The following is a 49,210-nucleotide window of genomic DNA, read 5'->3' as shown; positions in this document are numbered from 1 at the left end:
TTATATCTTCCCCGAAAATTGGTTTGCAAAAGGATAGCTATTCTATAGCGAGAAACAAATGATCGCTATCGTTAATCGAATATTTATCCCCAAGCCCGTTATTGTATGTGGATATCTAGGATCATTAAAGATCAATTTCGATCCCTATTCTGTGAATTAGATGCAAATCCAGCTTTATTAACCGATCCAGATTGATCTATAATACGCGACCTTTGATCTGTTAAAACAGTAAAAGATCCACTAGATATTGTGTCGATACACAGAGTTATCCACACTTTATAGGGTTTATTATGACTTCGTATCAAAGATAGATTGGCAGAAATTTTTCATAAAACCGCTTTCGTTGTTGACGCTGGTGGTTAAAGTGATTACAATTCGGCCTCTTTTTTACCCTTACCTCTAATGTTGGAGCTAAGGAATATTCACTAACAAAGACGGATTGCCATCATGAGTAAACGTACTTTTCAACCTAGCAACCTGAAGCGCAAGCGTTCTCACGGCTTCCGCGCTCGTATGGCCACTGCAGGCGGCCGTAAGGTGCTTGCACGTCGTCGTGCGAAAGGTCGCGCTCGTTTATCTGCTTAATAAGTAGTAAAACTAGGTGACTAGCTATACCTTTTCGCGGGAGTTAAGACTTTTAACTCCCGCGCAATTTAAATCTGTATTTACCAATCCTATCAAAGCATCTTCTGCTGAAATAACTTTGCTCGCCGTTCCTAATTCAGAGCATCATCCACGTATCGGTTTAACTGTTGCTAAACGTTTTGTTAAGCGTGCTAATCAACGTAATCGTATCAAACGCGTTATTAGAACTAGTTTTCGTTTACATCAACACGATTTACCCGCTCTGGATATCGTCGTTTTAGTCAGAAATGGCGTGGTGGAAATGGACAATGCAGAATTACACAAACTAATAGAAAAACTATGGCGCAAACTCAATCGCCGCTTCAATGGTTAGCCACTAAGGCTATTCGTTGCTATCAAGTTTTTATCAGCCCAATGCTGGGACCCCGTTGTAGATTCAATCCAACGTGTTCATATTATGCAATTGATGCAATAAAAACTCATGGAACTGCGAAAGGTTGTTGGCTTGCGGTCAAACGCATACTAAAATGTCACCCTTTACATCCCGGCGGAAGTGATCCCGTCCCACCAAAAAATGACAGGTGTAATAAATAGGCTATGGAATCTCAACGCAATATATTGCTAATCGGTCTGCTTTTTGTCAGCTTCTTAATGTGGCAACAATGGCAAGATGACAAAGCGCCACAACCCGCAGTGGCCACTCAAAGTGTTTCTCAAGTAAATGTCCCTACCGACCACAGCGCTGATGTACCAGAAGCTGATTCAACCGGTTTGCCAGTAAATTTACCTGCGACAAACAATTTGATTAGCATCAAAACTGATCAACTAGATATTAAAATCAGCCCTATGGGTGGTGATATTGTTTATGCCGCTTTAATTGAACATAAACGTGATATCGATAAAGAAGACCCTTTCATCTTACTTGAGCAAGATAGTAACTTCACTTATATCGCGCAAAGTGGTTTGATTGGTCGCGATGGTATTGATAGCAGTGCCAAAGGCCGCGCTCAATTTGTTACATCTGCTGAGTCATTTACTTTAGCAGACGGTCAAGACACCTTAAAAGTGCCTTTTACTTTTACGGCTGATAACGGCGTGACTTACGTTAAAACCTTTACATTTACTCGCGGTCAATTTGATGTGGGTGTTGATTACCAAATTAACAACACGTCAGCTTCGCCACTTCAAGTTCAAATGTATGGTCAAATCAAGCAAACCATTAAACCATCTGAAAGCAGCATGATGATGCCGACTTATCGTGGTGCAGCGTTTTCAACCCAAAACACTCGCTATGAAAAGTATGACTTTGAAGACATGGCCAAAAGTAACCTTAACCAGCCTACTCTAGGTGGTTGGGCGGCAATGCTTCAGCATTACTTTGTATCAGCTTGGGTACCACCAGCAACCGATGCCAACACCATTTTCTCAAGTGTCAGTGCAGGCGGTTTAGCCAATATTGGTTTCCGTGGTGCTATGTATGATATTGCTCCTGGTAGCGAACAAACCATTAGCTCACAGTTTTATGTTGGCCCTAAAGACCAAGAAGCTCTCTCCGCGATTTCAGAAACATTAAACTTGGTTGTTGATTACGGCTTCTTATGGTGGCTTGCAATCCCTATCCATTGGTTATTGATGTTCTATCAATCATTTGTGGGTAACTGGGGTGTGGCAATTATTCTAATTACCCTAACAGTTCGTGGACTCTTGTACCCACTAACTAAAGCGCAATACACCTCTATGGCTAAAATGCGTAATCTGCAGCCTAAATTAGCTGACATGAAAGACCGTTTTGGTGATGACCGTCAAAAGATGGGTCAAGCTATGATGGAGCTGTACAAGAAAGAAAAAGTAAACCCTATGGGTGGTTGTTTACCTATTCTTCTGCAAATGCCTATCTTCATTGCGCTTTACTGGGTATTGCTAGAAAGCTATGAATTACGCCATGCGCCATTCATGCTATGGATTGATGACTTATCGGTTCAAGATCCATACTACGTATTACCATTATTAATGGGTGTGTCGATGTGGTTAATGCAAAAAATGCAGCCTATCGCGCCAACCATGGACCCAATGCAAGTTAAGATGATGCAGTGGATGCCGGTTATCTTTACCGTGTTCTTCCTATGGTTCCCATCTGGTTTAGTTCTTTACTGGTTAATCGGTAACTTAGTTGCCATCACCCAGCAAAAGATTATTTATGCCGGTCTTGAGAAAAAAGGCTTAAAATAAGCCTAAGCTCAGCAAAATAGATAACATATAAAGGCGGCTTAATTGGCCGCCTTTTCCTTTAAAAAATTTAGTAGGTATTTACCGTGACAACAGACACTATTGTGGCACAAGCCACAGCACCAGGTCGTGGTGGCGTCGGCATTATTCGTGTATCAGGGGACTTAGCCGCTAACGTAGCCCAAGCCATTATTGGCCATGTGCCTAAAACCCGTTATGCCGAATATTGTGATTTTAACAATAGCCAAGGTCAGGTTATCGACCAAGGCATAGCGCTATTTTTTAAAGGGCCAAATTCATTTACTGGCGAAGATGTGCTGGAACTTCAAGGTCATGGCGGCCAAGTCGTGCTTGATATGCTTATTAAGCGCGTCATGGAAATTGACGGTGTTCGAATAGCTAAACCTGGTGAGTTTAGCGAGCAGGCCTTTATGAATGATAAGCTTGATTTAACTCAAGCCGAAGCCATTGCAGACTTAATCGATGCCACCAGTGAACAAGCCGCAAAAAGTGCGTTGCAATCTTTACAAGGCGAGTTTTCCAAAGAGGTTCATCAGTTAGTCGACCAAGTAACTAACCTACGTTTATACGTTGAAGCAGCCATTGATTTTCCTGATGAAGAAGTCGACTTTTTATCCGACGGTAAAATTGCCAGCGCCCTTTACAAAATTATCGATAAACTAACCCTAGTTCAGGCCAGTGCCAAACAAGGCTCTATCATTCGTGAAGGGATGAAAGTGGTCATTGCGGGTCGCCCAAATGCCGGAAAGTCGAGCTTGTTAAATGCCTTAGCGGGAAAAGAATCCGCGATTGTCACTGAAATTGCTGGTACCACCCGTGATGTACTGCGAGAGCACATTCATCTAGATGGCATGCCACTGCATATTATTGATACCGCAGGATTACGTGATACTGCGGATACGGTTGAGAAAATAGGAATTGAACGCGCCTGGGCAGAAATAGCAACCGCAGATAGAGTGCTATTTATGGTTGATGGCACCACCACAGATGCCGTTGACCCTCATGATATTTGGCCAGACTTTATCGACCGCTTACCAAGCAGACTTGGAGTAACGGTTATCCGTAACAAAGCCGATTTAACCGGTGAATCATTAACGTTATCAACTGAAAATGGTTATGACGTTTATCGTATTTCCGCTAAAACAGGCTTAGGTGTTGACGAGTTAAAACAACACCTTAAATCATTAATGGGTTATCAAAGTAATCTTGAAGGTGGGTTTATCGCCCGTCGCCGTCACTTAGAAGCCCTCGATTTAGCCGCGAGTCATTTACAGTTGGGTAAAGAACAATTAGAGGTATATCAAGCGGGGGAATTGTTGGCTGAAGAGCTACGCATGTGTCAAATGGCGTTATCTGAAATTACTGGTAAATTTACCTCAGATGATCTACTCGGAAAAATATTTAGCTCGTTCTGTATCGGGAAGTAAATATTTGATGCCACTTGCCAATACCGCAATCGTACTCGACTTTGAAACCACAGGCCTATCACCTGATATGGGGGACCGTGCCATAGAAATTGGCGCGGTAAAAATAGTTGATGGTAAAATTGTTGATAATTTTCAAGCATTAATGAATCCAGGTCGCCGAGTAAATAGCTTTATCGAAAGCTATACAGGCATTAGTAATGCAATGTTAGCAAAAGCAGAACCTTGCGAAGTCGTCATGCAACGCTTTGCTGATTTTTGCCAAAACTTTAACTTAGTCGCCCACAATGCCAGCTTTGATAAAAAGTTTTTAGATGCCGAATTTAAGCGGATCAATCATCACTATCAGGGACAATTTGCCTGTTCATTGTTATTGTCTAGACGGATCAGCCAACAAGCGCCCAACCATAAATTAGCCACTTTAGTTGAATATCATCAATTATCGACAGATGGCCTTTTTCACCGTGCGCTAGCCGATGCCACCATGACAGGTCATTTGTGGTTACAACAGCTCAGCCATATTGAACAACACTGTAAAAAACCACTCAGCTTTGATGCCATAATGAAATTAACTCGGGTACCCAAAGCACAAATATACCGTTATTTAACGCAGTTATAGTCACCAATAAAGGCTAATGTTTTGGTAACTCACGCATTAGCTTTTCAACTAATAATTTAACCTTGGCTGATAAATACCTGTTTTGCGGATATAAAGCCCAAATTCCTTCTTTATCTTGCTGATAATCAGCCAATAACACGACTAACTCTCCACTCGCTATCGCATCATTAACGTAATATCCCGGCAATTGAACAATTCCCATCCCTTTTTTAGCCGCGCTTAATAGACTTAATCCACTGCTGCATTGCAATTTGCCCTGAACCTTAATCACTTTGTTTTGACCATTCTCTCGAACATTCCAATGAGGCTGACTGCCTATCAAACAGTTGTGTTTTACCAAATCGGCTAATGATGTCGGCACTCCATTTTTAGCTAAATAATCCGTTGAAGCACAAATATACTGGCGACGGTTAGTTAGTCTTTTGGCTATCATGCTTGAATCTGCTAAATGCCCTAACCGAATGGCCAAATCAAAGCCACCATCAACTAAATCAAGCTGTTTATTTGTTAATTCACACTGCACTTCGACTTGAGGATATTGCGCCATAAAATCTATCACCACTGGCATCACAAAGGTTTCCCCATAAGTCACAGGTGCGGTCATCTTAATTAGTCCTTGTGGGCTATGCTGCAAACTAGAAATAGCCCGCTCTGCTTCTTCTAGTGCATCTAATACCTGGCGGCAATGTCTAAAGTAAATGGCACCTTCTTCGGTTAATGACACTTTACGGGTAGTACGATAAAACAACTTGGTGGCTAATCTGTTTTCTAATTGGCTCACCTGCCGACTGACCTGAGCAGTAGAAATAGCAAGTCGCAGTGCAGCTAAGGTAAAACTTTCTGTTTGTGCCACGGCAACAAACTCAACAATTCCATCCCATGGCATCATATTGTTACTGTCTCGTAAAAGTGATTTGTAAATTAAGCTAATTATCAACTCACAATAAATAAATACAATGAATAACAATAAATTTATCGTGTCACCTACACTGTATAAAGCCTTAACTCTCTAATAGGAACTCTTCATGTCAGATCAATTCATTAAATCAAAAGCCGCTGTTGCTTGGGCAGCAGGTCAACCTTTAACGATTGAAGAAGTTGATGTTATGTACCCAAAAGCCGGTGAGGTAATGGTGAAGATTGTTGCATCTGGTGTTTGTCATACTGATGCATTTACCTTATCAGGCGACGACCCTGAAGGGGTGTTTCCCGCAATTTTAGGTCATGAAGGTGGCGGTATTGTGCATATGGTGGGTGAAGGTGTAACCAGCGTAAAAGTAGGTGACCATGTTATTCCACTGTACACCGCAGAATGTGGAAAATGTAAATTTTGTACTTCAGGCAAAACTAACCTATGTAGCGCAGTACGTGAAACCCAAGGTAAAGGTTTAATGCCTGATGGTACCACTCGTTTTTATAAAGACGGCCAGCCCATTTTTCATTACATGGGCTGTTCAACCTTTTCTGAATACACAGTATTACCAGAAATATCACTGGCTAAGGTCAACCCAGCAGCCCCACTTGAAGAAGTGTGTTTACTTGGTTGTGGAGTCACAACGGGGATGGGGGCAGTACTGAACACTGCTAAGGTTCAAAAAGGTGACACTGTGGCTATTTTTGGTCTTGGTGGCATTGGATTATCAGCCATTATTGGTGCAACCATGGCCGGTGCCAGTCGTATTATTGGTATTGATTTAAACGAATCAAAATTTGAATTAGCCACAAAACTAGGCGCAACTGACTGCATAAATCCAAAAAATTTCGACAAACCAATTCAAGAAGTAATTGTTGAAATGACCGATGGCGGCGTGGACTTCTCATTTGAATGTATAGGCAATGTCAATGTGATGCGCAGCGCACTGGAGTGTTGTCATAAAGGTTGGGGCGAATCGGTTATCATTGGTGTAGCCGGTGCCGGTCAAGAAATCTCGACTCGCCCTTTTCAATTGGTAACAGGCAGAGTTTGGAAAGGAACCGCATTTGGCGGAGTTAAAGGTCGTAGCCAATTACCTGGTATTGTAGAGCAATATCTAAACGGTGAATTTAAACTGGATCATTTCATTACACATACAATGGGACTTGAGGGCATTAATGATGCATTTGATTTAATGCACCGCGGCGAAAGTATTCGCAGTGTGATCCATTTTAATCAGGACAAATAATCATGCTCGAACAAGTCAGCAAGACAAAAGTATTCGGTGGATGGTTACAGCAATTTAATCATCAATCAAAGGTAAATAATTGCACAATGCGCTTTGCTATTTATTTACCTCCTCAGGCAGCAACCCAAAAAGTGCCCGTTTTATACTGGCTGTCAGGATTAACCTGCACAGATGAAAACGTGATGCAAAAATCAGGTATTCAACGCGTGGCAGCAGAGTTAGGTATCGCCATTGTCGCCCCAGATACGAGTCCACGTGGTAGTCATGTAGCCGATGATCCTGAAGCTAGCTATGACTTTGGTTTAGGCGCTGGCTTTTACGTCAATGCGACTCAAGCACCATTTAAGCCACATTACCAAATGTATAGTTACATCGTTGATGAACTACCAGCACTGATTGAAGCTGAATTTAATGTAACTCAAACTCGAAGTATTAGCGGCCATTCAATGGGAGGCCATGGTGCAATCACAATTGGACTTAAAAATTCATTACGCTATCAATCTATTTCAGCATTTAGCCCTATCTGCAATCCGATAAATTGCCCTTGGGGACAAAAAGCATTTAATGGATATTTAGGAGCAGATCAAACAAGCTGGGCTGAATACGACAGCTGTGAGCTAATAAAGAAAACTGACGCCAAAATCCCTATGCTGGTGGATCAAGGCTGTGCTGACAACTTTTTGGCAGAGCAACTGCAAACTGAATCATTAAAAGCAGCCGCTAATATCAAGCAATATCCGCTGACATTGCGCATGCAGGAAGGTTATGATCATAGTTACTACTTCATCAGTAGTTTTATTGAAGATCATTTACGTTTTCATGCAAAGTACTTAATCAAATAAACAACTTGGCATTATGACCGGTCATAAAAATGGAGTGAATTATCACTCCATTTTTGATTTTATATATCATTAATCCAATGTTGTTAGCTTGAAGCTGCCAATTTGGCAAAATACTTCTTTGCAGCCTCTCTAACTTTCGGCGCTAATAAGATAGCCGATGTCATCGTGGGTATCGCCATTAAGGCATAAGCAGCATCAATAATATTAACAATTTCCTGCAAGCTTGCTGTAGCGGCAAATAAAATCGCTAATAAGTAAAAATACTGATAAAAGCGAATATGACGACGGCCAAACAAAAAAGCAAAGCACTGACCGCCATAAAAAGCCTGAGTAAAAATAGTACTGATACTAAAAAACACCACACACAAAATCAGTAAATAAGGCCCAACGCCAGGCATGGTGACATTAAACGCCTGAGCCGATAAATTAACGCCTTCAGCTTCGGTTCCTTGCCACACCCCAGAGATCAAAATAATCATCGCCGTTGCAGTACACACTAATAAAGTATCAATCGCGGGACCAAGCATAGCCACTAATCCCTCTTTTACCGGTTCATTGGTTTTGGCACTACCGTGCGCCATGACCTCAGTCCCTATCCCTGCCTCATTAGAAAACGCCGCACGACGTATACCAATTAACATGGTACCTAAAATACCACCGCCTACTGAATTTAATGAAAAAGCCTCAGTAATTATTAATTTAAAATAATAAGGAATTTCAGTTATATGAGTAATAATGACGTAAAAGGCGCAGCCCATATAAATTAAAATCATCAAAGGAACAACTTTTGTCGCTACTAACGCAATACGCTTAATTCCCCCCAAAATAACACTGGCAACAATTAACATCACCACAATCCCAAGCGCCAAATCTAAAGCAAAAGTTGACTGCGCTGTAGGATAAAAACCCGGTTTGATGAATAACCATTCACGAATAATTTGCACGAGTTGATTTGAATTAAATAAAGGAAAATTACCCACCAAACCAACAACACAAAAAAACACGGCCAGAAAACGCCATTTTTTACCTAATCCTTGGGTAATGATGTACATAGGGCCACCTTGTACCTGGCCTTCTTCATCTCGACCACGGTACATAATCGCTAAAGTACAGGTAAAAAACTTAGTTGCCATACCCACTATCGCGCTAATCCACATCCAAAAAATAGCACCAGGTCCCCCCACCATAATAGCCACAGCAACACTACCTATATTCCCCATTCCAACCGTACCAGCCATCGCACTGGATAAAGCGCCAGCATGACTAATATGGCCATCAGCACCGTCATCGGGATATTTTCCACGGACAATATTAATGGCATGGCCAACATAGCGAAAAGGGACAAAACACGAGTAAATTAAGAAGAATAATCCGCCTCCCACAAGTAAAATAAGCATATGGGGGCCCCAAGCCATATCGGCAAGTTGCTGAGTTAGCTCTACTAATGTCATAGCATCTGTTACTGGATTGTTAAATTAAGACATTGAAACTACTGACTCAGCACTCTACGTGCAACTAAAAAATGCGTAAACTGGTGCAAACTAAGCTGAAAATTGTTAAATATTGGAGCAAAAAATGGCAAAAATAGCGTTAATAGTAGGAACAACCTTAGGTGGTACCGAATACATTGCCGATGATATGGCTACGCAATTAGCCGAATTAGGCCATGAGACAGAGGTAATGCTAGACCCAAACTTAACCCATTTAGCGGATTTTGGGTTATGGATTATTGTCTGTTCGACTCATGGAGCAGGTGATCTTCCTGATAATCTTCAGCCATTTTACAAACAAATTATGATCGAGATGCCCGATCTCACCAACAAACTGTACACTTTATGTGCAATCGGTGATTCAAGCTATGACACTTTTTGTCAGGGCCCAGAGCCGCTCATTAGTCTAATTGATCAAGCTGGCGCAAAAAGCTTTGTGGATAAGATCCAGATCGATGTACAACACGATCCCATCCCTGAACAACCCGCCCTAGCTTGGCTATCAACTTGGCAAGACAAGATCAGTTAACTCTCATTAACTAATTAATCTTGTATAACCGATCTATCACCCACAATTTAGATCCAGTTTATCCACAATATATGATATTTATTTATAACTTTGTGGATAAACTATTATTTTATGCGATCATAACTCTGTACTGTTCACCACCGGATCTCATCAATGATCCCCCCTGTGGATAAGTAAGCGATCTATCCCCATCTTATAATGACTTTGATCGTAAATAGATCACAGTTTAATTTTGATGTAAACCCATGATTCAAAATAACATTTAGCGTTACCCACAGAAAAAGTCGATCTTAATAGTAAACATAATAAGAAGATCTATATAAAGATCTTAAGATCTTTTACTCAAACCTCCTTCGATCGAACAAGCAAAAATGATCATTCACCTAAGGCCAAGCAAGTGCTAAAATGATCCGCTTGATAAAGCACATCAGTCTTTGATCAATTTATTTTTCACTACTTAGCAAAACGAAGGTCGCAGAATGCATTTTCATGAACGGTTTGATGTAATTGTTGTTGGCGGTGGTCACGCCGGCACTGAAGCCGCACTTGCCGCAGCAAGAATGGGGTCAAAAACATTATTGTTGACTCACAACATCGATACCTTAGGACAAATGTCCTGTAATCCAGCCATTGGTGGTATTGGTAAAGGACATTTAGTGAAAGAAATTGATGCCTTAGGTGGCTCAATGGCAATTGCAACTGACTTTGCAGGTATTCAATTTAGAACCTTAAATTCAAGCAAAGGCCCTGCTGTTCGTGCCACTCGCGCTCAAACAGACAGAGCACTTTATCGTCAAAAAATTCAACAGATTTTACAAAATCAAGCTAACTTACGTATATTTCAACAAGCAGTAGATGACTTAGTTGTTGAAAATAATAAAGTTATTGGTGTAGTTACCCAAATGGGTTTAGCCTTTGAAGCTCCTGCCGTGGTATTAACTACAGGGACATTTTTAAGTGGCAAAATTCATATTGGATTACAAAATTACAGCGGTGGCCGAGCTGGGGATCCACCGGCAATTGCACTCGCTAATCGTTTACGTGAATTACCTATTCGTGTCGGGCGTTTAAAAACCGGTACACCACCTCGTATCGATGCGAACACCATTGATTTTGACAAAATGACAGAACAGAAAGGTGATACTCCATTACCGGTTATGTCTTTCATTGGTGATGTAAGCCAACATCCGCAGCAAGTTTCTTGTTATATCACTCATACTAATGAAAAAACTCACGATATTATTCGCGGTGGTTTAGACAGAAGTCCTATGTATTCTGGCGTTATCGAAGGTATTGGCCCACGTTACTGTCCATCAATAGAAGACAAGATCCACCGATTTTCTGATAAGTCATCGCACCAAATTTTCATTGAACCAGAAGGATTAACGACCACTGAAATTTATCCAAATGGTATTTCAACCAGCTTGCCATTTGATGTGCAATTAAACTTAGTACGGTCGATCAAAGGTATGGAAAATGCTGAAATTATGCGACCAGGCTACGCTATTGAATATGACTATTTTGATCCAAGAGATCTGAAAAATTCTTTAGAAACTAAAGCGATCAATGGTTTGTTTTTTGCTGGACAAATTAATGGTACAACAGGTTATGAAGAAGCTGGTGCTCAAGGTCTACTTGCTGGTATGAACGCATCGCTTCAAGTTCAAGGCAAACAAAGCTGGTGTCCACGACGCGACGAAGCCTATTTAGGTGTTTTAGTTGATGATTTATCAACATTAGGCACTAAAGAACCGTATCGTATGTTTACCAGTCGTGCTGAATATCGTTTGTTATTACGTGAAGATAATGCGGATTTACGTTTAACTGAAAAAGGCCGTGAACTTGGTTTGGTTGATGATGAGCGTTGGGCTAAATTCAGTGAAAAACGTGAATCGATCGAATTAGAACTTCAGCGTTTACGCAGTCAATGGGTGCATCCAAACTCGCCTTTACTTGATGTACTAAATCCTGAGCTGAATACCCCTATTTCACGGGAAGCATCATTTGAAGATTTACTACGCCGTCCAGAAATGGATTACAGTAAATTAATGACTCTTGAAGGTTTTGGCCCTGGTCTTGATGATCCTCGTGCCGCTGAGCAAGTGCAAATTCAGGTTAAATACTCTGGTTATATTCAGCGTCAACAAGACGAAATTGATAAAGCGGTACGTCATGAAAATTCATTATTGCCATTAGATTTGGATTACCAAGAAGTTCCCGGTTTATCCAATGAAGTGATTGCTAAATTAAACAATCACAAACCAGAAACCGTCGGTCAAGCTTCTCGTATATCAGGTATTACTCCAGCTGCAATTTCAATCTTACTTGTTCATTTGAAAAAGCGTGGTTTACTTAGAAAAACTGCGTAAACTCAAGCAAACAGCTAAAACCTAACGATAAGGGGAGCCGTAAGGCTTCCCTTAGTGCTTTTACAGCTTCATAATACCCCTGAATAAAACACAAATTTAAAGAGGCTTTCCAGTGTTAGCGACTCAACTTAGTGAATATCTTACTGAAATGAATATTTCAGCCACTGAACTGCAACAAAAACAACTTATTGGTTTTGTTGAAATGCTAAATAAATGGAATAAAGCCTACAATCTAACGTCAGTCCGTTCACCAGAACAAATGTTAATTCGTCATGTAATGGACAGTTTAGCTGTATCATCTTATCTTGATGGGCAACGTTTTATTGATGTTGGCACAGGGCCTGGTTTACCCGGGATCCCGTTAGCAATCATGAACCCTGATAAAGAGTTTGTGTTATTAGACAGTTTAGGTAAACGGATCCGTTTCCAAAAACAGGTTCAATTTGAATTAAAAATTAACAATATCACTTCAATTGAAAGTCGTGTTGAAGCTTATCAACCTGAAGACAAATTTGATGGTGTACTCAGTCGTGCGTTTGCATCTATTTCTGATATGTTGAACTGGTGCCATCATTTACCAAAAGCTGATGGTCAATTTTATGCGCTTAAAGGCCAATTAACAGAACAAGAACTAACCGCAATTCCCGAAGGATTTAAGTTAGTTGATACACATGTTTTAAGGGTGCCTAGGCTTGATGAACAGCGCCATTTATTAAAATTGGTGAAAGTGTAATACTGGGCACGATAATTTAGTGTACCGGACATCAAAAATTATAAACAGGATGACATAGTGGGTAAAATCATTGCCGTAGCTAACCAAAAGGGTGGCGTTGGAAAAACAACAACTTGCGTAAATTTAGCCGCATCACTTGCCGCCACAAAGCGTAAAGTGTTGTTAATTGATTTAGATCCTCAAGGTAATGCCACCATGGGCAGTGGTGTAGATAAATACGCAGTAGAAAACACTGCTTATGAATTATTGGTAGAAGAAAAGCCATTTGATGAGATAGTTATCAAAAATACTGTTGGTAAATATGATCTTATCGCTGGAAATGGTGATGTAACCGCTGCAGAAATTAAATTAATGGAGTTTTTTGCCCGTGAGATCCGTCTACGGAATGCGCTTGCATCGGTCAAAGATCATTACGACTTTATTTTTATCGATTGTCCCCCTTCACTGAATATGCTCACCGTTAATGCTATGTCAGCTGCCGATTCAGTGCTGGTTCCTATGCAATGTGAATATTACGCACTTGAAGGTTTAACTGCGCTGATAGATACCATCACTAAGCTAGGTGCAATGGTCAATCCTGCATTAACCATCGAGGGGATCTTACGCACTATGTATGATCCGCGTAATCGATTATCCAATGATGTATCAGATCAATTAAAACAGCATTTTGGTGAGAAAGTTTATCGCACCGTAATCCCAAGAAATATTCGTTTAGCTGAAGCGCCAAGTTTTGGTGCTCCTGCCATGTATTATGACAAAAGCAGTGCTGGTGCTAAGGCGTATCTAGCATTGGCTGGCGAAATTATTCGCCGAGCAGAGCAGCAAACACAAATTTAATAAGTGTAGGATTGAGAAATGACGTTAAAAAAACGCGGTTTAGGTAAAGGCTTGGATGCCTTATTAAGCCACAGTAATGCAGCAAGCCGTAAATCAGATATCGACGTTCCAACAGATAAAAATATTGACGGTGAATTAATTCATCTCGATTTAGATCTACTGCAACCTGGTAAGTATCAACCGCGTAAAGACATGTCACCTGAAGCCTTAGAAGAACTTGCTGAGTCTATTCGTTCTCAAGGTGTCATTCAGCCTATTGTTGTGCGTAAGGTATCTGATAATAAATATGAAATTATTGCCGGTGAACGACGCTGGCGAGCCTCGCAATTAGCAAAATTAGATAAAGTCCCTTGTTTAATTAAGCAAGTCGCTGATGAAGCTGCTGTTGCCATTGCCTTAATTGAGAATATTCAGCGTGAAGATCTTAATGCCATGGAGGAAGCGGTGGCATTACAGCGTTTATTAAGCGAGTTTGAATTAACTCATCAGCAAGTTGCCGATGCCGTCGGAAAATCGCGGGCAAGTGTTTCAAATTTATTAAGGTTGAACAGCTTAAATGAACCTGTGAAGCTTTTGCTTGAATATGGCGATATTGATATGGGCCATGCCAGAGCATTACTTGCAATTGAAGGTGATGAGCAAACAAATCTCGCAAGATTAGTTGCATCAAAAGAAATGACTGTTCGTGAAACTGAACGATTAGTTAATAAGGTATTAAATCCGCCTAAACCTGCAGAAATCACCACTAAAGATCATGATGTTAGCCTGTTAGAGCAACAGTTAATTGAAAGACTAGGTGCTAAAGTTGCCATTAATCATGGCTCTAAAGGAAAAGGCAAAATTGTAATTAATTATCAGAATCTCGCTGAATTAGACGGTATTTTGAGTAAAATCCACTAATTTATAAGACAACCTCCTACCTATCAGAAAGTTTGTGACACAGCTATATTTTTAGTTTTTGCATATCTTGAGGCAAATCACCTTTAAAATAGCTGTTTTACACTCATCAAAGTTGCAAACATAACCCGAAAAGGTATACTTTGCAGGCTTTTTGCAAGTTAAGGCTCGGTTAATAAAGTTAATCTAGACTTCAACGCGCAAAAAACACGAATGCGGAGAGTAACAATTGAGTAATGTTTTAGCACGTCGTGGCCGGTCTTATGCCTACAAATTGGTACTATTACAGGCGGTGATTGTTGGCATCACTACAATTTTACTTTTCGCTCTGTGGGGCGTTCAGTTCGGTATTTCTGCCTTGGCAGGAGCTATCATAGCTGTATTCCCTAATTTTGTATTCGCAACCCTAGCTTTTTCCCATGCGGGAGCAAGTGCTTCTGGAAAAGTGGTCCATTCGTTTTTCCTTGGGGAAGCGGTAAAGTTGCTGCTAACCATTGTATTGTTTGCCATTGCTTTTGGTTTGTTAAATGTGGTGTTTACACCATTATTTATCACTTACGTAATTGGTTTACTGGTACCTTGGACAGCCCCTTTATACTTCAAGCAAAATTAAGTGAGATTAATCATGGCGACAACTGGTGAAGCATTAAATGCTTCCGAGTATATCCAGCATCACCTGACTAATGCGAAAATGTGTTCTGCCGATGGTGGAATTGCTTTTAATTATGCATGTCAAGATGCCGGGTTTTGGACTTGGCACGTTGACTCACTTTTGTTTTCAGTAGGCCTTGGGATCTTGTTTTTGTGGTTATTCCGCAAAGCAGGAAAAAAAGCAACCACGGGTGTTCCAGGTAAATTTCAATGCTTTGTTGAAATGTGCGTGGAAGGTGTTGATAAAGTTGCAAAAGACTCATTCAATGGTCGAAATGCACTGATCGCTCCATTAGGTCTAACTATTTTTGTCTGGATTTTCCTGATGAACTTAATGGACTTAATTCCGGTTGATTTTGTACCTGAAGCCGCAAACAGATTATTAGGTGTTCCCTACCTTAAAATTGTACCTACAACCGATTTGAACGTCACTTTGGGCTTGTCTCTAAGTGTGTTTGCGTTGATTGTTTTTTACAGTATTAAAGTCAAGGGCGTAGGTGGGTTCGCTAAAGAGCTAGCCTTACAACCTTTCAATCATTGGTTACTCATTCCAGTTAACTTAGTATTGGAAACAGTTACCTTGGTTGCGAAGCCTATTTCATTGGCGCTTCGTCTGTTTGGTAACCTGTATGCAGGTGAGTTGATCTTTATTCTGATTGCACTAATGCCGTGGTGGGCGCAGTTCGCACTTTCAGTGCCTTGGGCTATCTTCCACATCTTGGTTATTGTGCTGCAGGCGTTTATTTTCATGATGCTGACAATTGTTTATCTAAGCATGGCTCATGAAGAACATTAATTTAGACATATAGATAATTAAATATTTATCGGAGATAAAATGGAAACTGTAATTAGCTTTACAGCAATAGCTGTTGCGATCATGATTGGTTTAGCTGCATTAGGTACAGCAATCGGCTTCGCAATTTTAGGCGGTAAGTTCTTAGAAGCTTCAGCTCGTCAACCTGAGCTAGCGCCAGCATTACAAACTAAGATGTTTATCGTAGCGGGTCTACTTGATGCTATCTCTATGATTGCAGTTGGTGTTGCATTATTCTTCGTATTCGCGAACCCATTCGTAGCTCAACTAGCTGGCTAATTTTTAGCATATAAGGAGTTGTCGTTATGAGTATTAACGCTACCCTGCTAGGCCAAGCAATATCTTTTGCGCTCTTTGTGTGGTTCTGCATGAAGTTTGTGTGGCCGCCATTGATGAACGCTATCGAAGAGCGCCAAAAGAAAATTGCCGATGGGCTAGCTGATGCCGGCCGTGCTGCAAAAGATCTAGAGTTAGCTCAAGCGAAAGCGACTGAGCAACTTAAAGAGGCGAAGGCAACTGCTAACGATATTATTGAGCAAGCTAATAAGCGTAAGGCTCAAATCGTTGAAGAAGCAAAGGCTGAAGCAGATGCTGAGCGAGCTAAAATCATCGCTCAGGGTAAAGCAGAAATTGAGAACGAACGTAATCGCGTGAAAGATGACTTGCGTAAGCAAGTTGCTTCTTTAGCCATCATTGGTGCAGAGAAAATTCTTGAACGTTCGATTGACCCAGAAGCCCACAGTGACATAGTTAATAAACTTGTTGCTGAAATTTGATAAGGGAGTTGAGTAATGGCTGAATTAAGCACCATCGCTCGCCCTTACGCAAAGGCAGCTTTTGATTTTGCTGTTGAACATAAAGCGGTAGAAAGTTGGACAGAAATGCTCACTTTCGCCTCATTGGTAAGTGAAAACGAATCAATAAAGCCACTGCTTAATGGCACTTTAGCGAGTGCACAGCTTGCATCATTATTTATTAAAGTATGTGGCGAGCAGGTCAACGAGCATGGTCAAAACCTGATAAAGGTAATGGCTGAAAACGGTCGTTTAGGGATACTTCCTACTGTATCTCTACTTTTTGCTGAATATCGCAATGAGTGGGCAAAAGAAGTTGAAGCCGATGTGGTTTCTGCTACTGAGCTAAGCGCAGAGCAACAACAGCAAATTAGTGTTTCTCTAGAGAAACGTCTCGCACGCAAAGTTAAGCTGAATTGCAGCATTGACGCATCGTTAATTGGCGGTGTGATTATTAAATCAGGCGACCTAGTCATTGATGGCTCGGTAAGCGGTAAGTTATCGCGTTTGTCTGACAAGCTGCAGTCGTAATTGGGAGTTTGAGCATGCAACTGAATTCCACTGAAATCAGCGATCTGATTAAGCAGCGGATCGAGCAGTTCGACGTCGTTAGTGAAGCTCGCAACGAAGGTACTATCGTTGCAGTAAGTGACGGCATCATTCGCATTAACGGCCTAGCCGATGTAATGCAAGGTGAAATGATCGAACTGCCTGGTGGCCGTTATGCAATCGCGTTGAACTTAGAACGTGATTCTGTCGGTGCCGTAGTAATGGGCCCTTATGCTAATTTAGCAGAAGGCGCAAAAGTTAGAACTACAGGTCGTATTCTTGAAGTACCTGTGGGTCGTGGTCTTCTTGGCCGCGTTGTTAACACTCTAGGTGAGCCTATTGACGGTAAAGGACCAATCGATAACGATGGTTTCTCTCCTGTTGAAGTAATTGCTCCAGGTGTTATTGAACGTAAGTCAGTCGATCAGCCAATCCAAACGGGTTATAAAGCCGTTGATGCCATGATCCCAATCGGTCGTGGACAACGTGAATTGATCATTGGTGACCGTCAAACTGGTAAAACAGCGATGGCTATCGATGCAATCATCAACCAGAAAGATTCTGGCATTAAATGTGTGTACGTAGCGGTAGGCCAAAAAGCTTCTACCATTGCTAACGTGGTACGCAAGCTAGAAGAACATGGTGCATTAGCTAACACTGTTGTTGTGGTAGCATCAGCTTCTGAAGCTGCAGCATTACAATACTTAGCACCTTATTCAGGTTGTTCAATGGGTGAATACTTCCGTGACCGCGGTGAAGATTCTTTAATCGTATATGATGATTTGTCTAAGCAAGCTGTTGCTTACCGCCAAATTTCATTGCTATTGAAGCGTCCACCAGGACGTGAAGCATACCCAGGTGACGTATTCTATCTACACTCTCGTTTGTTAGAGCGTGCTTCACGCGTAAACGAGCACTATGTAGAAAAGTTCACTAACGGTGAAGTAAAAGGTAAAACAGGTTCTTTAACCGCATTACCGATTATTGAAACCCAAGCTGGTGACGTATCAGCGTTCGTACCGACCAACGTAATTTCTATTACAGATGGTCAGATCTTCCTTGAGACTGACTTGTTTAACTCGGGCTTACGTCCAGCAGTTAACCCTGGTATTTCTGTTTCTCGTGTTGGTGGTGCAGCGCAGACTAAGATCATCAAGAAACTGTCTGGTGGTATTCGTACCGCACTTGCACAGTATCGAGAGCTTGCAGCGTTCTCACAGTTTGCATCTGACTTAGATGATGCAACTCGTGCTCAACTTGAGCATGGTGAGCGAGTAACCGAATTAATGAAGCAAAAGCAATATGCTCCTATGAGCGTTGCTGCCCAAGCTGTGTCAATTTTCTCAGCTGAAAAAGGCTATTTAAAAGCCGTTGCTTTAAATGAAATCGGTCGCTTCGAAGCCGCTCTGCTTTCATACATGAACAGTCAACATGCTGACCTAATGAACAACATCAACGCTACTGGCGATTATAACGCTGCTATCGAAGAAGAGTTAAAGGCAGGCATGGACAAGTTCATTGAAACCCAAACCTGGTAACAATGAACGGGGTGCCTGTGGGCACCTCAGGTCCCAGATTGGAGAGTAGAGATGGCCGGCGCTAAAGATATTAAAACCCAGATCGCGAGTATTAAAAATACTCAGAAGATCACTTCAGCTATGGGAATGGTTGCGACAAGCAAAATGCGCAAAGCGCAGGAACGCATGAAAGCAAGCCGTCCATATGCTGAAAATATGCGTAAGGTGATCGGTCACGTCGCGCAAGGTACGCTCGAGTTTAAACACCCTATTTTAGAGGTGCGAGATGCCAAGCGGGTTGGTTACATTGTTGTGTCAACCGACCGTGGCCTTTGTGGTGGTTTGAACGTCAATCTTTTCAAAAAGGTTGTGTCAGATCTGAAAAGCTGGAAGCAACAAGGTGCAGAAATTGAGTTTTGTCCAATTGGTGCCCGTAGTGTTCAGTTTTTCAAAAGCTTTGGTGGTGAAATATCTGCCCATGCATCTGGTTTAGGCGATGCGCCTAAATTAGCCGATATTATCGGTACCGTTCGCGTGATGTTAAAAGCTTACAACGAAGGCAAATTGGATCGTCTGTTTATTGTATTCAACAAGTTTGTGAATACTATGACTCAGACTCCTGTGATCGAACAGCTGCTACCTTTGCCTAAATCGGAAGAAGATGTTGCTAAGTATCCTTGGGATTACATTTACGAGCCAGATCCAAAAGAAATTTTGGAATTATTGTTAACTCGTTATATTGAATCACAAGTATATCAAGCTGTTGTTGAAAATATTGCCTCTGAACAAGCTGCCCGTATGGTAGCGATGAAGGCGGCAACCGACAACGCTGGCGAACTAATCAACGATTTGCAATTAGTCTACAACAAAGCCCGTCAGGCTGCGATTACGCAAGAACTGTCGGAAATTGTGTCAGGTGCTGCAGCGGTTTAGGTTTTAGGTAACGAAATCAAGTTTAGAGGATTAATCATGAGCACAGGTACTGTTGTCCAAGTAATTGGCGCGGTTGTGGACGTAGAGTTTCCACAAGATTCTGTACCTCAGGTATATGACGCTCTGAAGATCACAGGTGAAGGCGCCTGTAATGGTTTGGTGCTGGAAGTTCAGCAGCAACTAGGTGGTGGTGTAGTTCGTACCATCGCTATGGGTTCTTCTGATGGTCTGCGTCGTGGTCTAGAGGTAGTAAACTCAGGTTCACCAATTTCTGTTCCGGTAGGGGCTGCAACCCTTGGCCGTATCATGAACGTATTAGGTGAGCCAATTGATGAAGCGGGTGACATTGGTGAAGAAGAGCGTTATGAAATTCACCGTGCAGCTCCTTCATATGAAGATCAATCAAACACGACTGAGCTTTTAGAGACAGGTATCAAGGTTATCGACCTTGTTTGTCCGTTTGCTAAAGGTGGTAAAGTAGGTCTGTTTGGTGGTGCTGGTGTTGGTAAAACAGTTAACATGATGGAACTGATTAACAACATCGCTAAAGCTCACTCTGGTCTTTCTGTATTCGCTGGTGTTGGTGAGCGTACTCGTGAGGGTAACGACTTCTACTACGAAATGAAAGATTCTGGTGTTCTCGACAAAGTAGCCATGGTTTATGGTCAAATGAACGAGCCTCCAGGAAACCGTTTACGTGTAGCATTGTCTGGTTTGACAATGGCTGAGAAATTCCGTGACGAAGGTCGTGACGTATTGTTATTCGTAGATAACATTTATCGTTATACCTTAGCCGGTACTGAAGTATCAGCACTACTGGGTCGTATGCCATCTGCGGTAGGTTACCAGCCTACACTAGCTGAAGAAATGGGTGTTCTACAAGAACGTATTACTTCAACTAAGTCTGGTTCTATTACCTCTGTACAAGCGGTATATGTACCTGCGGATGACTTAACGGATCCGTCGCCAGCAACAACCTTCGCTCACTTAGATGCGACTGTTGTACTGTCTCGTAACATTGCTTCGCTAGGTATTTACCCTGCGGTTGACCCATTGGATTCGACGTCTCGTCAGTTAGATCCACAAGTTGTTGGTCAAGAGCACTATGATGTTGCAAGTGGCGTGAAAACGGTTTTACAAAGCTATAAAGAGCTTAAAGACATTATTGCTATTTTGGGTATGGATGAATTATCTGATGAAGATAAAACAACTGTATACCGTGCACGTAAGATTGAGCGTTTCTTATCTCAACCTTTCTTCGTAGCAGAAGTGTTTACTGGTTCTCCAGGTAAGTACGTTTCTCTAAAAGACACCATCCGTGGCTTTAAGGGTATCTTGGATGGTGAGTTCGATCACATCCCTGAGCAAGCGTTCTACATGGTTGGTTCAATCGACGAAGCTGTCGAGAAAGCTAACAAGAAGAAATAACTAGGCCGTAACGCTTAGTTCTTTAAGGAGAGCTCAATGGCAGCCATGACAGTCAAACTTGATATTGTTAGTGCAGAGGATAGCTTATACCACGGCGAAGTAACTTTTTTTGAAGTTATGGGTGCTGAAGGTGAATTAGGTATTATGCCTAATCATGCCCCTTTGTTAACAAAGATCAAACCTGGCATGGCGCGCATGGTCAAGCAAGATGGCAGTGAAGAAGTATTGTATCTTTCAGGTGGTATCCTAGAAGTACAACCTGCTTCAATTTCTGTTCTTGCTGATGTTGGATTGCGTGCCGATGATATTGATGAGCAAGCTGCTTTAGAAGCCAAACGTCAAGCAGAAGAAAAAATTGCTAATGCTGGCGTCGACTTCGATTATGAAGCTGCAACAATTGAATTAGCCAAGTCTTTGGCTCAATTAAAAGTTGTTGAAACCATCAAGAAAAATATCACCAGATAAGTTGATTATTTGCTAAATAAAAGGCGACTCATTTATGAGTCGCCTTTTTTATTTTTCTAAGTTAACGCCAATAGAGCAACATTTTTCCCTTTATTTTGCTATTGAGCTAAAATAGCCGCAATTTTATTTATGGTATTTTGAAGGAAGCAATCATGTCGTTAAATGTTGTGATCTTAGCTGCGGGCAAAGGAACGCGTATGCGCTCAGATCTCCCTAAAGTGTTACACCCTATTGCCCATAAAAGTATGGTTCAACATGTTATTGATACCGCTAACTCTTTAGGCTCAAAGGCGATTCAATTGGTTTATGGCTACGGTGCTGACAAACTGCAAGCGGCTTTAGGTGATCAGCCACTCAATTGGGTGTTACAGGCTGAGCAACTCGGCACTGGTCATGCTGTCGTGCAAGCTAACCCAAATATTCATGATGATGACACCGTACTGATTTTGTATGGTGACGTGCCACTTATTCAACAATCGACCTTAGAAGCATTATTAGCAGTACGTCCTGAAAATGGATTGGCCATTCTAACGGTCAATCTACCCAATCCTACAGGCTATGGTCGTATCGTGCGCGAGGCGGGCAAAGTCGTTGGTATTGTTGAACAAAAAGATGCCAATCCAGAGCAATTATTAATTAATGAAGTCAACACCGGTATTATGGCTGTGCCAGGAAAGCAGCTTAAAGCTTGGCTCAGCCGTTTATCCAATAACAATGCTCAGGGTGAATATTACCTTACCGATATTATCGCCATGGCAAATGCCGAGGGCGTTGCAATTACCACATCGCAACCTCAGTCAGCAATAGAGGTGGAAGGTGCCAACAATCGCGTACAACTTGCCCAACTTGAACGCGCTTATCAAGCTCGCGCAGCTGAAAAGTTAATGCTAGCAGGTGCTAACTTACGCGACCCAGCCAGAATAGATATTCGTGGTGATGTTACCGTGGGTATGGATGTCATGATTGACGTTAACGTGATATTTCAAGGTAAAGTGACTTTAGGTAACAATGTCACCATTGGTGCAGGCGCTATTTTAATTGACTGTGAAATAGCTGATAACGCAGAAGTGAAACCTTACTCAATCGTTGAAGGCGCTAAGTTAGGTCAATCAGCCAGTGCTGGGCCATTTGCCCGTTTACGTACAGGTGCCGAGCTTAAACAAGATGCCCACATTGGCAACTTTGTTGAAATGAAAAAGGCCGTATTAGGCGTTGGTTCAAAAGCCGGTCACTTAGCCTATTTAGGTGACGCGATAATTGGCGCAGGTGTAAACATTGGTGCTGGTACCATTACCTGTAACTATGATGGTGCTAATAAGTTTTTAACCACCATTGAAGATGGTGTATTTGTCGGCAGTGACACTCAATTAATTGCCCCAGTAACCATTGGTAAAAATGCCACTTTAGGCGCGGGATCAACCATTGCTAAAGATGTTGGTGAAGGTGAGTTAGTGATCACTCGTGTTAAGCAGCGTCATATTATTGGCTGGCAACGTCCGGTTAAAAAATCGAAATAACCACAGCTTAAATACTAATAATGCTCTTAAATGAACGACAAGCGTAACAGCTTGTCGTTTTTTTTACATAAAAAATACAAAGGTAAACTTAACGTAAATAAACTTTAATAATAATCATTCTCATTTATAATTGCGCCACATAAATACACAATTGCGAAACTTTAGGGGTGAAGATGTTAACAAAAATATCTTGTTTGTCACTAGCAATCACAAGTGCCATTTTATCAATGTCTGCAATTGCAGATGAGCAGAATCAAGTTATTCAAACCTCCTCTTCAGGTATCGAACACGTTGAAGTCAAAGGTAGACAATTCAATGACTATAAAGTAGGTACAGCTTCAGGCGCAATGCGTGGTGATATAAGTATTTTAGATACTCCTCAATCGGTTACTGTCATTCCTGACTTTATTACAGACGAGCAATTGGCCACGAATTTATCTGAAGTGTTAGTGAACGACTCCAGTGTGACAGGTGGCAGTGAAAAGTGGAATCGTCAGGTATTTAACCTTCGGGGTTTTGAATTATCTTCAGGCTCAGGCTTCCTGATTAATGGTCAGCAACAGTGGTCGCATTATGTGCAGCCTATTGAAACATTGCAGCAAGTTGAAGTGCTAAAAGGGCCATCAAGTATGCTGTATGGTCAATCAGGTCCTGGCGGACTGATTAACATGGTCACTAAAAAACCAAGTTATGATCCTATGCTCGATTTGGGTTTTGACATTGACGAATACGGCTCTACTCGTTTGCAGCTTGATACGGGTGGCAGTTTGAATGAAGCGCAAACACTGCGGTATCGCACTGTGCTGGTAAAGCAAGATACTCAGTATTGGCGAGAATACCGCGATGATTCAAACCAAGAGCGAGATCGTTGGTTAGGTTATGTGAATGTTGAGTTTGATATTACTGATGATTTGCTGTTGTCGGTTAAATATGACCATACTCAAGACAAAACTGGGATTGATCGTGGTGGTTGGCTAGATGCTGATGGCAAGCTTATTGGTGGACGTGATGTTATTTGGGACATGCCTTGGGCGTTTATTGATAACACCATAAGTAATTTAGGTGGTGAACTGACTTATCACTTAACTGATGATTGGAAAATAAAAGCCGGTTATAACGACCAACAATTTAACCGTCAGCGTTTAGATTCATCTCCTAGTTTATGTTCAGCATGTGGTGATGACCCGCTAACAGATGGTTATCATATTAGCCCATTTGACCGATATGATGACTGGCAGCATAAGACGGGTTATGTTGATTTCACCGGTAATTTTCACACGGGTGATTTAGAACACCAATTGCTAATTGGCGCTAATATGCTTGATTATTACTATGGCCAGCTAAAAGAGTCTGGTGACAGATATCAACTTGTACTACCAAACCAACCTATACCAAACCCTCAACTAGATTATCGAAATGATGACACCAAATCTGAAAGTGAATACAAACATTACGGTTTTTATGTTCAAGATTTAATGACCATTAATGAATCATGGAAAGCGCTGGCTGGCGTGCGTTATGACGAACAAAAGAAAGACGGTGCGGGGAATAATAGCTATGCCGTTTCACCAAAGTTTGGGGTGATATATTCTCCAGTGTCAAGTGCAAGTATTTACCTTAATTATTCTAAGAGTTTCACACCACAAGGCATGGTTAACGACATTAATGATCTTAACGATAAAATGAACCTTGATCCTGAATACGGTGAGCAGTACGAACTAGGAACCAAGTGGGAGCTACTTGATGGTCGTTTATTACTGACCGGTGCAGTATTTGATATCACAGTAAATAATGTCACAGTAAAAGAACAGATTGAAAATACTGAGCAAACTATCACGACTCAATCTGGCGAGCAGCGCCATCGGGGTTTTGAAATGGGTTCACAAGGCCAGCTTAGCTATGAATGGTTTATGACGGGATCGATGATGTATTTAGATGCAGAGTATATTCGTCCAGCTCAAGACAGTTTAAATGGAAAAACGCCGGTAGATGCGCCACAGTGGTCGGCTAATATTTGGACGCGTTACGAAATGACCCAAGATTTAGCCTTTAACTTTGGGGCAATATATGTGGGTGAACGCTTTGCCAACACCAGTAATTCAATTGTAAAAGACGACTATATCCGTTTTGATTTAGGTGCAGCCTATTCAATGCCGATTATGGGAAATGATATTAGCATCCGTATGAATATCAAAAACTTATTTGACATAGACTACCTTGATGGTGGATCAGAAACAGATGTTACCGTTGGTGAAGGACGTAGTTTTAGCTTGGCATTTGAAGCAAAATTCTAACTATTAATAAACGACAACCATGAAGGTTGATTGATAACTGGTCGCTTACTTTTTAGTGACGATTATCTTTAATAAGCCCCTATATTTTAAATAGGGGCTTTTTTTGTACTATAAAGTTTTATTTTATATAAAATTTGCTAGAAAAAGTTTCATTATGCGCTAAAATACCTTTCGTTTCGTAATTTAAGTGAAAGATAAGCGTCAATATGAACAAACGTAACACTCAACAACGTCGTCACAGTATAATTAACCTGCTAAACCAGCAAGGTGAAGTCAGTGTTGAAGAATTATCCTTACGTTTTGAAACGTCTGAAGTCACGATTCGAAAGGATCTCGCCACCTTAGAAAAAACTGGTTTATTGTTACGTCGCTACGGTGGTGCGATAGCCGTACCCGACGAAGTCTCTCAGCAATTTAGCGCTAAAATAGCACCCAATAAATTAGCCATAGCCAAAACAGCTGCCGCACTGATTAAAGATCATAATCGCATTATTATTGATAGTGGCAGTACAACCTGCGGCATAGTACAGCAGTTGAACGAGCTGCGGGGCTTAGTGGTAATGACTAACTCATTGCAGTTAGCAAATGCGATTCAAGAACTCGAAAATGAACCGACATTATTGATGACCGGTGGCACATGGGACCCACATTCAGAATCATTTCAAGGTCAGGTTGCCGAACTGGTATTGCGCTCATATAACTTTGATCAGCTCTTTATTGGTGCTGATGGCTTAGATTTAGAACGTGGTACCACAACATTCAACGAGTTAACCGGACTGAGTAAAGTAATGGCCGAAATGTCACGCGAGGTCGTGGTATTGCTTGAATCATCAAAAATCGGTCGCCGAATTCCCAATTTAGAACTGCCTTGGTGCGAGATAAATGTCTTGGTCACCGATGACCATATCTCAGCCGAGGCATTACAAATTATTACTGACCAAGGCGTAAAAGTGTTACTTGCGCCTTACGTTGCATAAATTCAATTTAAAACTGTTTATATAGGTAAATCATCATGTGTGGAATCGTTGGCGCAGTAGCGCAAAGGGATGTTGCTGAAATTTTAGTTGAAGGATTACGTCGCTTAGAATATCGCGGTTATGACAGCGCAGGGGTTGCTGTTATTCATAATAACAAGTTAAGCCGCACCCGCCGTTTAGGTAAAGTGCAAGAGCTATCATCAGCACTAGATGAAACGCCACTCGCTGGTGGCACAGGTATAGCGCATACTCGTTGGGCAACCCACGGTGAGCCAAGCGAGCGTAATGCTCACCCGCATGTGTCTGAGGGTGATATTGCCGTGGTCCATAACGGTATTATTGAAAATCACAACAAGCTGCGTGAAAAACTTAAAAGCTTGGGCTATGTGTTTGCATCAGACACCGACACAGAAGTCATTTGTCATTTAGTACAGCACGAGCTTAAAACCGCTGATAATTTATTGACCGCAGTACAAGCCACAGTAAAACAACTAGAAGGTGCATACGGCACTGTGGTTATCGACCGCCGCGACAGTTCACGCATGGTTGTCGCTCGTAGCGGCAGCCCATTGGTGATTGGTTTTGGTTTAGGCGAAAACTTTGTTGCCTCAGATCAACTGGCCTTGTTACCTGTTACTCGTTCATTCGCTTTTTTAGAAGAAGGTGATGTCGCAGAAGTCACTCGTCGTGAAGTGAACATTTTTGATGTTAACGGCAATCCAGTTAAGCGTGAAGTGAAAGAATCTGAAGTCACTCATGATGCGGGTGACAAAGGTGAATACCGTCACTACATGCTTAAAGAAATCTACGAGCAGCCAACTGCAATAGCTCACACTTTAGAAGGCCGTATCGCTGGTGGTAAAGTACTAGATTCCGCCTTTGGCGACAACGCCGCTGAATTTTTAAAAGACATTAAGCACGTACAAATTATTGCCTGTGGTACCAGTTACCATGCGGGTATGGCAGCGCGCTACTGGTTAGAAGACTGGGCTGGCGTATCGTGTAACGTTGAAATTGCTTCTGAGTTCCGTTACCGCAAGTCGCACCTATTCCCAAATAGCTTGTTAGTGACAATTTCACAATCGGGTGAAACAGCAGATACCCTAGCGGCACTGCGTTTAGCCAAATACATGGGTTATAAAGCCACTTTAACCATCTGTAACTCAGCGGGTTCATCGTTAGTGCGTGAGTCTGACATGGCGTACATGATGAAAGCGGGCGCTGAAATTGGCGTGGCATCAACCAAAGCCTTTACGGTTCAATTGGCTGGTTTATTAATGCTAACCACTGCAATTGGTCGTCACAACGGCATGAGCGAAGAAATGCAAGCGGCTATCACCCAAAGCTTACAATCCATGCCAGCTAAAGTTGAACAAGCCTTGGGTTTAGATGATGCCATTGCTGAGCTCGCTGAAGACTTTGCCGACAAGCACCATGCATTATTCCTAGGCCGTGGCGATCAATACCCAATCGCAATGGAAGGCGCGCTAAAACTGAAAGAAATTTCATATATCCATGCTGAAGCCTATGCTTCTGGTGAACTAAAACATGGCCCTCTTGCACTTATTGATGCCGATATGCCGGTAATTGTTGTTGCACCCAACAATGAGTTACTTGAAAAGCTTAAATCAAACGTTGAAGAAGTTCGTGCCCGTGGCGGGTTAATGTATGTGTTTGCTGACAAAGATGCCGAATTTGAGTCAGATGACACCATGAAAGTGATCCCTGTTCCGCATTGCGATGAGTTTATGGCACCACTGATTTACACCATTCCACTGCAGTTATTGTCATATCATGTAGCATTAATTAAAGGTACAGATGTTGACCAACCACGTAATCTTGCCAAATCAGTTACAGTTGAATGATTTGTGTAAGTCGTTGATTTTGTTTTGATTGTTATTTATTATCCAGTAGTGTAGATTCTCTACATACTGGACTTTTTTTTTTTGGTCATTTGTCATAAAAATGCTTTTAAAAAGCTAGAAATCAGCTAGGTTAAGCGTATAAAGGTAAGAGTGAGTTGAGTGAAGTAAGATAATTGCACGTTAAAAATGAAGGGAATCGAATTGAAAGAGCCAGTTAGCACTAAACTGCAAAGTTTAGGAGAGTTACAGCAAACTAAAGTGATCGCATTATTTTCGCTCGTGGGTATGACCATTACCGGGCTAATGGCCTTGTTTGCTGTATATAACCAAAGTTGGACCCTGGCATTGAGCCTTTTTGGCTCAAGCAGCATATTCTTTTTTGCTTTTTACCTTGTGAAATGGCGCAATCACAGCCATGTCAGCTCAATTATTATTACCTATTCCCTATATATACTCATGTTTTATCTTATCTTAACTGGTGGTGTCGCGAATACTGGGCCATTATGGATATCCATTGTACCTCCTGTCACTGTGTATATTCATGGCTTACGCAAAGGGTTAATTAATATTAGTATATTTGTCTCTATTGCCGCATTTATCATGTTTAGCCCCAATATAATCGAACAGCAGGCGCTGTATCCCATTGAATTTAAACTTCGAATTATTTATTCATTTTTAACTATTAGTTTTTTATCTGCGCTTTATGAATACTCAAGAACAGGACTGTATAACAGTGCATTAGCGCTAAATAACAAGCTGAATTATTTGGCTCACTTTGATGAGTTAACTGGACTTCGCAATCGCCGTAGTGCAGAAATTATATTGGATGATCATGTTTTAAAGGCAAAATCAGGTGCTACATTTTCAGTGCTATTGTGCGACATCGACTTTTTCAAGCAAGTTAACGATAAGTATGGCCACAATATTGGTGATAAGGTTTTGGTTGAAACGGCTAATGTGTTTACCAAGTTGCTAAGAGACACTGACTATGTTTCTCGTTGGGGCGGTGAAGAGTTTTTATTTATCTTGCCTGATACCAATATAAATGAGGCTTACGACATTGCAGAGAGGATTAGAACAGCTGTTGCACAACACCAAGTGAGCCTTATGGACCATGATATTAGCGTAACGATTAGTATTGGTATTCAAGAGCATAGAGGCATTATGAGTTTAGATAACTTAATTAGTCTTGCCGATAAATATTTGTATGAAGCCAAAAGAGCAGGTAGAAATCGCTGTTTACCACACGTGTAATTTGAAAAAAGCCAATATGCTAGATTTTACAGAACTGATAAGCCAGATGAAGATAGTTTATGTTGAATATAGGACGGGACTGATCAAACTTAAACCGGTTTGGTTTGCTGTATTAGGTGGTTTTGTTCCTGATTAATTATGGTTTTTAAAAATGTAATTATTAGGTACCTTTATACTCAAAAGCATCTATAAAAATTTGTGACATTAATGCGCCAGCTAAATAAGTTTGCATTTGTGTTGCTTTCACCATACCTGGGTTGCCACACAAGTAAATATCAAATTGATTGAGGTCTTTAATCGTTTTAAGTGCAATATCATTGGCTCTGCCAGGAGTTATCTTATCTTCCTCTTGAATGGTTTGTTTGTCCTTCCCTGATAAGGTGCAGGTTAGATAAATGTTGGCGTTTTCATCAACTAAAGATTGCAACTTTTGTTGAAGGTATAAGCCAGTATGATTGTGGCTACCATAAAATATATGAATTTCACCGGTATGATTACAGTATAAGGCTTCAGAGATAATCCCATAGAGTGGTGAAATACCCGTACCAGTACCAATCAATAATAACTTTCTTTGTGGTGGACTTGAGTAAATAAAATTACCTTGAGGGCCTTGAATTTTTAATGTATCGCCAATTTTAAGATTGTCATTTAGCCAATTGCTAAATGCTCCACCGAGTTTTCTTCTGACATGAACTTCAATATAGGCGTCTCGTTGCGGTTGTGATGCTATTGAATAACTGCGTATAAGTCTATTTTCGTTGGGGATTGCGATATTTATAATCTGACCTGTTTTGTAGGCAAATCCTTCAGGTCTTTCTAAGCGAATACAGCAAACATCTTGATTGTATTTTATGTATTCAACAACCCTAACGGAATAAAACAACTCATTATTATTGTTTGGTAAAATATTAATAGTGGTGTTCGTTATGCAAATGCAAGGTAAGAAGTAGCCTTGTTGATGAAGGTTAGATGGTAATTTACTTATGCAGTTTTCTGGTAAGTCTAATGAGTCAGTTTTTAGCATGCATGTTAAACAATTTCCTGACTTACAAGAGTGAGGAACATTCACTCCTTGACGAAGCAAAGCGTCAAGAACACTTTCATTGTCAAGGGAGGTGTATTGTTTACCCTCAATGTGAATGTTGGACATAAGGTATGATGTTACCCATTCTAAAGATTTAAAACGTCATCATGGGTACTGCCGGCAATGGCCATCACTTCACCAATTAGATCTTCAGAAACGTTTAGTTCTTCTAAAGTTGCTTGTAAATGTCCTGCAACAGCATTGAAATGCTCTTCATTTAAGCCTTTTGCTACTAAAGGCGCATGTGCTTTTCTCATGTCCAGTCCTGTATAGTGGTTAGGACCACCAAATGCCATCGTTAGAAAGGATTTTTGCTTCGCGTGTTGAGCTACCATGTCGGTGGTATCAAAAAAATGCTTAATAGAGTCATCGCTCAACACTTTGCGATAAAAGATATCTACAGCGGCATTCACTGCTGCTTCACCACCGATACGTTCAAATAGTGCTTTATTCATCTTATTACCTTGTTTTTTGATAAATATTAATTAAGGAACTTATTCGTAATCTTGAGTATAGGTGCTATTAGGTTTTTAGCAAGATAAATAGTTGGTCAAGTTTGATTAGTTTTAAGCTTTTATTACAGCGGTATAAACAAAGTTTCGGGTATCAGCGCGGCTTTGAACATCGGATACTTGAGGACGAACTTGCAGCATGTCAAAGTCGAACTTGTACACAAGCAAGCGCAGGCAATTGATTGGGTTGAAGCTAAGTGTTTTGTTAATTGAGTACGTATGATTTATACCAAGGGGCTTATCATAGGTTTGCGAATAAACGCTTAATAAAAAGGGAACATAAAGTTCCCTTTTAAGTCGCTAAATCAGCAAAACATTACCACACTCTGGCAACCAAGCCTTTCAGGTAATACCCTTCAGGAAATGCGCTGCTAATTGGGTGATCGCTTGCTTGGTGCATACGTTCAACAAACTGTACTTCGCGCTTGGCATCTAATGCGGCGTCGGCAACCACTTTTTGGAATAGGTCTGACTGCATTAAACCCGAACATGAGAAGGTTAATAAAATCCCACCGGGTTTGAGTAACTGCATGGCGATCATGTTGATGTCTTTGTAACCACGACAAGCGCCATCTAATTGCGCTTTATTATCGGCAAACTTAGGTGGGTCTAACACGATAACATCAAAGGTCTTACCCTCGTCTCGATATTGTCTTAATAGTTTGAACACATCGGCTTCGTGGTAGTGAACATGGTCGTCGTTTAAGTCATTTATCGCCATATTGTCGCGGGCAGTTTGTAGCGCTAATGATGAGACATCGACGTTTTCGATGCTGGCAGCACCCGCTTTGGCTGCGTACAAACCAAAGGTGCCGGTGTAGCAAAAACAGTTTAGGACCGATTTTCCTTTTACAAAACGGGCTGCTATGGCGCGGTTATCACGTTGGTCTAAGTAAAAACCGGTTTTATGGCCTTTAACCACATCAACCGCGATTTTTATGCCGTTTTCTTCAATGATAACTGGCATTGGTGGTAACTCGCCATGCAGCAATCCCGTGACAGGCTGTAAGCCTTCTTTTTTACGTGAATCAACATCTGAGCGTTCATAAATAGCGCAATCAGGAAATTGAATGGCTAATTGCTCAACAATGGTATCGCGCCATTTTTCTGCGCCTGCACTAAGTAATTGGCACACTAATACGTTGGCATAACGGTCAATGGTGATACCTGGTAAACCATCCGATTCGGCAGCAATTAAACGATAACCTGTTAGGCCCTGTTCATGGATCAGATCTTCTCGTCCAGCTTGAGCTCTTTGAATGCGGCGGGCAAAAAAGTCTGCGTCGATCGTTTCTTCTTTATCGAAGGTCCATACGCGAACCTGAATTTGCGACTCTGGCGACCAAGCTCCGCGGGCTAACCAACGGCCATCGTGGCCAACAACCTCAACAGTATCACCTGCCTTTGGTGTACCTCCATTAACGTTGTGTATACCGTTGGAAAATACCCAAGGATGACGTCGTTCTAATGAACGTTCGCGTTTAGGTTTGAGTTTAATTCTGATCGCCATGGTGTTGCCTAATGTAGTTGAAAAAGTGTTAAGTAACGCTGAGTCCATAATGTCGAATATCGATGGCAGCATTGCTTAAAAATCATATTGTATGAGGTTGAGATCATAGCGTGTTTTACACATAAAAACCGAAAAAATAATGATATCGATGAAGCTGTGATTATCTTTTTTGATATTTGCCGATTTATAGGTTGCAAGACCAGCTTGGTTGCTGGTGTTCTACTTTTACAGCCTTGCGTTGTTACCGAGTGGTATGAGGTGTAAAAAATTAGTGTTATTTTTGTTGTGGCATGGTACTTGTAAAACATAACAAAAATTAGATGCTTAGTGGATTGGGTTAGCATTAGCCTTTTGCCAAGCACTTGCACCAAAGAATAATAATGGTTTCGATTATGAACAAGATAATACAGATTTATTTTATACCCGCAGCTGTTTTTTTATCGGTACTTATTGGCGGGGGATATGGAACTGGGCGTGAAGTGGTAGAGTTTTTTACCAAGTATGGTCAGTTGGGTGGTATTCTTGCTATTTGCTCGGCAACGCTTGTTTTTACAGTTGTACTGGGACTTACATTTGAGTTTGCTCGTCAATTTAACGTGTATAACTATCGTCTTTTTTTCAAAAAATTGATTGGCCCTCTATGGGTTGTTTTTGAAGTTTTATACATATTGCTGTTTCTTCTTGTTTTAGGTGTAGTCAGTGCTGCTGCAGGAAATACCTTACAAGAACGCTTTGATATTCCTTCCTATATTGGCTTAATTTCGATGCCGTTTCTTGTTGCATTTTTTGTGCTTTTTGGGCGAATGATTGTTGAAAAAGCTTTAGCGTTCTGGTCTGTGCTGATGTATGGCGTATTTATCACTTATTTTGTGATTGTAACGGGACAATCTGACGTTGATTTATTTCAACAAACCACAACGGCAGATATTCAGTCTGGTTGGTGGATTGGGGGGCGCTATATGCCATGTATAACTTGGCGATAGCCCCAGGGCTTCTTTTTGCAACGCGTGAAATTGAAACTCGCCAGCAAGCTTTTATTTCTGCTGCCATAGCTGCTGTTGCGATTATGATTCCAGCATTACTTTTTCACATCAGTTTTGCTGTTGGCTATCCAGAAGTGTTAGATAAGCCTTTACCTAATTATTGGATGATTGAACAATATGCACCAGAGTGGTTGCTAGTGTTATTCATTATTGCTCTTTTTGGCACACTTATCGAAACAGGTGTCGGACTGGTTCAAAGTCTGATTGAACGCATTCCAGCCACCAATGATGATGCTAATCAAAAACCTTTGTTACGAGGTGTAATTGCTTTTTCAACTGTGTCTTTAGCGGCGCTATTAGGCACGTTGGGAATAGTGGACTTAATCGGTAAGGGCTATACCTTAATGTCTTATGGATTTGCTCTTGTTTATGTCATTCCTGTTTGTACCATTGGTGCGTACAAAATATTCAGAAATAAACACAAGCCTCATACATAAAAAAGTTTACATGTAATATTTCATATATACACTATTTCGCATATATTGGTTTGCGTGAAATATTAACATGACAAAACAACGAGTGCTGTTTCTGTGTACCGGAAATTCAGCCCGCTCGCAAATGGCTGAGGTGTTGTTAACACATCGTGCGGGTGATCGCTTTGAGGTTTACAGCGCAGGTACAGCGCCAGAAACCGTGGACGCTCGCGCTATTGATGCGCTTAATCGTTTTGGCGTTGATCCGGTTAATACCCGCCATCTTGTCGCAAATTCGATTGATGATTTTGCTGGGAAAACCTTTGATTATGTGATTACGCTTTGCGACCGAGCGGCAGATGAGTGTCGTAGTTATCATGGTGCGGGTAAACAGCTGGCATGGGATTTCCCCGATCCTAAATCGCGCCAAGGTAACCAGCCTTTTTTAATAACCTTGAATGAAATCAATAATCGGCTGACGATGTTTCTGCTGATTGAAAATACTGCAGACAAAGCATTACCAACTCCAACCCCCGCTTTACCACGACTTGATCCTACGGCTTTTTATAAATGCCTTACGGATGATATTCGCTTAAAAACCTTAATGTTGACCCATTACCATGGCGAGTTGTGCGTATGCGAGTTAATGCAAGCCTTGGCAGAAGACAGCCAACCTAAGGTTTCGCGTAATTTAGCCGTGTTAAAAAAAGCCAACATTATCAGTGATAGAAAACATGGTCAGTGGGTGTTTTATCGAATTAATGCCGAGCTGCCATTGTGGGCAAAATCTGTGATAGCCCAAACCACAGAAAATAATATTTCCCTCATCGCTGCGCCGCTGCAAAGACTGGCGCAGATGCAAGCTCGGCCAAGCAAGGCAAACTTTAGCAAGGCAAACTTTAGTAAGACGAGCTTTTGTAAGTAATTTTATATTAACGACTTATTTTATATTTATAACTTGTTTGAAAAGAAACAGCAGAGGATGTGCGAATGACAATTAAAATTGGTATTAACGGCTTTGGTCGTATGGGACGTTTAACAATGCGTGCGGCATTTGATTGGGACGAGATTGAAATCGTGCATATCAATGATCCCGCGGGCGATGCCGCAACCTTAGCGCATTTAATGACCTTTGATTCAGTGCATGGCCGTTGGCACCATGAAGCAAGCCACACTGAAGAAAATGAACATCAAGCCATACTGATTAATGGCAAAACAATTCCATGCACTCAAAATGTGGCCACTCAAGATACTGATTGGTCACAGTGTGATGTGGTTATTGAGGCGTCAGGCAAGATTAAAACCAAAGCTTTGTTGCAAGCTTATTTAGATCAAGGCGTAAAGCGTGTGGTGGTTACCGCACCCGTTAAAGAAGATGGTGTGCTTAATATTGTGATGGGTGTGAATGAAGCGTTATACAATAAAGACATCCACCCTATTGTTACCGCAGCCTCTTGTACCACCAACTGTTTAGCGCCTGTGGTTAAAGTTATCCATGAAAAAATAGGTATTAAGCATGGCTCAATGACCACCATTCATGACATTACCAATACTCAAACCATTATCGATGCGCCGCATCAAGACTTACGCCGCGCTCGTGCTTGTGGCACTAGCTTAATCCCCACAACCACTGGCTCAGCCACAGCGATTACCCATATTTTTCCTGAGCTAAAAGGTAAGTTAAACGGCCACGCGATTCGTGTGCCACTCACTAATGCATCCCTAACAGATTGCGTGTTTGAAGTTGAGCGTAAAACCGATGTGGCAGAGGTTAATCAGCTATTAAAGCAGGCGGCAGACAATGAGCTTAGTGGTATTTTAGGTTATGAGACCCGCCCGTTAGTGTCGATTGATTATAAAACCGATCCGCGCTCAAGTATTATTGATGCCCTATCAACCATGGTGGTTAATGACACTCAAGTGAAACTGTATGTCTGGTATGACAATGAGTGGGGCTATGCTAATCGCACTGCTGAGTTAGTGCGTATGGTTGGTTTGGCTGATAAAAACTAACATAAAGGTTATGAATTAATGGGGTTTTTATCGTTAAGCAATTTATCACCACAAATTAAGCAATACTTGGTGATAACAGGCAATTATTGGGCGTTTACGTTAACTGATGGTGCGCTGCGGATGCTGGTGGTACTGTATTTTCACCATTTAGGTTATAGCCCACTCAATATTGCCATGCTGTTTTTGTTTTATGAAATCTTTGGGGTGGTGACTAACTTAGTTGGTGGTTGGCTTGGGGCGCGTTTGGGGCTTAATAAAACCATGAATATCGGTTTAGGGTTGCAAATTATTGCTTTAACCATGTTAGTCGTGCCTGCTGACATGCTCAGCATTGGCTATGTGATGCTGGCACAAGCGCTGTCCGGTATTGCCAAAGATTTAAATAAAATGAGCGCTAAAAGCGCCATTAAACTCTTGGTGCCAGCGGGGCGGAGGGCAAGCTATATCAATGGGTTGCTATTCTCACTGGTTCAAAAAATGCCTTAAAGGGGGTGGGTTTTTTCTTAGGGGGATTATTACTGACCTTGCTTGAGTTCAGGGGGCTATTATTTTAATGGCCTCACTGTTGGCGCTAGTTTGGCTGTTTAGCTTAATTAGCCTTAAACAAGATTTAGGCAAAGCCAAGAATAAGCCTAAGTTTAAAGATTTGTTTTCAAAAAGCCGTTCAATCAATATTTTATCTGCAGCAAGAATGTTTTTATTCGGTGCCCGTGATGTGTGGTTTGTCGTGGCTTTGCCTGTGTTTTTAGCTGCGACCTTTAACTGGGATCACTGGTGGGTTGGCGGTTTTATGGCAAGCTGGGTGATTGGCTATGGTATTGTCCAATCATTAGCGCCTTATATTACCGGTAAAAATCATGGTCAAGTCCCCAGCGGGCGGGCAGCGGTATTGTGGGCAAGTTATTTAACCTTAATACCCGCAGCTATCGCACTGGCATTGCATCTGGATTTCTATGTGCAAAGCAGCATTATTATTGGCTTGTTAGTGTTTGGGGCTGTGTTTGCGGTTAACTCGTCTTTGCATAGTTATTTAATTGTGAGTTATGCCAGCAGTGATCAAGTGTCCCTTGATGTGGGCTTTTATTATATGGCTAATGCGATGGGGCGATTAATTGGTACAGTATTATCGGGGCTGGTGTTTCAGTTCTATGGTTTGGAAGCCTGTTTGTGGGTGTCTACTTTATTTGTTGCGGTCACTGCATTGATTTCAATTAAACTTCCTCAATTTAAATAACATAAAAAACTCGGGGGAGTGGCATTTTCATGGTCTAATGTGAGTTGAGTTAACCCTGTTAGCTCAGCTTATTGTTAGTCATAAAATTCACGCTAAGTTTCAGCATATGAAAATAATTAACGCAATTAAAAAAGAATGGTTTTTGGTGGGGATGGTTATCGCTATTATCTTGGCGGTCTTTTCTGCTGAGGTGGGGCGTTCGGGTGGAGTGCTTCATCTTGATCAGCTAACCGGTATTGGTGTTGCCATTGTTTTTTTTCTCCATGGTCTAAATTTATCGCCTCAAGCCATTAAAGCTGGGGTTTCGAATTGGCGATTGCATATTTACATTCAGTCAGCAACCTTTGTGGCTTACCCTATCTTATGGCTCATTTTTGGCAGTACATTTTTAGCTTATATGCCGGCGGCGTTAGCGTTTGGTTTTTGCTATCTTTTTGTGTTACCAAGCACCATTTCATCATCTGTGGCAATGACAAGTGTTGGCAAGGGCAATGTGCCCGCGGCTATTTTCAACGCTTCACTTTCAAGCATCATCGGCGTGTTAATTACGCCACTGCTTATTCGATTATTTATGAATCTTGAAGGTGCAGAACTCAATCTAATGGATTCTGTCATCTCTATCGCTAAGTTGTTGTTAATTCCTATGGTATTAGGGCAATTGTTGCGTCCTTTATTACTAAAGTGGATTGATAAACATAAATCAGTTATTGGCAAAGTGGATAAAGTGGTCATTATTTTGATTGTTTATAACGCTTTTTGTGACTCGGTGATCAACGGTATTTGGCGTGATTTTTCGGTAAGTTTGTTGGCGGCCTGTATCGCTATTTGTGTGTTGGTGATGTTATTCATGGTTCACTCTATTCAATGGGGGGCAAGGCGCTGTAATTTTTCTGTACCCGATGAGGTCGCAGCGGTATTTTGTGGCACCAAAAAAACCTTGGCAGCCGGTGTTCCTATGGCGCAGGTTATTTTTGGTAATGATCCTGGACTAGGGATGATGTTATTGCCGATTATGCTTTATCACCCAATTCAAATTTTTTACTGCGCTATGCTGGCCAATCGTTATGCCCGCCAAGCTCAATCAGTTTAAATTGCTCGGAAATATTTAGCATTATGTTATAGAATAGTTACTCCAATGCAACGCTGTTGATGTTAGTTGCCTTCCTCCTGTGGCGCAAACTACATGGGTGAAACGCTCAATAAAATGGGTTAAAAGAACATGATGAATCTATCAAGTATTAAAAAGCGTTTTGTATTGGCATCCTTGATGATGTGTTCTGGGGCGGCATATGCAGATGACATCAATATTTATACGTGGGAAGATTATTTTTCAGATGACATTATTGCTGAGTTTGAACAACAAACTGGTCATAAAATCACGCTAACTTATTATGATAGTGAGCCAGACCGAGACAATTTGTTACTGAGTGAGCAAGCGAAAAATTTTAATATCGTTTTGATTGATAGCTTGATGTTGGGCATCAACAATAGCAAACAGCCCATGTATCGTTTTTCTGAAACATCGATGCCAAGTATATCCAATCATAATCCTAAATGGCGTCAGGCATGTGGTGATGTAGGGATCCCTTATGCAAAAGGCACCATCGGAATAGCCTATCGAGAAAGTGTCAGTAAAACCCCTATTACTTCTTGGTCTCAGTTATTTACCCCACCAGCTGAGCATCAAAATAGAACCTTGATGATTAAAGATAATCTTGATACTGCCGCGGTTGCTTTGATTGCTAATAATTTACCCCCTTTTTCTGAAAACAAAGATGACTTAAAAGTGGCTTTTGATACTCTAAAACAACAAGAGCCCTACCTGTTAAGTTATCAATATCTACTCACCCATACCGCCATTAACCAAGATAAAAGCCGAGCTAGTTTAGGGATGGCCTACAGTGGTGATATTGCATCTATAACCAAAAATAGCGGCCAAACAGACTGGAAATACGTCGTTCCAGATGAGGGTACCTTGTTTTGGGTTGATTGCTTAGCAATACCATTTGAAGAGAATGCCACTGAAGCTACTTTATCTTTTTTGAATTATATTAACGATCCCCAAGTGGCAATTGCCGTAGCGGAAGAAATCTTGTTTTCTACCACTAACGATGCAGCGGTTAAGCTGGGCAGCGAAAGTTACTTATCTGATCCTGATTTATTTATTTCTTCAGACATTCAAGCACGTAGCAGTTTTTATCAGCCAGTGAGTGATGAGTCTATGCTGCTGCGTCAGCGAATGAACAATTTGTTAAAAGATAAGTAATAATGAAACTTAGAAAACGAATTAACTTAATTTTATTACCTGCAATTGCGGTAGTGTTTTTTACGTTTTCATTTTTCTTTTATCAATCTGTAAAATATAACCTTATCAACGCTACGCTGAGTGCTTTTTCACATCAATTTGAACGCATAGCAAGTAATGGGGTTGCCAAAGTTATTGCAGTTGAAAACATGATTAATTATCAACTACAAAGTAAAGAAGCTGCTGACTTATTTGAACGTGCTAAAAATGATGATACTGATATTCGGGTTAGCGCGCAGTTTTTAGATCGATTTATTAAATCGAGTGAAAGCGAGTACATTCAAGATATCGCGATTTTTGATTTAAGCAAGCGGCCTATCAGCTATGTGGATTTTGACGATCCGTTTACTGATGCCACGGTGACGGAATCAAGCGATTTTTTGATCAACAAAATTAATAATGCTATAGCCAGTAAAAGCCGCAAACGTATATTTGCTAATTATTATCAAATTGTTTCGACAGATTCTAAACCCTATCAATTGCAGTTATACCGTGTTTTCTCGCCTTACCTTTTAGTGTCAGAACCTTTATATAACTACACAGATGATTTAGTGGTTGTGCAAACCAGATTAAAACCAGATTATTTCAGAAACATTTTTAATCAAGATGTTAGTCAATATCAAGATTACCTTACCATTGAAATGTTTACCCACCCTTTAACAGAAAAAAGGCTTAATAATAGGATTGTTGTTGAACATGTTGAAGGTGATGATTCATATCATTTTGCTATCACCGTATTTAATGGCTTGGTAAATGTTAGCTTAAGCAAGCAATTTTTTGCCAAGCAATTGACAGAGTTAAAAATTCAAATTGGCCTAGCTGCGCTGGCCTTATCGTTATTTTGTTACCTTATTTTGCACTTACTTATTTACAAGCAAATTATTCGTCCCATAACTGAGTTAGCGCTAGGCATTAATGCCATACAACGAGGGGATAGTGAGGCGCTTATTCCGCTTGATACAGACGATGAGGTGGCTGAACTTAATAATAGTTATCTTGCCTTAATTGAGCGTATTCAACAGCTAGCCAATAATGATGAGTTAACCGGGCTGGCAAATAGGGCGCATTTCAACCGAGTATTAGATAAAAAAATGCATTCATCTAAGGCCGAAATAGGTACCTTAGGATTGCTGTTTATCGATTTAGATAATTTTAAATATGTTAATGACAACTTTGGCCACGAGGCCGGTGATCGTGTATTGGTGACATTTGCGAATAGATTGACCAATTCGTTAAGAAAAACCAATCGTGCCAAAAATAAATTTCAACGCCAGTGTGTTGCCCGCTTAGGTGGGGATGAATTTGTAGTATTACTAGAAGGGCTTCCCGTGGTTGATGATCTAAAGGTCATCGCCAAGCGGATTATTGCCTTGTTTGAGGATGGATTTGAGGTTGACGGTAAAACCTATGATGTTCATGCCAGTATTGGCATAGCATTCCAACAAGGTAATAAATGTAAAGCGGATGCATTTTTACAACAGGCTGATAGCGCCATGTATGCCGCTAAAAATGGCGGTAAAAATAATTATTGTATTTATGATGATTCTTTAGATAACCAGCTAAAAGAGCAGAAGTATATTGAATCTGAAATTGTAAAAGCATTACGTGAAAATTCCTTCTATTTAGTATTCCTTCCTTCTTATGAAACAGCAACTCTTGCGGTAAAGGGTTTTGAAGTTTTACTGCGGGCACCGGAGTTAAATAAAAAGGGTATTGGGCCAGATAAGTTTATTGCGATTGCTGAGCAAAGCGATTTAATTACAAAAATTGATTTATGGGTTATTGCTGAAGCCTTGACTAAGTTGGCAACTCTTAGACGCTTGCAGGAATTTGATGGTACGTTAGCAATCAATATATCTTCCCGAGAGCTGTTTAATGACAGCTTTGTTGCTGAGGTATCAGCCTTGATGCTGCAACACAAAATACCGCCATATAAGGTGATATTTGAAATATCTGAGGCATCTTTATTAGTTGAAAATAACAAGGTATTGATTAATCTCACCAGATTAAAAGCCCTAGGGATAAAAATAGCCATTGATGACTTTGGGGTAAATTATTCCGCTTTTAGTCATTTAAATCATTATCCGTTGGATTCGTTAAAAATTGATCGTTCATTCCTGTTGCAAATGCAAGGCGTTCAAGTGGGTAATAAACCACTAATAGACATTATTTATGACCTTGCCAATATTCATGGTTTAGATGTGGCTATAGAAGGGGTACAAAGCGAGAAAGAGCTGGATCATGTTAAAAAATTAGGCTGCAATACGGTACAAGGGTTTTATTTGTCAAAGCCATTAGAGTGGCACCAAGCTCAGGCGCTGGTTAATAAAACCAATGTGAGCTATTTTCCAAGCAATAAAACGAGTTAAAACAAGTTTTTATGTTGAAGATCTTGCCTTTAAATTGGAATATTAATGAATATTGCGTTGTTTGATTTTGATGGCACGATAACCACAGAAGATAGTTTCAGTGCATTTATCTTTTATGCCACGCCCAAGTTGCGACTTTGGTTTGGTATGCTGTTGTTATTTCCTTTTATTCTGCTGTACAAACTTGGCTTATTTCCAGCGGCCAAAATACGCCCAATGATAACCTTTGTTGCTTTTTGGCGGCGCAATGTTGCCCAGGTGGCGATGTTAGCGCGAGATTATGTCGATCAACATTTACTGTTAATAATAAGGCCACAAGCACAACAGCGAATTGACTGGCACAAGCTGCAAGGGGATAAAATTATTGTGGTGTCGGCCTCCATTAGCCCTTATTTGTCTATTTGGTGCCACCAGCAAGGGATTGAGTGTATCTGTAGTGAGTTGACCATAAACCGTCATCGCTATACGGGACGCTATAAAGATGGCGATTGTCATGGTGACAACAAAGTCAGTGCTGTTCATCGTGTGGTTAACTTAAGCCAATTTGAGCGCATTTATGCCTATGGTGATACCGATGAAGACATTCCTATGCTGGCATTGGCAGATGTTGCATATTTTCAGTGGCAAAAACAGCCTTAACGCTACAATGACTCATTAGCTATTTTATTAGCCGCTTAATCGTCAGTTTGGCGTTGTTCAATGGCTATCATTTGTTGGTTAATTTTTTCAGCTTCAGCGGTAAGCATTGAATAGCTTCTAATATCTCCTTTACGCTGGGCATGCATGGCTTGTTCAAGCTTGGCTTCATATTGTTTATTGAGTTTTTTGATGGGATCTTTGTTAAAAAATGAAAACATACCTATCTCTTTTGTTGACCTAAGCTTTGCTGCTCAGAGTAATTAGATAGTGTTGATACGCAGTTCAAAAGGTTTTGGTTGTTATGGTGATTAATATTATCCAGATAACGCTGGTGGCGCAGTGGATTTCAGATGTTTTAACTGCAACGAACCTTGCGCTTCTCCTGCTAGAGAAGCTTCTGATTGATTTATTTGCTGCCGTTTACCTTTAAAGCATTAGTCTTTAACAGAGGATTTTATATTTAGGTCGCGTTAAAAAAATGGCTAGCTCCCTGCGATGCTAGTCATTTTGCTGGGGATTTATCTTTAAATATCAGATTATTCAGATGTTGGGGTTGAGTTTTAGAGCTTGTTTTGCATAGGTTGGCGAGCAAATGGATGGTTCCCCAATCTACAGCAATAAAGTGATGACAACTGGATACTGTTACGCTCTCCTACCTTCAATATTAATGCACTGACCTGTGATTAACTCACTGTTGTCTGAAGCCAAAAATAGCGCTAACGCAGCCACATCTTTGGGCGTAATACGGTGCTTTATCGACATTGACTCCATCCACTTTTGTTCTTCTTGCTCGGTTAACCAACTTGATAGTTGTTTTTCTGTTGTAACCCATCCGGGTAAAATGGCATTGACACGTATCCTATATTCAACAAATTCTTTTGCCAGCGAACGAGTCATTCCCATTAGCTCCATCTTTGCTGTGACATATCCGGTCATTTGCTGTGAGCTAATTAAGGCAGTGATTGAGCTGAAATTATAAATGCTGCCACTGGTGTATTGTTTCATGATTTTAAAGGCTGCTTGAGAAGCGAAAAGGCAGGTTCTAAATTGACTTGCATGCATCTATGCCATTGGTCTGCTGAGATATTCTCAACGTTATGGCGCGAGTCGTCAGCAAGATTGATAATAAGTACATCTAGGGCGCCAAAGTGAGCGGCTGCTTCATCAATGGCAATTTGTAACATACAGTTTTAAATCAAATGGATTCTCTCATTTGAGAGAGGAACGAGGCGGTAAGCTGGTCAGTGGCTTGGCTATTTATGTCGATAAAGGCAACCTTAGCTTGCTGCACCAGTGATAAAAATGACTTTTCCTTTTTAGTTTTTGATATTGGGTCTAACTATTCAAGTTATGTTCCATCCCTTGTTGTATTGGTCGAATACGATTGCCATTACCAACTCAGCTTTTCTAGCATCCATAGTGGGTTAATATTTTTGATAATAATGGAGCTGAAAGGGTTAAACGCCCACTTCTTACCACTCATTTGACATTAAAACAAAATTATAACATAGATGTGTTTAAATATGATATAACAGATTTATGTACTCTCAACTTGGACTTTTACAGGCATGGCCAGCGCACCCCGACAGAATTTAACCCATCAACTAACTCACGATCTTGGTGTAGCAATCGTGCAAGGTGTTTATCCTATTGGTGAGGGGTTACCCTCTGAAGCTGATTTGTGTGTCGAGTATGATGTTAGCCGCAGCTCTACTCGCGAAGCGGTCAAAATGCTGTCTGCTAAAGGTTTAATCACTTCTCGTCCTAAACAAGGCATTAGAGTGATGCCTGAAAGTCACTGGAATATGTTTGATACAGATGTTCTACGTTGGATATTAAGTAGTAAACCTTCTTTATCTTTACTCAAAGAATTCACCCAGGTGAGAGTGGCACTAGAACCGCAAGCGGCTATGTTAGCCTCAATGAATGCTACCGATGAGCAGTTAGATAATATTGCTAAAGCCTTAGAGCGTATGGCTGAAGCCGATCAAGGTTTAGATGATCCGCTAGAAGCCGATATTGCTTTTCACACCAGCATTTTAAGTGCCAGTGGTAATCGTTTTTTTGTGCAGTTAACCGAGTTTATTAGTACAGCATTGCGAGTGAGTATTCGCTACACCAATAAAATTAAAGGGGTGGCTGGCACTGATGTTGCAAAGCATGCCGAAATTTATAATGCAATTAAAATGCGTAATCCTGTGTTAGCCCAAGCAGCGGTATCGATGATTTTACAAGAAGCTCTAGAGTTGATTGAATCTAGGCTTTAATTCTTATCTTTATTCGTGATGAGTGCTGACCATTGATATAGCCCAGACACAAAAAATGCACCTCAATTTAAGGTGCATTTTTGTATTAATGAAAAGTAAGCCTTGCTTAAACTTGTGTTAACTCGAATATGAGTGATGTTTGAGGAAAGGTGATTGGCAACTGCATACCAATTAACATCAGTGCCTCACCTGTAAATATTTGGCCTTCAATCACATCTAACACATTATCCGAGTATTCAAATAACTGCGTTGGCCACAATTTAGTGATTTTATATTTCGCCTGTGAGTTTAACCCTGCAAAGCGATATTTTGGCGGATTGGTGCGTGGAGGTTCTTAGATGCTGTTGTAGGCAAATAATGCCTGACTTGCATCAGCAGCAATTCGCAGCAACCATCAATAATGCCAAGGGAACTTAGAAAAGTCTTGGTCACGTTTTTCTAAAAAGGCATCACGGCCTTCTTGCGCTTCCTCGGTACCGTAAGCTAAACGAGTGGCTTCACCAGCAAATAATTGCTGCCCTACCAAGCCATCATCAGGCAAGTTAAAGCCATATTTTAGCATACGCATGGCTGTTGGAGATTTACTGTTAATTTCTTTCGCCCAGTTTAACGCTTCAGTTTCAAGTTCAGCATGAGGAATAGAGCGGTTAACCATCCCCATATCAAAGGCTTCATCAGCTGTATAATTAAAGCCTAAGAAGAAGATTTCACGGGCGCGTTTCTGGCCAATCATTTTGGCTAAATATGCGCTGCCATAGCCTGAGTCAAAACTGCCCACATCAGGATCGGTTTGTTTAAAAATAGCATGCTCTTTAGAGGCTAAGGTGAGATCGCACACTACATGTAAGCTATGACCACCGCCAACAGCCCAACCAGGTACCACAGCTATCACGACTTTTGGCATAAAGCGAATTAGACGTTGCACTTCTAAAATATGCAAACGACCCATTCTTGCAACATCAGGCTTACCTTCCTCTGCTCCTTCGTATTTATAGCCATCTTTACCACGGATGCGCTGATCGCCTCCGGCACAGAAAGAGTGTTGGCCTTTGGCCGATGGGCCATTACCGGTAATTAATACACAGCCCACATCTGACCACTGACGGGCATGATCTAATGCTGTGTAGAGTTCATCAACCGTTTTGGGGCGGAAAGAATTAAGACAATCAGGACGGTTAATTGCAATCCTAACAGTGCCTTGGTCTTTAGCTCGGTGATAAGTGATGTCTTCAAAGTTGAATCCCTCAACGCTATCCCAAAGCGTCACGTCGAAAGTATCAGAAACCTGTTTGGTCATAATAAGCTAGCCTTTTTCAATGTAATCTTTAAAGGCTAGGCGTTATTAATTCTTAGGTCAATCGGGTAAGCGGAAAACCGTTAATTAAATCTTGTCACAAATGAACTGCAAATTGTCTTTGCTAAATACGGGGTGGGTTATTTTGCTACCTTGGCAGTATTCTTGTTTAAAATCAGCAATTGCTTCGTTTGAGGTAAATGTACCGTCTAATTCTCTAATTTCGATAGTTGATAAACGCTCATAAATTAGGTTTTTAATTTTCTGTGGAGCTTGCTCACTAATTTTTTGAATTTTGGTGCCTGTCATTGAAGACAGTTTTTTGTCAGCAGCTGAAAAAAAGCTTTGAACATACTCAATGGGTTCATCCAATTTATCGGTCTCAGTAGCAAAGTAATAAATTATCCCACCAATGATAGCTAAACCTATCCAACCTCTCATTTTTTTGCCCAAGTTAGTGTTAGAAAGGTATATACTATTCTAGTTTTTATGTAATGTTAATGTAGTAAGGCTGTAAAATGACAATGGAATCTAAACCCAAGGATTTTTCAAAACAATCTCGCATTAAGATTCACCAGCCAGATGCCAGTAAAGCCGACCGCTTTAATCCTCGAAATCGTATATATGTTCGTGCCGTTGATGGTATTTGGAGCACCTTGCGCAGACGAATGGGATGGATAGCCTTATCCTTCTTTCTTATTCTACCCTGGATCCCATGGGGTGACCGTCAGGCGGTGTGGTTCAATCTAGCTGAACAAAAGTTTCATGTTTTTGGACTTACTATTTGGCCGCAAGATCTTACACTTTTAGCAGCACTATTTATGATTGCTGCTTTTGGCTTGTTTTTTGTCACAACCTATCTAGGTAGGGTTTGGTGTGGTTATACCTGCCCCCAAACCGTATGGACGTTTATCTTTATTTGGTTTGAAGAAAAACTTGAAGGCGCGCGTAACAAGAGGATTAAGCTAGATCAAATGCCCTGGAGCTTTGATAAGTTATGGCGTAAAAGTGCCAAACATACGGCATGGCTATTAATTTCCTTACTCACCTCCATGACGTTTGTATCTTACTTTGTTCCAAGTGCAGAAGTCTATATCGATGTATTCACCCTAAATGCTAGCGGTGGAGTGTACTTCTGGGTGGTGTTCTTCACATTAGCGACTTATGGCAATGCTGGTTGGATGCGAGAAATCATGTGTCTTCACATGTGTCCCTACGCACGATTCCAATCTGCCATGTTTGATAAAAACACTTTTATTGTCGGTTATGATGCGTCTCGCGGTGAAACCCGGGGACCACGGTCACGTAAAGCGGATCCAAAAGCCTTGGGTTTAGGTGACTGTATTGACTGTGACTTGTGTGTGCAGGTATGTCCAACCGGTATTGATATTCGCAATGGTTTACAATACGAGTGCATTAACTGTGGTGCTTGTATCGATGCTTGCGATACCACGATGGAACGAATGGGCTATGATAAAGGGCTCATTAGTTACACAACCGAAAATAAACTTGATGGTATTAAAGAGAGCGTACTTAGACCTAAGTTAGTAGGTTATGGTGTCGTATTAACCGTCATGATTCTATTGTTCATCTATGCTAGTGCTACTATTGCGCCGGTTAGAATGGATGTTATCCGTGACCGTAATGCTCTGTATAGAGAAAACAATCTTGGTGAGATTGAAAATACTTTCACAATTAAAATCCTCAATAAGACAGAAGCAAAACATCAATATCAATTAAGTGTAGAAGGTATAGATAATGCTAAATGGATAGGACCGCAAACAGTCGATATTGATGGTGGTGAAGTATTAACCCTCCCAATTAGCGTCGCGGTAGATCCCGTTGAGTTAAAAAGAAGCGTTACCAATATAAATATAGTTGTAAAGTCCGAAATAGATGGTGAATTAGTGACAACAACTCAGGAAACACGCTTCTTTGGTAACTAGTTTTCTAAAATGTAGTCGGCTAAAGTGCATCTAAACGGGCAAAATAGTTCCATTTTTGCCCGTTTAGATTAAAAAAGATGCCATCAGCTTTATTTTTGCAAAAAACTTCAAAAAAGCCCTTGCGCTAAAAACTTATCTGCCTATAATGCGCATCCACTGACACGGCAGACAGCAATAGCCAACACCGAGCCAGCCTGATTTGATTAGCAAATAAGCAATCAAATTAAGGCGAAAAGAAAGTTTGAAAAAACACTTGACGCCAACACGGGAAAGCGTAAAATACGCAGCCCAAGCCAACGACCTAGCGTCAACGGCCGCTAAGCGAAGGTTAATTCTTTCGGCATTAGTAACGCTCTTTAACAAACTAAACAAGAAATCTGTGTGGACATTCACGGGTATTGAGTTATTCGAAATTGCTTCTTAGGAAGCAATCAAAAATTTAAACTCAATGTCTTCTCTCTTAAATGAGAATGATGAATGTTCATAGCAATATGTACAAAAGACTTTGTTAACTTCGGTTGATAAAGCAATCAGAATTCATTGAGCCGAGACTTAGTCTCAAAAAACTTTAATTGAAGAGTTTGATCATGGCTCAGATTGAACGCTGGCGGCAGGCCTAACACATGCAAGTCGAGCGGCAGCGGGAAGATAGCTTGCTATCTTTGCCGGCGAGCGGCGGACGGGTGAGTAATGCCTAGGGATCTGCCCAGTCGAGGGGGATAACAGTTGGAAACGACTGCTAATACCGCATACGCCCTACGGGGGAAAGGAGGGGACCTTCGGGCCTTC

Annotated in this window: 46 protein-coding genes, 1 rRNA gene and 3 pseudogenes (1 of these 50 running past the window's edge); 40 read left to right on the top strand and 10 right to left on the bottom strand. The window is 41.0% G+C overall.

Features of this window, described 5'->3' with window-relative positions:
• The first annotated feature begins 447 nt into the window (after positions 1-447).
• The 6 genes from rpmH (at position 448) to HBH39_RS17505 (ending at position 4,875) form a co-directional block, all read left to right on the top strand.
• Entirely contained in the window at positions 448-585 is a 138-nt protein-coding gene (gene rpmH, locus HBH39_RS17530) for a 50S ribosomal protein L34 (protein WP_011070423.1), read from the top strand.
• Between the two features lie 16 nt (positions 586-601).
• Positions 602-958 (top strand): ribonuclease P protein component, encoded by a 357-nt coding sequence (rnpA, locus tag HBH39_RS17525; protein ID WP_167679903.1) that lies wholly within the window; start codon positions 602-604, stop codon positions 956-958.
• A complete protein-coding gene (yidD, locus tag HBH39_RS17520; protein ID WP_167679902.1) occupies positions 925-1,179 on the top strand; it encodes a membrane protein insertion efficiency factor YidD in 255 nt (84 codons plus the stop codon). The genes rnpA and yidD overlap by 34 nt, the downstream gene beginning before the upstream one ends.
• 3 nt (positions 1,180-1,182) lie before the next feature.
• Positions 1,183-2,814: a membrane protein insertase YidC gene (gene yidC / locus HBH39_RS17515; protein ID WP_167679901.1), complete on the top strand. Its 1,632-nt coding sequence runs from the start codon at positions 1,183-1,185 to the stop codon at positions 2,812-2,814.
• An 83-nt stretch (positions 2,815-2,897) separates the two neighbouring features.
• Positions 2,898-4,259: a tRNA uridine-5-carboxymethylaminomethyl(34) synthesis GTPase MnmE gene (gene mnmE / locus HBH39_RS17510; RefSeq protein WP_167679900.1), complete on the top strand. Its 1,362-nt coding sequence runs from the start codon at positions 2,898-2,900 to the stop codon at positions 4,257-4,259.
• Positions 4,260-4,266: 7 nt separating this feature from the next.
• Entirely contained in the window at positions 4,267-4,875 is a 609-nt protein-coding gene (locus tag HBH39_RS17505) for a 3'-5' exonuclease (RefSeq protein WP_167679899.1), read from the top strand.
• 13 nt (positions 4,876-4,888) lie between these two features.
• Here the strand turns inward: HBH39_RS17505 and HBH39_RS17500 are convergent, their stop codons facing one another.
• The gene (locus HBH39_RS17500; protein ID WP_167679898.1) at positions 4,889-5,764 is read right to left on the bottom strand and encodes a LysR substrate-binding domain-containing protein; all 876 of its coding nucleotides are present in this window, start codon (positions 5,762-5,764) and stop codon (positions 4,889-4,891) included.
• 136 nt (positions 5,765-5,900) lie between these two features.
• Here HBH39_RS17500 and HBH39_RS17495 point away from each other — a divergent pair, with 136 nt between their 5' ends.
• Together HBH39_RS17495 and fghA are read left to right on the top strand one after the other, a co-directional pair.
• Positions 5,901-7,037, top strand: coding sequence for an S-(hydroxymethyl)glutathione dehydrogenase/class III alcohol dehydrogenase (locus HBH39_RS17495; protein ID WP_167679897.1), 1,137 nt, complete (start codon positions 5,901-5,903; stop codon positions 7,035-7,037).
• A complete protein-coding gene (gene fghA / locus HBH39_RS17490) occupies positions 7,037-7,879 on the top strand; it encodes an S-formylglutathione hydrolase (RefSeq protein WP_167680144.1) in 843 nt (280 codons plus the stop codon). Before HBH39_RS17495 ends, fghA begins: the two co-directional genes overlap by 1 nt.
• A gap of 83 nt (positions 7,880-7,962) precedes the next feature.
• Here the strand turns inward: fghA and HBH39_RS17485 are convergent, their stop codons facing one another.
• On the bottom strand, positions 7,963-9,330 hold the full coding sequence (locus HBH39_RS17485; RefSeq protein ID WP_167679896.1) for an alanine/glycine:cation symporter family protein: 1,368 nt from the start codon (positions 9,328-9,330) through the stop codon (positions 7,963-7,965).
• Between the two features lie 124 nt (positions 9,331-9,454).
• Here HBH39_RS17485 and mioC point away from each other — a divergent pair, with 124 nt between their 5' ends.
• From mioC to HBH39_RS17390, 19 genes are all read left to right on the top strand, one after another.
• Positions 9,455-9,898, top strand: a complete 444-nt coding sequence (gene mioC, locus HBH39_RS17480; RefSeq protein ID WP_167679895.1) for an FMN-binding protein MioC — start codon at positions 9,455-9,457, stop codon at positions 9,896-9,898.
• Between the two features lie 479 nt (positions 9,899-10,377).
• Positions 10,378-12,267 (top strand): tRNA uridine-5-carboxymethylaminomethyl(34) synthesis enzyme MnmG, encoded by a 1,890-nt coding sequence (gene mnmG, locus HBH39_RS17475; RefSeq protein WP_167679894.1) that lies wholly within the window; start codon positions 10,378-10,380, stop codon positions 12,265-12,267.
• A 112-nt stretch (positions 12,268-12,379) separates the two neighbouring features.
• Positions 12,380-13,000: a 16S rRNA (guanine(527)-N(7))-methyltransferase RsmG gene (gene rsmG, locus HBH39_RS17470; RefSeq protein WP_167679893.1), complete on the top strand. Its 621-nt coding sequence runs from the start codon at positions 12,380-12,382 to the stop codon at positions 12,998-13,000.
• A 57-nt stretch (positions 13,001-13,057) separates the two neighbouring features.
• Positions 13,058-13,837, top strand: a complete 780-nt coding sequence (locus tag HBH39_RS17465; RefSeq protein ID WP_167679892.1) for a ParA family protein — start codon at positions 13,058-13,060, stop codon at positions 13,835-13,837.
• 18 nt (positions 13,838-13,855) lie between these two features.
• A complete protein-coding gene (locus HBH39_RS17460; RefSeq protein WP_167679891.1) occupies positions 13,856-14,737 on the top strand; it encodes a ParB/RepB/Spo0J family partition protein in 882 nt (293 codons plus the stop codon).
• A gap of 226 nt (positions 14,738-14,963) precedes the next feature.
• Positions 14,964-15,347, top strand: a complete 384-nt coding sequence (locus tag HBH39_RS17455; RefSeq protein WP_167679890.1) for an ATP synthase subunit I — start codon at positions 14,964-14,966, stop codon at positions 15,345-15,347.
• A gap of 12 nt (positions 15,348-15,359) precedes the next feature.
• Positions 15,360-16,181 carry a F0F1 ATP synthase subunit A gene (atpB, locus tag HBH39_RS17450; RefSeq protein ID WP_167679889.1) on the top strand — a complete coding sequence of 274 codons (822 nt, stop codon included), beginning with the start codon at positions 15,360-15,362 and terminating at the stop codon, positions 16,179-16,181.
• 39 nt (positions 16,182-16,220) lie between these two features.
• Positions 16,221-16,478, top strand: a complete 258-nt coding sequence (gene atpE, locus HBH39_RS17445) for a F0F1 ATP synthase subunit C (RefSeq protein ID WP_167679888.1) — start codon at positions 16,221-16,223, stop codon at positions 16,476-16,478.
• Positions 16,479-16,504: 26 nt separating this feature from the next.
• Positions 16,505-16,975 (top strand): F0F1 ATP synthase subunit B, encoded by a 471-nt coding sequence (gene atpF, locus HBH39_RS17440; RefSeq protein WP_167679887.1) that lies wholly within the window; start codon positions 16,505-16,507, stop codon positions 16,973-16,975.
• A 15-nt stretch (positions 16,976-16,990) separates the two neighbouring features.
• Complete coding sequence (gene atpH / locus HBH39_RS17435) at positions 16,991-17,524, top strand: F0F1 ATP synthase subunit delta (RefSeq protein ID WP_167679886.1); 534 nt, start codon at positions 16,991-16,993, stop codon at positions 17,522-17,524.
• 14 nt (positions 17,525-17,538) lie between these two features.
• Complete coding sequence (atpA, locus tag HBH39_RS17430; protein ID WP_167679885.1) at positions 17,539-19,080, top strand: F0F1 ATP synthase subunit alpha; 1,542 nt, start codon at positions 17,539-17,541, stop codon at positions 19,078-19,080.
• A gap of 51 nt (positions 19,081-19,131) precedes the next feature.
• Entirely contained in the window at positions 19,132-19,992 is an 861-nt protein-coding gene (atpG, locus tag HBH39_RS17425; RefSeq protein WP_167679884.1) for a F0F1 ATP synthase subunit gamma, read from the top strand.
• Between the two features lie 36 nt (positions 19,993-20,028).
• On the top strand, positions 20,029-21,420 hold the full coding sequence (gene atpD, locus HBH39_RS17420) for a F0F1 ATP synthase subunit beta (RefSeq protein WP_167679883.1): 1,392 nt from the start codon (positions 20,029-20,031) through the stop codon (positions 21,418-21,420).
• A gap of 36 nt (positions 21,421-21,456) precedes the next feature.
• Complete coding sequence (locus HBH39_RS17415) at positions 21,457-21,885, top strand: F0F1 ATP synthase subunit epsilon (protein ID WP_167679882.1); 429 nt, start codon at positions 21,457-21,459, stop codon at positions 21,883-21,885.
• A 152-nt stretch (positions 21,886-22,037) separates the two neighbouring features.
• Positions 22,038-23,402: a bifunctional UDP-N-acetylglucosamine diphosphorylase/glucosamine-1-phosphate N-acetyltransferase GlmU gene (gene glmU, locus HBH39_RS17410; protein ID WP_167679881.1), complete on the top strand. Its 1,365-nt coding sequence runs from the start codon at positions 22,038-22,040 to the stop codon at positions 23,400-23,402.
• A 173-nt stretch (positions 23,403-23,575) separates the two neighbouring features.
• The gene (locus tag HBH39_RS17405) at positions 23,576-25,696 is read left to right on the top strand and encodes a TonB-dependent receptor (protein WP_167679880.1); all 2,121 of its coding nucleotides are present in this window, start codon (positions 23,576-23,578) and stop codon (positions 25,694-25,696) included.
• Between the two features lie 206 nt (positions 25,697-25,902).
• Positions 25,903-26,673 carry a DeoR/GlpR family DNA-binding transcription regulator gene (locus HBH39_RS17400; RefSeq protein WP_167679879.1) on the top strand — a complete coding sequence of 257 codons (771 nt, stop codon included), beginning with the start codon at positions 25,903-25,905 and terminating at the stop codon, positions 26,671-26,673.
• Positions 26,674-26,708: 35 nt separating this feature from the next.
• A complete protein-coding gene (glmS, locus tag HBH39_RS17395) occupies positions 26,709-28,538 on the top strand; it encodes a glutamine--fructose-6-phosphate transaminase (isomerizing) (RefSeq protein ID WP_167679878.1) in 1,830 nt (609 codons plus the stop codon).
• A gap of 201 nt (positions 28,539-28,739) precedes the next feature.
• The gene (locus HBH39_RS17390) at positions 28,740-29,792 is read left to right on the top strand and encodes a GGDEF domain-containing protein (RefSeq protein ID WP_244325704.1); all 1,053 of its coding nucleotides are present in this window, start codon (positions 28,740-28,742) and stop codon (positions 29,790-29,792) included.
• Positions 29,793-29,952: 160 nt separating this feature from the next.
• Here the strand turns inward: HBH39_RS17390 and HBH39_RS17385 are convergent, their stop codons facing one another.
• The 3 genes from HBH39_RS17385 to HBH39_RS17375 all read right to left on the bottom strand — a co-directional run bounded on the left by HBH39_RS17385 (position 29,953) and on the right by HBH39_RS17375 (position 32,898).
• A complete protein-coding gene (locus HBH39_RS17385; protein ID WP_167679876.1) occupies positions 29,953-30,942 on the bottom strand; it encodes an FAD-binding oxidoreductase in 990 nt (329 codons plus the stop codon).
• A 20-nt stretch (positions 30,943-30,962) separates the two neighbouring features.
• A complete protein-coding gene (locus tag HBH39_RS17380; RefSeq protein WP_167679875.1) occupies positions 30,963-31,331 on the bottom strand; it encodes a group I truncated hemoglobin in 369 nt (122 codons plus the stop codon).
• Between the two features lie 373 nt (positions 31,332-31,704).
• A complete protein-coding gene (locus tag HBH39_RS17375; RefSeq protein WP_167679874.1) occupies positions 31,705-32,898 on the bottom strand; it encodes a class I SAM-dependent rRNA methyltransferase in 1,194 nt (397 codons plus the stop codon).
• Positions 32,899-33,290: 392 nt separating this feature from the next.
• On the opposite strand from HBH39_RS17375, the gene HBH39_RS19700 reads away from it, so the two are divergent.
• The 9 genes and pseudogenes from HBH39_RS19700 (at position 33,291) to HBH39_RS17335 (ending at position 42,914) form a co-directional block, all read left to right on the top strand.
• Positions 33,291-33,881 carry a hypothetical protein gene (locus HBH39_RS19700; protein WP_208764174.1) on the top strand — a complete coding sequence of 197 codons (591 nt, stop codon included), beginning with the start codon at positions 33,291-33,293 and terminating at the stop codon, positions 33,879-33,881.
• Positions 33,863-34,378 carry a hypothetical protein gene (locus HBH39_RS19695; protein WP_208764173.1) on the top strand — a complete coding sequence of 172 codons (516 nt, stop codon included), beginning with the start codon at positions 33,863-33,865 and terminating at the stop codon, positions 34,376-34,378. The genes HBH39_RS19700 and HBH39_RS19695 overlap by 19 nt, the downstream gene beginning before the upstream one ends.
• Positions 34,379-34,445: 67 nt before the next feature.
• Entirely contained in the window at positions 34,446-35,279 is an 834-nt protein-coding gene (locus HBH39_RS17365; protein ID WP_167679873.1) for a metalloregulator ArsR/SmtB family transcription factor, read from the top strand.
• A gap of 65 nt (positions 35,280-35,344) precedes the next feature.
• Complete coding sequence (locus HBH39_RS17360) at positions 35,345-36,367, top strand: ArsJ-associated glyceraldehyde-3-phosphate dehydrogenase (RefSeq protein WP_167679872.1); 1,023 nt, start codon at positions 35,345-35,347, stop codon at positions 36,365-36,367.
• An 18-nt stretch (positions 36,368-36,385) separates the two neighbouring features.
• Positions 36,386-37,601, top strand: a pseudogene (gene arsJ / locus HBH39_RS17355) (organoarsenical effux MFS transporter ArsJ).
• 106 nt (positions 37,602-37,707) lie between these two features.
• A complete protein-coding gene (locus tag HBH39_RS17350) occupies positions 37,708-38,691 on the top strand; it encodes a bile acid:sodium symporter family protein (protein WP_167679871.1) in 984 nt (327 codons plus the stop codon).
• A gap of 129 nt (positions 38,692-38,820) precedes the next feature.
• Complete coding sequence (locus HBH39_RS17345; RefSeq protein ID WP_167679870.1) at positions 38,821-39,867, top strand: polyamine ABC transporter substrate-binding protein; 1,047 nt, start codon at positions 38,821-38,823, stop codon at positions 39,865-39,867.
• 2 nt (positions 39,868-39,869) lie between these two features.
• On the top strand, positions 39,870-42,275 hold the full coding sequence (locus tag HBH39_RS17340) for an EAL domain-containing protein (protein WP_167679869.1): 2,406 nt from the start codon (positions 39,870-39,872) through the stop codon (positions 42,273-42,275).
• 45 nt (positions 42,276-42,320) lie between these two features.
• Complete coding sequence (locus HBH39_RS17335; protein WP_167679868.1) at positions 42,321-42,914, top strand: HAD family hydrolase; 594 nt, start codon at positions 42,321-42,323, stop codon at positions 42,912-42,914.
• Positions 42,915-42,949: 35 nt separating this feature from the next.
• Here HBH39_RS17335 and HBH39_RS17330 read toward each other — a convergent pair whose 3' ends face one another.
• Entirely contained in the window at positions 42,950-43,132 is a 183-nt protein-coding gene (locus tag HBH39_RS17330) for a DUF6435 family protein (RefSeq protein WP_167679867.1), read from the bottom strand.
• 83 nt (positions 43,133-43,215) lie between these two features.
• Between HBH39_RS17330 and HBH39_RS20005 the strand changes: the two genes are divergently transcribed.
• Positions 43,216-43,344 (top strand): hypothetical protein, encoded by a 129-nt coding sequence (locus tag HBH39_RS20005; RefSeq protein WP_280117337.1) that lies wholly within the window; start codon positions 43,216-43,218, stop codon positions 43,342-43,344.
• Positions 43,345-43,556: 212 nt separating this feature from the next.
• On the opposite strand, the pseudogene HBH39_RS17325 reads toward HBH39_RS20005, so the two are convergent.
• Positions 43,557-44,098: pseudogene (locus tag HBH39_RS17325) on the bottom strand (SDR family NAD(P)-dependent oxidoreductase).
• A gap of 384 nt (positions 44,099-44,482) precedes the next feature.
• On the opposite strand from HBH39_RS17325, the gene HBH39_RS17320 reads away from it, so the two are divergent.
• On the top strand, positions 44,483-45,181 hold the full coding sequence (locus tag HBH39_RS17320) for a FadR/GntR family transcriptional regulator (RefSeq protein WP_167679866.1): 699 nt from the start codon (positions 44,483-44,485) through the stop codon (positions 45,179-45,181).
• Positions 45,182-45,287: 106 nt separating this feature from the next.
• Here the strand turns inward: HBH39_RS17320 and HBH39_RS20165 are convergent.
• From HBH39_RS20165 to HBH39_RS17305, 3 genes and pseudogenes are all read right to left on the bottom strand, one after another.
• Positions 45,288-45,497 (bottom strand): annotated as a pseudogene (locus tag HBH39_RS20165) (GH36 C-terminal domain-containing protein); the annotation flags it as partial.
• A 78-nt stretch (positions 45,498-45,575) separates the two neighbouring features.
• Positions 45,576-46,478, bottom strand: a complete 903-nt coding sequence (locus HBH39_RS17310) for a 1,4-dihydroxy-2-naphthoyl-CoA synthase (RefSeq protein ID WP_167679865.1) — start codon at positions 46,476-46,478, stop codon at positions 45,576-45,578.
• Positions 46,479-46,562: 84 nt separating this feature from the next.
• Positions 46,563-46,916, bottom strand: a complete 354-nt coding sequence (locus HBH39_RS17305; RefSeq protein ID WP_167679864.1) for a hypothetical protein — start codon at positions 46,914-46,916, stop codon at positions 46,563-46,565.
• A gap of 77 nt (positions 46,917-46,993) precedes the next feature.
• Between HBH39_RS17305 and ccoG the strand changes: the two genes are divergently transcribed.
• Both ccoG and HBH39_RS17295 read left to right on the top strand, forming a co-directional pair.
• On the top strand, positions 46,994-48,421 hold the full coding sequence (gene ccoG / locus HBH39_RS17300; RefSeq protein WP_167679863.1) for a cytochrome c oxidase accessory protein CcoG: 1,428 nt from the start codon (positions 46,994-46,996) through the stop codon (positions 48,419-48,421).
• A 569-nt stretch (positions 48,422-48,990) separates the two neighbouring features.
• Positions 48,991-49,210 (top strand): 16S ribosomal RNA (locus HBH39_RS17295) (it continues 1,325 nt past the right edge of the window).

Origin of the sequence: Shewanella aestuarii, from assembly GCF_011765625.1 — a bacterium.
GTDB lineage: Bacteria > Pseudomonadota > Gammaproteobacteria > Enterobacterales > Shewanellaceae > Shewanella > Shewanella aestuarii_A.
The sequence above is the reverse complement of the archived record's forward strand: the minus strand, read 5'-3'. Positions and strand labels throughout refer to the sequence as shown.

Coding starts and splice junctions, on each gene's coding strand:
- HBH39_RS17310 (WP_167679865.1), bottom strand. CDS start 46,478: ATGACCAAACAGGTTTCTGATACTTTCGACGTGACGCTTTGGGATAGC.
- HBH39_RS17350 (WP_167679871.1), top strand. CDS start 37,708: ATGAAAATAATTAACGCAATTAAAAAAGAATGGTTTTTGGTGGGGATG.
- HBH39_RS17500 (WP_167679898.1), bottom strand. CDS start 5,764: ATGATGCCATGGGATGGAATTGTTGAGTTTGTTGCCGTGGCACAAACA.
- HBH39_RS17330 (WP_167679867.1), bottom strand. CDS start 43,132: ATGTTTTCATTTTTTAACAAAGATCCCATCAAAAAACTCAATAAACAA.
- HBH39_RS17380 (WP_167679875.1), bottom strand. CDS start 31,331: ATGAATAAAGCACTATTTGAACGTATCGGTGGTGAAGCAGCAGTGAAT.
- atpG (WP_167679884.1), top strand. CDS start 19,132: ATGGCCGGCGCTAAAGATATTAAAACCCAGATCGCGAGTATTAAAAAT.
- atpE (WP_167679888.1), top strand. CDS start 16,221: ATGGAAACTGTAATTAGCTTTACAGCAATAGCTGTTGCGATCATGATT.
- HBH39_RS19700 (WP_208764174.1), top strand. CDS start 33,291: ATGAACAAGATAATACAGATTTATTTTATACCCGCAGCTGTTTTTTTA.
- HBH39_RS17305 (WP_167679864.1), bottom strand. CDS start 46,916: ATGAGAGGTTGGATAGGTTTAGCTATCATTGGTGGGATAATTTATTAC.
- HBH39_RS17400 (WP_167679879.1), top strand. CDS start 25,903: ATGAACAAACGTAACACTCAACAACGTCGTCACAGTATAATTAACCTG.
- atpH (WP_167679886.1), top strand. CDS start 16,991: ATGGCTGAATTAAGCACCATCGCTCGCCCTTACGCAAAGGCAGCTTTT.
- HBH39_RS17505 (WP_167679899.1), top strand. CDS start 4,267: ATGCCACTTGCCAATACCGCAATCGTACTCGACTTTGAAACCACAGGC.
- HBH39_RS17385 (WP_167679876.1), bottom strand. CDS start 30,942: ATGTCCAACATTCACATTGAGGGTAAACAATACACCTCCCTTGACAAT.
- atpB (WP_167679889.1), top strand. CDS start 15,360: ATGGCGACAACTGGTGAAGCATTAAATGCTTCCGAGTATATCCAGCAT.
- yidD (WP_167679902.1), top strand. CDS start 925: ATGGCGCAAACTCAATCGCCGCTTCAATGGTTAGCCACTAAGGCTATT.
- HBH39_RS17485 (WP_167679896.1), bottom strand. CDS start 9,330: ATGACATTAGTAGAGCTAACTCAGCAACTTGCCGATATGGCTTGGGGC.
- atpD (WP_167679883.1), top strand. CDS start 20,029: ATGAGCACAGGTACTGTTGTCCAAGTAATTGGCGCGGTTGTGGACGTA.
- mioC (WP_167679895.1), top strand. CDS start 9,455: ATGGCAAAAATAGCGTTAATAGTAGGAACAACCTTAGGTGGTACCGAA.
- glmS (WP_167679878.1), top strand. CDS start 26,709: ATGTGTGGAATCGTTGGCGCAGTAGCGCAAAGGGATGTTGCTGAAATT.
- HBH39_RS17375 (WP_167679874.1), bottom strand. CDS start 32,898: ATGGCGATCAGAATTAAACTCAAACCTAAACGCGAACGTTCATTAGAA.
- HBH39_RS17405 (WP_167679880.1), top strand. CDS start 23,576: ATGTTAACAAAAATATCTTGTTTGTCACTAGCAATCACAAGTGCCATT.
- rpmH (WP_011070423.1), top strand. CDS start 448: ATGAGTAAACGTACTTTTCAACCTAGCAACCTGAAGCGCAAGCGTTCT.
- HBH39_RS17335 (WP_167679868.1), top strand. CDS start 42,321: ATGAATATTGCGTTGTTTGATTTTGATGGCACGATAACCACAGAAGAT.
- HBH39_RS17340 (WP_167679869.1), top strand. CDS start 39,870: ATGAAACTTAGAAAACGAATTAACTTAATTTTATTACCTGCAATTGCG.
- HBH39_RS17495 (WP_167679897.1), top strand. CDS start 5,901: ATGTCAGATCAATTCATTAAATCAAAAGCCGCTGTTGCTTGGGCAGCA.
- HBH39_RS20005 (WP_280117337.1), top strand. CDS start 43,216: ATGGTGATTAATATTATCCAGATAACGCTGGTGGCGCAGTGGATTTCA.
- mnmG (WP_167679894.1), top strand. CDS start 10,378: ATGCATTTTCATGAACGGTTTGATGTAATTGTTGTTGGCGGTGGTCAC.
- HBH39_RS17360 (WP_167679872.1), top strand. CDS start 35,345: ATGACAATTAAAATTGGTATTAACGGCTTTGGTCGTATGGGACGTTTA.
- atpA (WP_167679885.1), top strand. CDS start 17,539: ATGCAACTGAATTCCACTGAAATCAGCGATCTGATTAAGCAGCGGATC.
- HBH39_RS19695 (WP_208764173.1), top strand. CDS start 33,863: ATGTATAACTTGGCGATAGCCCCAGGGCTTCTTTTTGCAACGCGTGAA.
- HBH39_RS17320 (WP_167679866.1), top strand. CDS start 44,483: ATGGCCAGCGCACCCCGACAGAATTTAACCCATCAACTAACTCACGAT.
- HBH39_RS17460 (WP_167679891.1), top strand. CDS start 13,856: ATGACGTTAAAAAAACGCGGTTTAGGTAAAGGCTTGGATGCCTTATTA.
- atpF (WP_167679887.1), top strand. CDS start 16,505: ATGAGTATTAACGCTACCCTGCTAGGCCAAGCAATATCTTTTGCGCTC.
- ccoG (WP_167679863.1), top strand. CDS start 46,994: ATGACAATGGAATCTAAACCCAAGGATTTTTCAAAACAATCTCGCATT.
- glmU (WP_167679881.1), top strand. CDS start 22,038: ATGTCGTTAAATGTTGTGATCTTAGCTGCGGGCAAAGGAACGCGTATG.
- HBH39_RS17415 (WP_167679882.1), top strand. CDS start 21,457: ATGGCAGCCATGACAGTCAAACTTGATATTGTTAGTGCAGAGGATAGC.
- yidC (WP_167679901.1), top strand. CDS start 1,183: ATGGAATCTCAACGCAATATATTGCTAATCGGTCTGCTTTTTGTCAGC.
- HBH39_RS17365 (WP_167679873.1), top strand. CDS start 34,446: ATGACAAAACAACGAGTGCTGTTTCTGTGTACCGGAAATTCAGCCCGC.
- HBH39_RS17345 (WP_167679870.1), top strand. CDS start 38,821: ATGATGAATCTATCAAGTATTAAAAAGCGTTTTGTATTGGCATCCTTG.